The sequence below is a fragment of the Pseudomonas plecoglossicida NBRC 103162 = DSM 15088 genome (assembly GCF_000730665.1).
Taxonomy (GTDB): Bacteria; Pseudomonadota; Gammaproteobacteria; order Pseudomonadales; family Pseudomonadaceae; genus Aquipseudomonas; species Aquipseudomonas plecoglossicida.
Window position 1 is genome coordinate 1 of record NZ_BBIV01000010.1, and the last position, 57,057, is coordinate 57,057.

General features: G+C 64.4%; 50 protein-coding genes (1 of these 50 only partly in view). 36 read left to right on the forward strand and 14 right to left on the reverse strand.

What is annotated here, in order from left to right; genetic code table 11:
• On the forward strand, window positions 1–369 hold a 369-nt coding region (locus PPL01S_RS25540), incomplete at its 5' end, for a hypothetical protein (RefSeq protein ID WP_217997301.1).
• A gap of 159 nt (window positions 370–528) precedes the next feature.
• On the opposite strand, the gene PPL01S_RS07240 is transcribed toward PPL01S_RS25540, so the two are convergent.
• The gene (locus PPL01S_RS07240) at window positions 529–2,022 is read right to left on the reverse strand and encodes a CoA-acylating methylmalonate-semialdehyde dehydrogenase (protein ID WP_008095787.1); all 1,494 of its coding nucleotides are present in this window, start codon (window positions 2,020–2,022) and stop codon (window positions 529–531) included.
• Window positions 2,023–2,095: 73 nt separating this feature from the next.
• On the reverse strand, window positions 2,096–3,442 hold the full coding sequence (gene aptA / locus PPL01S_RS07245) for an omega-aminotransferase AptA (protein ID WP_016395138.1): 1,347 nt from the start codon (window positions 3,440–3,442) through the stop codon (window positions 2,096–2,098).
• Between the two features lie 118 nt (window positions 3,443–3,560).
• Here aptA and PPL01S_RS07250 point away from each other — a divergent pair, with 118 nt between their 5' ends.
• The 5 genes from PPL01S_RS07250 (at window position 3,561) to PPL01S_RS07270 (ending at window position 7,929) form a co-directional block, all read left to right on the forward strand.
• A complete protein-coding gene (locus PPL01S_RS07250) occupies window positions 3,561–4,478 on the forward strand; it encodes a LysR family transcriptional regulator (RefSeq protein WP_016395139.1) in 918 nt (305 codons plus the stop codon).
• An 89-nt stretch (window positions 4,479–4,567) separates the two neighbouring features.
• Window positions 4,568–5,230: a TetR/AcrR family transcriptional regulator gene (locus PPL01S_RS07255; protein WP_016395140.1), complete on the forward strand. Its 663-nt coding sequence runs from the start codon at window positions 4,568–4,570 to the stop codon at window positions 5,228–5,230.
• A 9-nt stretch (window positions 5,231–5,239) separates the two neighbouring features.
• Window positions 5,240–5,824 (forward strand): IMPACT family protein, encoded by a 585-nt coding sequence (locus PPL01S_RS07260; RefSeq protein WP_016395141.1) that lies wholly within the window; start codon window positions 5,240–5,242, stop codon window positions 5,822–5,824.
• Between the two features lie 368 nt (window positions 5,825–6,192).
• Window positions 6,193–6,879: an SDR family oxidoreductase gene (locus PPL01S_RS07265; RefSeq protein WP_028625512.1), complete on the forward strand. Its 687-nt coding sequence runs from the start codon at window positions 6,193–6,195 to the stop codon at window positions 6,877–6,879.
• Window positions 6,880–6,981: 102 nt separating this feature from the next.
• Window positions 6,982–7,929 carry an adenosine deaminase gene (locus PPL01S_RS07270; protein WP_028625511.1) on the forward strand — a complete coding sequence of 316 codons (948 nt, stop codon included), beginning with the start codon at window positions 6,982–6,984 and terminating at the stop codon, window positions 7,927–7,929.
• A gap of 17 nt (window positions 7,930–7,946) precedes the next feature.
• Here the strand turns inward: PPL01S_RS07270 and PPL01S_RS07275 are convergent, their stop codons facing one another.
• Window positions 7,947–8,654, reverse strand: coding sequence for an ArsR/SmtB family transcription factor (locus PPL01S_RS07275; protein ID WP_016395144.1), 708 nt, complete (start codon window positions 8,652–8,654; stop codon window positions 7,947–7,949).
• Between the two features lie 499 nt (window positions 8,655–9,153).
• On the opposite strand from PPL01S_RS07275, the gene PPL01S_RS25615 reads away from it, so the two are divergent.
• Window positions 9,154–9,351: a hypothetical protein gene (locus tag PPL01S_RS25615; RefSeq protein WP_016395145.1), complete on the forward strand. Its 198-nt coding sequence runs from the start codon at window positions 9,154–9,156 to the stop codon at window positions 9,349–9,351.
• On the opposite strand, the gene PPL01S_RS07280 is transcribed toward PPL01S_RS25615, so the two are convergent.
• Both PPL01S_RS07280 and PPL01S_RS07285 read right to left on the reverse strand, forming a co-directional pair.
• Window positions 9,302–10,483, reverse strand: a complete 1,182-nt coding sequence (locus PPL01S_RS07280) for a multidrug effflux MFS transporter (RefSeq protein WP_016395146.1) — start codon at window positions 10,481–10,483, stop codon at window positions 9,302–9,304. The genes PPL01S_RS25615 and PPL01S_RS07280 overlap by 50 nt on opposite strands.
• A 90-nt stretch (window positions 10,484–10,573) precedes the next feature.
• Window positions 10,574–10,771, reverse strand: a complete 198-nt coding sequence (locus tag PPL01S_RS07285; protein ID WP_016395147.1) for a heavy-metal-associated domain-containing protein — start codon at window positions 10,769–10,771, stop codon at window positions 10,574–10,576.
• 146 nt (window positions 10,772–10,917) lie between these two features.
• Here PPL01S_RS07285 and PPL01S_RS07290 point away from each other — a divergent pair, with 146 nt between their 5' ends.
• From PPL01S_RS07290 to PPL01S_RS07305, 4 genes are all read left to right on the forward strand, one after another.
• Window positions 10,918–11,304, forward strand: coding sequence for a hypothetical protein (locus PPL01S_RS07290; RefSeq protein ID WP_016395148.1), 387 nt, complete (start codon window positions 10,918–10,920; stop codon window positions 11,302–11,304).
• A 52-nt stretch (window positions 11,305–11,356) separates the two neighbouring features.
• Entirely contained in the window at window positions 11,357–13,756 is a 2,400-nt protein-coding gene (locus PPL01S_RS07295; RefSeq protein ID WP_028625510.1) for a heavy metal translocating P-type ATPase, read from the forward strand.
• A complete protein-coding gene (gene cueR / locus PPL01S_RS07300) occupies window positions 13,753–14,157 on the forward strand; it encodes a Cu(I)-responsive transcriptional regulator (protein ID WP_016395150.1) in 405 nt (134 codons plus the stop codon). Before PPL01S_RS07295 ends, cueR begins: the two co-directional genes overlap by 4 nt.
• Before the next feature lie 317 nt (window positions 14,158–14,474).
• Window positions 14,475–15,023 (forward strand): methyl-accepting chemotaxis protein, encoded by a 549-nt coding sequence (locus PPL01S_RS07305; protein WP_373271167.1) that lies wholly within the window; start codon window positions 14,475–14,477, stop codon window positions 15,021–15,023.
• 38 nt (window positions 15,024–15,061) lie between these two features.
• Here PPL01S_RS07305 and PPL01S_RS07310 read toward each other — a convergent pair whose 3' ends face one another.
• Together PPL01S_RS07310 and PPL01S_RS07315 are read right to left on the reverse strand one after the other, a co-directional pair.
• The gene (locus PPL01S_RS07310; protein ID WP_028625509.1) at window positions 15,062–15,841 is read right to left on the reverse strand and encodes an AraC family transcriptional regulator; all 780 of its coding nucleotides are present in this window, start codon (window positions 15,839–15,841) and stop codon (window positions 15,062–15,064) included.
• Window positions 15,842–15,943: 102 nt separating this feature from the next.
• Window positions 15,944–17,221 carry an acetyl-CoA C-acetyltransferase gene (locus PPL01S_RS07315; RefSeq protein WP_016395153.1) on the reverse strand — a complete coding sequence of 426 codons (1,278 nt, stop codon included), beginning with the start codon at window positions 17,219–17,221 and terminating at the stop codon, window positions 15,944–15,946.
• Between the two features lie 119 nt (window positions 17,222–17,340).
• Here PPL01S_RS07315 and PPL01S_RS07320 point away from each other — a divergent pair, with 119 nt between their 5' ends.
• The 8 genes from PPL01S_RS07320 to PPL01S_RS07355 all read left to right on the forward strand — a co-directional run bounded on the left by PPL01S_RS07320 (window position 17,341) and on the right by PPL01S_RS07355 (window position 23,361).
• Window positions 17,341–18,693 carry a 3-oxoacyl-ACP reductase gene (locus PPL01S_RS07320; RefSeq protein WP_016395154.1) on the forward strand — a complete coding sequence of 451 codons (1,353 nt, stop codon included), beginning with the start codon at window positions 17,341–17,343 and terminating at the stop codon, window positions 18,691–18,693.
• Window positions 18,694–18,695: 2 nt separating this feature from the next.
• Entirely contained in the window at window positions 18,696–19,547 is an 852-nt protein-coding gene (locus PPL01S_RS07325; protein WP_016395155.1) for a MaoC family dehydratase, read from the forward strand.
• Between the two features lie 65 nt (window positions 19,548–19,612).
• A complete protein-coding gene (locus tag PPL01S_RS07330) occupies window positions 19,613–19,918 on the forward strand; it encodes a MazG-like family protein (protein WP_016395156.1) in 306 nt (101 codons plus the stop codon).
• Entirely contained in the window at window positions 19,915–20,664 is a 750-nt protein-coding gene (locus PPL01S_RS07335) for a methyltransferase (protein ID WP_016395157.1), read from the forward strand. The genes PPL01S_RS07330 and PPL01S_RS07335 overlap by 4 nt, the downstream gene beginning before the upstream one ends.
• A 21-nt stretch (window positions 20,665–20,685) precedes the next feature.
• Window positions 20,686–21,321 (forward strand): DUF4136 domain-containing protein, encoded by a 636-nt coding sequence (locus PPL01S_RS07340; protein ID WP_028625508.1) that lies wholly within the window; start codon window positions 20,686–20,688, stop codon window positions 21,319–21,321.
• Window positions 21,322–21,340: 19 nt separating this feature from the next.
• Entirely contained in the window at window positions 21,341–21,910 is a 570-nt protein-coding gene (locus PPL01S_RS07345) for a DUF4136 domain-containing protein (protein WP_028625507.1), read from the forward strand.
• A 90-nt stretch (window positions 21,911–22,000) separates the two neighbouring features.
• Entirely contained in the window at window positions 22,001–22,471 is a 471-nt protein-coding gene (locus PPL01S_RS07350) for an A24 family peptidase (RefSeq protein ID WP_016395160.1), read from the forward strand.
• A 119-nt stretch (window positions 22,472–22,590) separates the two neighbouring features.
• A complete protein-coding gene (locus PPL01S_RS07355; RefSeq protein WP_016395161.1) occupies window positions 22,591–23,361 on the forward strand; it encodes a response regulator transcription factor in 771 nt (256 codons plus the stop codon).
• An 11-nt stretch (window positions 23,362–23,372) separates the two neighbouring features.
• Here PPL01S_RS07355 and PPL01S_RS07360 read toward each other — a convergent pair whose 3' ends face one another.
• Window positions 23,373–25,031, reverse strand: coding sequence for a ShlB/FhaC/HecB family hemolysin secretion/activation protein (locus PPL01S_RS07360; RefSeq protein ID WP_028625506.1), 1,659 nt, complete (start codon window positions 25,029–25,031; stop codon window positions 23,373–23,375).
• Window positions 25,032–25,122: 91 nt separating this feature from the next.
• Complete coding sequence (pbpC, locus tag PPL01S_RS07365; RefSeq protein ID WP_016395163.1) at window positions 25,123–27,477, reverse strand: peptidoglycan glycosyltransferase PbpC; 2,355 nt, start codon at window positions 27,475–27,477, stop codon at window positions 25,123–25,125.
• Between the two features lie 76 nt (window positions 27,478–27,553).
• On the opposite strand from pbpC, the gene PPL01S_RS07370 reads away from it, so the two are divergent.
• Complete coding sequence (locus PPL01S_RS07370; RefSeq protein WP_016395164.1) at window positions 27,554–27,847, forward strand: hypothetical protein; 294 nt, start codon at window positions 27,554–27,556, stop codon at window positions 27,845–27,847.
• A gap of 65 nt (window positions 27,848–27,912) precedes the next feature.
• Here PPL01S_RS07370 and PPL01S_RS07375 read toward each other — a convergent pair whose 3' ends face one another.
• Window positions 27,913–32,814 carry an alpha-2-macroglobulin family protein gene (locus PPL01S_RS07375; protein ID WP_016395165.1) on the reverse strand — a complete coding sequence of 1,634 codons (4,902 nt, stop codon included), beginning with the start codon at window positions 32,812–32,814 and terminating at the stop codon, window positions 27,913–27,915.
• Between the two features lie 221 nt (window positions 32,815–33,035).
• On the opposite strand from PPL01S_RS07375, the gene PPL01S_RS07380 reads away from it, so the two are divergent.
• The 3 genes from PPL01S_RS07380 to PPL01S_RS07385 all read left to right on the forward strand — a co-directional run bounded on the left by PPL01S_RS07380 (window position 33,036) and on the right by PPL01S_RS07385 (window position 35,276).
• Window positions 33,036–34,370, forward strand: coding sequence for an MATE family efflux transporter (locus PPL01S_RS07380; RefSeq protein WP_016395166.1), 1,335 nt, complete (start codon window positions 33,036–33,038; stop codon window positions 34,368–34,370).
• A 110-nt stretch (window positions 34,371–34,480) separates the two neighbouring features.
• On the forward strand, window positions 34,481–34,873 hold the full coding sequence (locus PPL01S_RS24550; RefSeq protein WP_081833303.1) for a polymorphic toxin type 44 domain-containing protein: 393 nt from the start codon (window positions 34,481–34,483) through the stop codon (window positions 34,871–34,873).
• 16 nt (window positions 34,874–34,889) lie between these two features.
• Window positions 34,890–35,276, forward strand: a complete 387-nt coding sequence (locus PPL01S_RS07385; RefSeq protein ID WP_244212743.1) for a hypothetical protein — start codon at window positions 34,890–34,892, stop codon at window positions 35,274–35,276.
• Between the two features lie 37 nt (window positions 35,277–35,313).
• Here PPL01S_RS07385 and speA read toward each other — a convergent pair whose 3' ends face one another.
• The 4 genes from speA to PPL01S_RS07405 all read right to left on the reverse strand — a co-directional run bounded on the left by speA (window position 35,314) and on the right by PPL01S_RS07405 (window position 39,645).
• A complete protein-coding gene (gene speA / locus PPL01S_RS07390) occupies window positions 35,314–37,227 on the reverse strand; it encodes an arginine decarboxylase (protein WP_016395168.1) in 1,914 nt (637 codons plus the stop codon).
• Window positions 37,228–37,379: 152 nt separating this feature from the next.
• A complete protein-coding gene (locus PPL01S_RS07395; RefSeq protein WP_016395169.1) occupies window positions 37,380–37,751 on the reverse strand; it encodes a translation initiation factor Sui1 in 372 nt (123 codons plus the stop codon).
• A gap of 290 nt (window positions 37,752–38,041) precedes the next feature.
• On the reverse strand, window positions 38,042–38,575 hold the full coding sequence (locus tag PPL01S_RS07400) for an NUDIX hydrolase (protein WP_016395170.1): 534 nt from the start codon (window positions 38,573–38,575) through the stop codon (window positions 38,042–38,044).
• Window positions 38,576–38,577: 2 nt separating this feature from the next.
• Window positions 38,578–39,645 (reverse strand): DUF2333 family protein, encoded by a 1,068-nt coding sequence (locus tag PPL01S_RS07405; protein ID WP_028625504.1) that lies wholly within the window; start codon window positions 39,643–39,645, stop codon window positions 38,578–38,580.
• A gap of 246 nt (window positions 39,646–39,891) precedes the next feature.
• On the opposite strand from PPL01S_RS07405, the gene PPL01S_RS07410 reads away from it, so the two are divergent.
• The 13 genes from PPL01S_RS07410 to PPL01S_RS07470 form a co-directional block, all read left to right on the forward strand.
• Entirely contained in the window at window positions 39,892–41,271 is a 1,380-nt protein-coding gene (locus PPL01S_RS07410) for a diguanylate cyclase (RefSeq protein ID WP_028625503.1), read from the forward strand.
• A 1,293-nt stretch (window positions 41,272–42,564) separates the two neighbouring features.
• Window positions 42,565–43,344 carry a methyl-accepting chemotaxis protein gene (locus PPL01S_RS25975; RefSeq protein ID WP_425976839.1) on the forward strand — a complete coding sequence of 260 codons (780 nt, stop codon included), beginning with the start codon at window positions 42,565–42,567 and terminating at the stop codon, window positions 43,342–43,344.
• A gap of 127 nt (window positions 43,345–43,471) precedes the next feature.
• Window positions 43,472–45,244 (forward strand): protein-disulfide reductase DsbD, encoded by a 1,773-nt coding sequence (locus PPL01S_RS07420; protein WP_028625501.1) that lies wholly within the window; start codon window positions 43,472–43,474, stop codon window positions 45,242–45,244.
• Window positions 45,245–45,424: 180 nt separating this feature from the next.
• Window positions 45,425–45,877, forward strand: a complete 453-nt coding sequence (aroQ, locus tag PPL01S_RS07425) for a type II 3-dehydroquinate dehydratase (RefSeq protein WP_008093086.1) — start codon at window positions 45,425–45,427, stop codon at window positions 45,875–45,877.
• A gap of 100 nt (window positions 45,878–45,977) precedes the next feature.
• On the forward strand, window positions 45,978–46,439 hold the full coding sequence (gene accB / locus PPL01S_RS07430; RefSeq protein ID WP_016395175.1) for an acetyl-CoA carboxylase biotin carboxyl carrier protein: 462 nt from the start codon (window positions 45,978–45,980) through the stop codon (window positions 46,437–46,439).
• Between the two features lie 17 nt (window positions 46,440–46,456).
• A complete protein-coding gene (accC, locus tag PPL01S_RS07435; RefSeq protein ID WP_016395176.1) occupies window positions 46,457–47,812 on the forward strand; it encodes an acetyl-CoA carboxylase biotin carboxylase subunit in 1,356 nt (451 codons plus the stop codon).
• A 240-nt stretch (window positions 47,813–48,052) separates the two neighbouring features.
• A complete protein-coding gene (gene prmA, locus PPL01S_RS07440; RefSeq protein WP_016395177.1) occupies window positions 48,053–48,931 on the forward strand; it encodes a 50S ribosomal protein L11 methyltransferase in 879 nt (292 codons plus the stop codon).
• Between the two features lie 42 nt (window positions 48,932–48,973).
• A complete protein-coding gene (locus tag PPL01S_RS07445) occupies window positions 48,974–50,302 on the forward strand; it encodes a DUF3426 domain-containing protein (protein ID WP_016395178.1) in 1,329 nt (442 codons plus the stop codon).
• 207 nt (window positions 50,303–50,509) lie between these two features.
• Complete coding sequence (gene dusB, locus PPL01S_RS07450; protein WP_016395179.1) at window positions 50,510–51,523, forward strand: tRNA dihydrouridine synthase DusB; 1,014 nt, start codon at window positions 50,510–50,512, stop codon at window positions 51,521–51,523.
• Window positions 51,520–51,840, forward strand: coding sequence for a DNA-binding transcriptional regulator Fis (fis, locus tag PPL01S_RS07455; RefSeq protein WP_008093076.1), 321 nt, complete (start codon window positions 51,520–51,522; stop codon window positions 51,838–51,840). The genes dusB and fis overlap by 4 nt, the downstream gene beginning before the upstream one ends.
• An 81-nt stretch (window positions 51,841–51,921) precedes the next feature.
• Window positions 51,922–53,529, forward strand: a complete 1,608-nt coding sequence (gene purH / locus PPL01S_RS07460) for a bifunctional phosphoribosylaminoimidazolecarboxamide formyltransferase/IMP cyclohydrolase (RefSeq protein ID WP_016395180.1) — start codon at window positions 51,922–51,924, stop codon at window positions 53,527–53,529.
• Window positions 53,530–53,628: 99 nt separating this feature from the next.
• Window positions 53,629–54,924, forward strand: coding sequence for a phosphoribosylamine--glycine ligase (gene purD, locus PPL01S_RS07465; RefSeq protein WP_016395181.1), 1,296 nt, complete (start codon window positions 53,629–53,631; stop codon window positions 54,922–54,924).
• Window positions 54,925–55,059: 135 nt separating this feature from the next.
• Window positions 55,060–57,057 carry the 5' portion of a hybrid sensor histidine kinase/response regulator gene (locus PPL01S_RS07470; protein WP_016395182.1) on the forward strand. 777 nt of this gene lie beyond the right edge of the window, so only the first 1,998 of its 2,775 coding nucleotides appear in the window; the start codon lies at window positions 55,060–55,062; its stop codon lies off the right edge, out of view.

The following is a 57,057-nucleotide window of genomic DNA, read 5'->3' on the forward strand; positions in this document are numbered from 1 at the left end:
ACCGATCATTCGATCGAAGCGCTTCCAGCACTACCTGGATCGTTTAACTCTTTGAATCTCAAGGAGTTTCTCGTTCCGACTACGCTGGAAGTGGGGCGCATTATAAGGGGATTCGAAACCCCGTCAACCTTTAATTTCATATATTTGAAATATTCTGGCGAAGACCGCATCAAGGCCAGCAGGTGCCTGCCACGAACCTTCTGCACCTGGGAGATCGAGCGCCGCCCGCGCGGCGCATCGCGGCTAAAGCCGCTCCTACGTTTGTTGCAACGTGCCACATTCTTTCAGGCCAGGGTTGTCCGCCTTTGGCGCCCGCCAAGAAATCGCGTCGTATCATCTAGGCTGGCAACCATGCCCTATCAGGCATAGGTACGTTGCAACAAACGTAGGAGCGGCTTTAGCCGCGATGCGCCGCGTGGGCGGCGCTCGATTTCATGAACACCAAATCCTTCAAGGCAAGCACCCTTCAGCCTCCCAAAATAGAAGCGGGGAGGCCTGTCGGCCTCCCCGCTTTCACTTCATGCCTTATTACAGGCTAGGGAACGCAAACTGCGAGGCCTCATGGCTAGCGCGTTGCGGCCAGCGCTGGGTGATTGCCTTGCGACGGGTGTAGAAGCGCACGCCGTCCGGGCCATAAGCATGCAGGTCACCGAACAGCGAACGCTTCCAGCCACCAAAGCTGTGATACGCCACCGGCACCGGCAGCGGCACGTTCACACCGACCATGCCCACTTCAATCTCGTCGCAGAACAGGCGCGCCGCCTCACCGTCACGGGTGAAGATGCAGGTGCCGTTGCCATACTCGTGATCGTTGATCAGCTGCATGGCCTGCTCCAGGCTGTTCACACGTACAACGCACAGTACCGGGCCGAAGATCTCTTCCTTATAGATGCGCATCTCCGGGGTCACCTTGTCGAACAGGGTGCCACCCACGAAGTAGCCATCTTCATTGCCTGCCACACGGAAGCCGCGGCCATCGACCACCAACTTGGCGCCAGCAGCAACACCGTCGTCGATATAGCCGACCACCTTGTCGCGGGCGGCAGCGGTGACCAGCGGGCCCATGTCCAGGCCACAGGAAGTGCCTGCACCGATCTTCAGTGCCTTGATCTGCGGTTCCAGCTTGGCGATCAGTGCATCGGCAACCTGGTCACCCACACACACCGCAACCGAAATGGCCATGCAACGCTCACCGCACGAACCGTAAGCCGCACCCATCAGCGCGCTGACAGCATTGTCCAGGTCGGCATCAGGCATCAGCACCGCATGGTTCTTGGCGCCGCCCAGCGCCTGCACACGCTTGCCGCGCTTGGTGCCCTCGGCATAGATGTATTCAGCAATCGGGGTCGAGCCCACGAAACTCAGGGCCTTGACTTCCGGTGCCTCGATCAGCGCATCCACTGCTTCCTTGTCGCCATGCACCACGTTGAGGATGCCTTTTGGCAAACCGGCTTCAAGGAGCAACTGGGCGATGAACAGGGTCGAGCTCGGGTCGCGCTCGGACGGTTTCAGGATGAAGGCGTTACCGCAAGCGATGGCCAGTGGGTACATCCACAGCGGCACCATCGCCGGGAAGTTGAACGGGGTAATGCCGGCCACCACGCCCAGCGGCTGGAAATCCGACCAGGCATCGATGTTGGGGCCGACGTTACGGCTGTATTCGCCCTTCAGCACTTCCGGCGCCGCGCAGGCGAACTCGACGTTCTCGATACCACGCTTGAGTTCACCAGCAGCGTCTTCAACGGTCTTGCCATGCTCTTCGCTGATCATCTGCGAGATCTTGGCTTCGTTCTGCTCCAGCAGCTGCTTGAAGCGGAACATCACCTGGGCACGCTTGGCGGGCGGGGTGTTGCGCCAGGCCGGGAAGGCGGCCTTGGCGGAGTCGATCGCTTCCTGCACGGTCGCGCGGCTTGCCAGCTCGACCTTGCGAACCGCCTGGCCGGTGGACGGGTTGAAGACATCGGCGGTGCGCTCACCCTTGGTGACCAGCTCGCCGTGGATCAGGTGCTGAACGATGCTCATGCATAACTCCAGATAAAGAAGGTAGAAGCGGGCGCGCGATCAGTTCGCGCGCCTTGCGTCACAATCGGAAAGATCAGTCGATCTTGTTCAGGGCGTCGCCGACCGCGTCGAACAGGCGGTCCAGTTCCTGCGGCTGGGTATTGAAGGTTGGGCCGAACTGCAGGGTGTCGCCACCGAAGCGCACATAGAAGCCGGCCTGCCAGAGTTTCATCGCAGCTTCATAGGGACGGACGATGGCATCGCCATCACGGGCGGCAATCTGGATCGCGCCGGCCAGGCCGTAGTTGCGGATGTCGACGATGTTCTTGGTGCCTTTCACGCCGTGCAACAGCTTCTCGAAGTGCGGCGCCAGTTCAGCCGCCGACTGCACCAGGTTTTCCTTCTGCAGCAGGTCGAGCGCGGCAATACCTGCGGCGCAGGCCACCGGGTGGGCCGAGTAGGTATAGCCGTGCGGGAATTCGACGGCATACTCCGGGGTCGGCTGGTTCATGAAGGTCTGGTAGATCTCGCTGGTGGCGATCACGGCGCCCATCGGGATGGCGCCGTTGGTCACCTGCTTGGCGATGCACATCAGGTCGGGGGTCACGCCGAAGGCTTCGGAGCCGGTCATGGCGCCCATGCGGCCGAAACCGGTGATCACTTCGTCGAAGATCAGCAGGATATTGTGCTGGGTGCAGATTTCACGCAGACGCTTCAGGTAGCCCTTCGGCGGCGGCAGTACACCGGCGGAACCGGCGAGCGGCTCGACGATCACGGCCGCGATGTTGGACGCATCGTGCAGCTCGATCAGCTTGAGCATTTCATCAGCCAGGGCGATGCCGCCCTCTTCCGGCATGCCCTTGGAGAAGGCGTTCACCGGCAGCACGGTATGAGGCAGGTGGTCGACGTCCAGCAGTTGGCCGAACATCTTGCGGTTGCCGTTGACGCCGCCCAGGCTGGTGCCGGCGATGTTCACGCCGTGGTAACCACGGGCACGGCCGATGATCTTGGTCTTGGTCGCCTGGCCTTTCAGGCGCCAGTAGGCGCGAACCATCTTCAATGCGGTGTCGGCGCACTCGGAACCGGAGTTGGTATAGAAGACGTGGTTCAAGTCGCCCGGCGTCAGATCGGCGATCTTCTCGGCCAGCTGGAACGACAGCGGGTGACCGAACTGGAAGGCCGGCGAGTAGTCCAGGGTACCGACCTGACGCGCGACCGCCTCGGTGATCTCCTTGCGGGTATGCCCGGCGCCACAGGTCCACAGACCGGACAGGGCGTCGAAGATCTTGCGCCCTTTGTCATCGATCAGGTAGCTGCCTTCGGCCGCCACGATCAGGCGTGGGTCGCGCTGGAAGTTGCGGTTGGCAGTGTAGGGCATCCAGTGGGCATCCAGCTTCAGCTGGCTGGCGATACCGGTGTTAGCGGTTTCGGGCATGTTCATCGGCGGTTCCTCGGAAGACGATTAGGCAACGATGGATGTTGTTGCAGCTAAATTCGCACGCAGATAAAGTCTGAAAAAGCCCACATTTCTAATCTTCAGATCGAACAAGACTAAACTTATGAGCCGACGCCCCGATCCCCTCGCACAGGTCAGCGATTTCGATATACGCCTGCTGAAAATCTACCGAAGCGTAGTGGAGAGCGGTGGCTTCTCGGCGGCGGAGAACGTGCTCGGCATCGGGCGCTCGGCCATCAGCCAGCAGATGAACGACCTGGAGCAGCGCCTCGGCCTGCGCCTGTGCCAGCGGGGCCGCGCCGGCTTCTCACTGACCGAGGAGGGCCGCGAGGTCTATCATTCGGCGCTTCAGTTGCTCAGCGCCCTGGAGACCTTTCGCACGGAGGTCAACGGCCTGCACCAGCACTTGCGGGGTGAGCTCAACATTGGCCTCACAGACAACCTGGTGACCCTGCCGCACATGCGCATCACCCACGCCTTGGCCGAGCTCAAGGACCGCGGCCCTGACGTGCGCATACAGATCCGCATGATCGCCCCCAGCCAGGTCGAGCAAGGGGTGCTCGACGGCAGCCTGCATGTTGGCGTGGTGCCACAGACCAGCCCACTCTCAGGCCTCGAATACCAACCCTTGTACAGCGAACGCTCGCTGCTCTACTGCGCCGTTGGCCACCCGTTGTTCTATGCCGACGACCAGCAGATCGACGACGATCGCCTCAACAGCCAGGAAGCGATCGCTCCGACCTTCCGCCTGCCCGCCGATGTCCAGGCCCACTACCAGGCCCTGAACTGCACCGCCAGTGCCTCCGACCGTGAAGGCATGGCATTTCTGATCCTGACCGGTCGCTACATTGGCTACCTGCCTGACCATTACGCCACCTTCTGGGTCCAGCAAGGCCGCCTGCGCGCGCTCAAGCCGTCCCAGCGTTTCTACGACCTGAGCCTGAGCTGGGTCACACGCAAAGGGCGGCGGCCGAACCTAGTACTGGAAAGCTTCCTCGAAAGCCTGGCTGCGACACGCTGATGCCTGCATCGACGCTAATGCTTGTCACTTGTGCACAGGCAGGTAATCTTGTCCGACATCCGTTGCCACAGACCTGTACGGAATCGTCCATGACCCTAGAAGTCCCTGCGCATCGCCTCTCCGCCTCGGGCAAGCCCGCCGGCCGCATCCGCCAGAAGAACGAACAGGCCATCATCCAGGCCGCCGAAGACGAATTCGCCCGCCATGGTTTCAAGGGCACCAGCATGAACACCATCGCGCTGAAGGCGGGATTGCCCAAGGCCAACCTGCATTACTACTTCACCAACAAGCTCGGCCTGTACATCGCCGTATTGAGCAACATCATCGAGCTGTGGGACAGCACGTTCAACGCCTTGAGCGTCGAGGACGACCCGGGTGCGGCGCTCAGCCAGTACATCCGCACGAAGATGGAGTTTTCCCGGCGCAACCCGCAAGCCTCGCGGATCTTCGCCATGGAAGTGATCAGCGGCGGAACGTGCCTGAGTGAATACTTCAGCGCCGACTACCGCGAATGGTTCCGCGGTCGCGCCGCGGTATTCCAGGCCTGGATCGACGCAGGCAAGATGGACCCGGTCGACCCGGTGCACCTGATCTTCCTGCTCTGGGGCAGCACCCAGCACTATGCCGACTTCGCGACCCAGATCTGCCAGGTCACCGGCCGCAGCCGCCTGACCAAGCAAGACATGGAAGACGCGAGCAGCAACCTTATCCACATCATTCTCAAGGGATGCGGCATCGCGCCGAGCGCCTGACATCTATCTATGCCTTCTACCCTGCTAGACCTCTGCGAGTTTCGCGAGGAAATCCGCAAGAGTCGCTTCATTACCCTCGCCGGCCCGATTGCCAGTGCCGCCGAGGCAATGAGTTTCATCGAACGCCACAGCGACCTGGCCGCCACGCACAACTGCTGGGCCTGGAAGCTGGGCGCGCAATATCGCAGCAGTGACGACGGCGAACCGGGTGGCACGGCCGGGCGCCCCATCCTGGCGGCCATCGAGGCACAGGACTGCGACCAGGTGGTAGTGCTGGTCATCCGTTGGTATGGCGGTATCCAGCTGGGCACTGGTGGCCTTGCGCGGGCCTATGGCGGTGGAGCCAACAAGTGCCTGCAGCAGGCACCGAAGCGGCTGCTGGTACAGCGCAGTGAGTTCGCTTGCAGCTGCAGCTTCAGTGAACTGGCGCTGGTGAAGTTGCGCCTGGCGGAAGTGGATGGCCTGGTGCTTGACGAGCAATTCACCGCCAACGGCGTCGACCTGCACATTGCGTTCGGCGAAGCGCACCTGCCTGCCTTGCAGCAGCAGTTGGCAGACCTCAGCCGCGGTCGAATCCATCTCCAGGCACGCTGAACTTTGCTCACAACAACTGTGGGTCGGTTTGTGGATAAGCTTGGGGCACTCTGCTGGAACCCTCGCCGCTCAAGGCCTGCGCACTATTGAGCATATTTTGATCACCGTTTGATGACAACCCCAAGCGCTTGACTTGTCGAGTGTTATCCACAATGCGTCAGGGACATTTCACAGATACGTCAGTGGCGTTTGCACACATTAACTGTGGATCAGCCTGTGGATAACCAGTTGACCAACAACCCAAGCGCCCGACGCCGCACGCCCGTGCGTCGCTGATTATTTTTTAACCACCCTTTTGATGCAGGCGCATGGCCTTCCTGTGCAGTATGCTCAATTCCTTTTTCCCACTCAGAGTAAGGAATGTTCCTATGGCTAATTCAAGAACCGCCCTGATCATCGGCGCCTCTCGCGGGCTTGGCCTCGGCCTGGTGCAGCGGTTGCACGAAGATGGCTGGAACATCACCGCCACGGTACGTGACCCACAAAAACCCGGCGCACTGGGTGACGTTCCGGGGGTGCGTATCGAACAGCTGGAAATGAACGACACGGCACAGCTCGATGGCCTGAAACAGCGTGTTCACGGTGAAGTGTTCGACCTGGTGTTCATCAACGCCGGGGTCATGGGCCCTCTGCCACAAGACCTGGAAGCGGTGCAGCAACAGGACATTGGCGCCCTGTTCATGACCAACGCAGTAGCGCCGATCCGCGTCGCGCGTCGCCTGGCCGGCCAAGTACGGCAAGACACCGGCGTACTGGCGTTCATGAGCTCGATTCTGGGCAGTGTGACCATCCCCGATGGTGGCGAAGTGTGCCTGTACAAAGCCAGCAAGGCCGCGCTGAACTCGATGATCAACAGCTTCGTGGTCGAGCTGCAGCGCCCTGACCTTTGCGTGCTGGCCATGCACCCCGGGTGGGTGAAAACCGACATGGGCGGCGAAAACGCCGAGATCGACGTACTCACCAGCACCCGAGGCATGCTCGAGCAGGTCAAGGCACAAAGCGGCAAGGGCGGCCTGCGCTTCATCAACTACAAAGGCGAAGCCCTCGTCTGGTGAGTCGAGCCTGATCACCGCTTGGCGCAATACAGGCCCGGCCAAGCGCAATGCCTGGCCGGGCCCTGTAGAATGGCGGCAACCGTACATGATCGAGCCCCCCCCATGTATGAATGGTTGAACGCCCTGCCCAAGGCCGAACTGCACTTGCACCTCGAAGGTTCGCTCGAACCCGAATTGCTGTTCGCCCTGGCCGAGCGCAACAAGATCGCCTTGCCCTGGAATGACGTCGAGACCCTGCGCAGCGCCTATGCCTTCAACAACCTGCAGGAATTCCTCGACCTGTACTACCAGGGCGCCGATGTACTGCGCACCGAGCAGGACTTCTATGATCTGACCTGGGCCTACCTGCAGCGCTGCAAGGCCCAGAACGTCATTCATACCGAACCCTTCTTCGACCCGCAGACCCACACCGATCGCGGTATCCCGTTCGAGGTCGTGCTCAACGGCATCAACCAGGCACTGAAAGACGGCCGTGAGCAACTGGGTATCAGCAGCGGCCTGATCCTGAGCTTCCTGCGTCACCTCAGTGAAGACGAAGCACAAAAGACCCTCGACCAGGCCCTGCCCTTCCGCGACGCGTTCATCGCCGTTGGCCTGGACAGCTCCGAAATGGGCCATCCGCCCAGCAAGTTCCAGCGCGTGTTCGACCGTGCCCGCAGCGAAGGCTTCGTCGCCGTTGCCCACGCCGGCGAGGAAGGCCCGCCCGAATACATCTGGGAAGCCCTCGACCTGCTGAAGATCAAGCGCATCGACCATGGGGTGCGTGCCATCGAAGACGAGCGCCTGATGCAGCGCATCATCGACGAGCAGATCCCCCTCACCGTGTGCCCGTTGTCGAACACCAAGCTCTGCGTGTTCGATCACATGAGCCAGCACAACATCCTCGACATGCTCGAGCGGGGCGTGAAGGTGACGGTGAACTCGGATGACCCGGCTTATTTCGGCGGGTACGTCACCGAGAACTTCCATGCCTTGTACACTCATCTGGGCATGACCGAAGACCAGGCCCGCCGCCTGGCCCAGAACAGCCTGGACGCGCGTCTGGTCTGACACGCCCGCGCCGGCGTTCAGCCCACCTGCAGTGTGGTGACCCGGGCAATGCGGTTGATCTGCTGAATGCCTTCGGCGGAAATCTGCATCGCCCGCGTCCCTCCTGCCTCGCGTATCCAGCCAGACTGCTGAAACAGCGTGAGCAGTGCCTGCCCCAGGCTGCCGCCCAGATGCGGCCCCTGGTCGCTCCATTGGTTGCAGTGACAGATCACGCAACCACGCTGCTGGCGCGGAGCCAATGCATCGATGAATACGCCAATGCCTGCCAGCTCTGCCCTTCCTTTATCGCTGACCATCAATTGTCGCTCGCTACTCTCGAGCCAACCCGAGACCACCAGGCGGTGGTACAACTCACCGGCCAACTCGCCCCCCAGATGGTCACCGCAACGACGCGCCCTGCGCATCGACATTGGCAACTGTACCGATCCGCCGCCCTGCTGGCCGTCATTACCCAACTGCACACTGGCGAGCGCTTCGACCGCGGCCCCCACCTGGGGAGTGGCAAGCCTGAAGTAGCGCTTTCGGCCTCGGGCTTCGAGCCTGAGCAAGCCGGCCGAAGACAATAGTGACAAGTGCGCGCAGGCAGAGGATGAGGTCAACCCGGTCATCATCGCCAGTTCATCGGTCGGACGCGGCGTGCCGTCGATCAACGCCCACAACATTGCGCTACGTTTGGGGTCGGCCATCAGGCCGGCAATCTGACTGATACTACTGACTGCATTCATGTCGTGTTACTCCCTGCAAACCACATCTGATTTCCAAATGGCCAACCGTGGCAAGGCCGATCTACCTTCTCGGCAGGTGCCAGACGCGACCTGCGAACGTTTCCGCCGAGGCAAGTGCCGACCGCAGTATAAGCCGCGCGCGCGCCCGTCCCCGCGGGCATCCCGTGGGTAACATTGGCAAAGTGGAATTGGGTACGGCACCCCTTGAGAGCAAGGCACCGCCCAGCGGCAGGGGCGCCAGGCACCCTCTGACAAAGGAAGCTGCCCGCTGACAGGGAAGAAACAGGCCAGGGGGAACAATGGCCCTTGACGCGCAAGCGACTCTGCCGACAGCGCACTTCCTCAAATAGCGCAAACTTCAGCGAACCTTCCTCACGCTTCGAAGCGTTGCACAGGCCAGCGCCCCTACCGCCAGTCCGAACACCCAACCAACCCATGGCGCAGGGTTGCCGCAGCGCTACACTTGATCCGCTCTCCCCCTTTTCGGAGGTATGCCGCGATGAAGATTGTCATCAGTGCGTCGAACCGCAACCCCGACCGCCCTTGGCAAGTGATGCTCGACCAGCATGTGGTGGGCTTTCGCAGCGAGGCCGAAGCACGCGCCTTCGTCGCGACCCTGGAGACGCGCTTGCAGGCCCCTCATCCGCTCATGCCGGGCGCCTGGCCTGCAAACTCCGGGTCAGTAGCGCGACACTGACCACCGCCGCACCGCACAGGCTGATCACCAGCGTCATGGGCACCGCGCTGCCATCGTGCAGCAGGCTGACCAATGACGCAGCGCCGGCGGCGACGCTGAATTGCAAGCAGCCCATCAAAGCCGAGGCGCTGCCGGCCCGAGCGCCCTGGCCACTCATGGCGCAGGCCGAGGCATTGGGAATGATGCAGCCGAGGCTGGCGATGCAGACGAACAGCGGCACCAGCAGGGGCCACAACTGCGCAGGGCGCAACGCTGCCACGCCAAGCAGGACCAGCCCCGCCGCCAGGTAGAACCACACCGCACGCACCAGCAGGAACGCCGGACCACGCTTGGCCAGCAGGCGTGCGTTGACCTGCGCCACCAGGATGAAGCCCGCCGCATTGGTGCCGAACAGCCAACCGTAATGCTCGGGTGGTACGCCATAGAGCTTGATGAATACGAAAGGTGAACCGGCAATGTAGGCAAACATCCCGGCGATGGCGATGCCACCAGTCAAGGCATGCCCGATGAACACACGATCGGCCAGCAATCGCAGGTACTGACGCAGCGCTCCCGACAGCGGTTGGCGCGGGATGTGCGCAGGCAGGCTCTCTGGCAGGCCCCGGCTCACCGCCACCAGACAGCAGGCACTGAACAGGCTCAAGGCGAGGAAGATCGACTGCCAGCCAGCCAGGGTCACCAGTACGCCGCCGAGCATCGGCGCAAGGATGGGCGCCAGCCCCATCACCAGCATCAGTTGCGAGAACACCTTGGCCGAAGCCACCGGGTCGCATTTGTCACTGACGATGGCCCGCGACAGCACCATCCCGGCACAACCGCCCAAGGCCTGAACGAAACGCGCCAGGATCAGGGTGTCGAGGTTGGGTGCATAGGCGCAGGCCAGCGACGCGAGGGTGAACAGCGCTACACCGAACAGCAACGGCTTGCGCCGACCAAAGCGATCGGCCACCGGTCCATAGGCCAGTTGGCCGAGCGACAGGCCGAGGAAGTACGCTGCCAGGGTGGCCTGTACATGTTTCTCATCGGTGGCGAACGCCTGCGCCATCGCCGGGAAGGCGGGCAGGTAGAAGTCGATCGCCAAGGGCCCGAACGCACTCAATGCGCCCAGGATCAGCACCATTCGCAGGTTCATCAGGAATCCATAGCAGGCTAAGCAAGCGCGTAAGTCTACCTGCAGTGGACCCCTTCAGTATGAAAACATTTGCAACGAAATAGCCCAGGCTCAAGCCACCTCGACCTGGTAGCCCTCTTCACGGATCGCCGCCATCACCTGCTCGACCGCCAATGCGCTCTGCACGCGTACCTGCCTGGCGGCAAGGTCGACCTCCACCTGCGCCTTGGCATCCTGCTCCTGCACCGCGCGGGTGACCGCTTTCACGCAATGGCCGCAGGTCATGCCTTGTACGTTGAACACTTGCATGGGTATCGCCTCCTTGTGGGTTTTGCCCAGTTTCAAGCTTGCCATTGGGGCAAGGTCAAGTTCTGCGGCGAACGGCCGGGGTGGAAATCCGCGCGCACCTCGGCCAAGCTGCGCCTTTGACGATTCAGGCAAGCAGGAGATTCTTCATGTTCAGGGCAGCAGTGAGCGTAGTCGGGTTACTGGGTGTGTTGGCCGCAGTGCCGCCAGCCAGCGCCGAGGGCAACTCGGACTACAGCGTACTGATCATTTCCCGGGAGCGCCTGGAAGTGGCCACCAGCTGCGAAATCGGCATCTACCTAAACGATCAACTCTCCGGTCGCGTTTTCCAGGAGCAATCGACCTCCTTCAATCTGCCGCCAGGTCCGGTCGATGTGCGGTTGCGCCTGTTGCCGGGGCAAATGCCCGGCTGCGCCCCAGGCATCGAGGACCAGCGCAGCACGCGCCTGACCTTGCAGGCGGGGCAGATCAACAAATACCGCATTGCGATGGGGCACAATGGGCTTGAGTTAAAGCGAGCCGGCCTGGGCTATTGACCTTCCCCGCGTGGCAAGGTTGATGCTGGAGGCCTGTCCAAGGAGGAGAGCCATGCCCGCATCTACCACTTTCGACCTGCCGATTTCCGGCATGACCTGTGCCAGCTGTGCTGGCCGTGTCGAGCGCGCGCTGCGCAAGGTCAACGGCGCAGAACAGATCAACGTCAACCTGGCGACCGAACAGGCCCGCGTCCAGGCCCCGGCCGGCAGCCTGCCCGCCCTGGTCGACGCCGTGCGCGCGGCAGGCTACGGCGTGCCGACCCGCACCGTGGAACTGCAGATCGGCGGCATGACCTGCGCCAGCTGCGTTGGTCGCGTCGAGCGAGCCCTCGGCAAAGTGCCAGGGGTCGAGCAGGTCAGCGTCAACCTCGCCAGCGAACGCGCCCATCTCGAGGTGCTCCAGGCACTCGATGATCAGCTGTTGATTGCCGCTGTCGACAAGGCCGGTTACCACGCCAGACTGCCACAGGCGCACCCGGATGATCAGCAGGCTGCTCAGCGCCGCCTGCGCAACGAACGCCTTGCAGTCGGCGCCGCCTTGCTGCTGGCGCTGCCCCTGGTGCTGCCGATGCTGGTGCAACCCTTCGGCCTGCACTGGATGCTGCCAGCCTGGGCGCAGTTCCTGCTGGCCACGCCGGTGCAGTTCATCCTCGGCGCACGCTTCTATGTCGCGGCCTGCAAAGCCGTACGCGCCGGCGCCGGCAACATGGACCTGCTGGTGGCCCTTGGCACCAGCGCCGGCTATGGCCTGAGCCTGTACCAATGGGCACAAGCGCCTGCCGGCACGCAGCCGCATCTCTACTTCGAGGCTTCGGCGGTGGTGATCGCCCTGGTGCTGCTGGGCAAGTATCTGGAGAGCCGCGCCAAGCGCCAGACCGCCAGCGCCATCCGCGCACTCGAAGCGTTGCGCCCCGAGCGCGCCGTGCGTCTGGTCGACGGCCGTGAAGAGGACGTGGCGATCGCAATGCTGCACCTGGGCGACCTGGTGCTGGTCAAGCCGGGGGAGCGCTTCCCGGTGGATGGTGAGGTAGTGGAAGGCCGCAGCCACGCCGACGAAGCCCTGATCAGCGGTGAAAGCCTGCCAGTGCCCAAGCAACCGGGTGACAGCGTCACCGGCGGCGCCATCAACGGCGAAGGCCGGTTGTTGGTGCGCACCCAGGCCGTAGGCACCGAAACCGTGCTGGCCCGCATCATTCGCCTGGTCGAAGACGCCCAGGCGGCGAAGGCACCAATCCAGAAGCTGGTCGACCGTGTCAGCCAGGTGTTCGTCCCAGCGGTACTGGTGCTGGCGCTGGTCACCCTGGTCGGCTGGTGGCTGGCGGGTGTGCCGCTAGAAACCGCGCTGATCAACGCAGTGGCCGTGCTGGTCATCGCCTGCCCCTGTGCCTTGGGCCTGGCCACGCCGGCCGCGATCATGGCCGGTACCGGTGTCGCCGCACGCCACGGCATCCTGATCAAGGACGCCGAAGCCCTGGAGCGGGCGCACGCGGTGAACCGTGTGGTGTTCGACAAGACCGGCACGCTCACCTCTGGCAGCCCACGGGTGGTGCATAGCCAGGCGCTGTACGCTGACGGCGCCGAACTGCACCGCCTGGCCGGCGCCTTGCAGCGTGGCAGCGAACACCCGCTGGCCAAGGCCGTCCTGGATGCCTGCGCCGAACAAGGTCTGGACGTACCGCCCGTAGCCGACAGTCAGTCGCTCACCGGCCGCGGCATCGCCGGGCGGGTCGACGGGCGCGAACTGGCCCTGGGCAATCGCCGTCTGCTCGACGAAAGCGGCCTGCAACCCGGCGATCTGGCGCCCATGGCGCAAGCCTGGGAAGCCGAAGGCCGCACCTTGTCGTGGCTGATCGAACGCGGTGCGCAACCTCGCGTGCTGGGCCTTTTCGCTTTCGGCGACAGCCTCAAGGAGGGTGCCGAACAAACGATCAGCACGCTGCATGCACAACACATCAGCAGCCACCTGCTGACCGGTGACAACCGCGGCAGCGCCAAGGTCGTGGCCGAGCATCTGGGCATCGACGATGTCCATGCCGAAGTGTTGCCTGCCGACAAGGCCGCCACCGTGGCTGCGCTGAAAAAGAACGGCGTGGTGGCGATGGTCGGCGACGGCATCAACGATGCCCCGGCCCTGGCCGCCGCCGACATCGGCATTGCCATGGGCGGCGGCACCGACGTGGCCATGCAGGCTGCCGGCATCACGCTGATGCGTGGCGATCCGCGGCTGGTGCCCGCCGCGCTGGAAATCAGCCGCAAGGCCTACGCTAAAATTCGCCAGAACCTGTTCTGGGCCTTCATCTACAACCTGATCGGCATCCCCCTGGCCGCGCTGGGCTACCTCAACCCTGTGCTGGCCGGCGCCGCCATGGCCCTGTCCAGCGTCAGCGTGGTCAGCAATGCCTTGTGGCTGAAAACCTGGAAACCCACCAGCACCTCCCAGGAGGCCCCATGAACATCGGCCAGGCCGCCCGCCACAGCGGGCTCAGCACCAAGATGATCCGCTACTACGAGTCCATCGGGCTGCTCAAGCCGGCCACCCGCAGCGACAGCGGCTACCGCCTGTACCAGCCGCAGGACCTGCACAGCCTGGCGTTCATCAAGCGCTCCCGCGACCTGGGCTTTTCCCTGGAGGAAGTAGGCAAGCTGCTGACCCTGTGGCAGGACCGCCAGCGCGCCAGTGCCGACGTCAAGGCGCTGGCCGTGCAACACATCGATGAACTGAACCGGCGCATCGAAGAGTTGGTCAGTCTGCGCGATACCTTGAGCGAGCTGGCCGCCCACTGCCAGGGCAATAACCGACCCGACTGCCCGATTCTCAAGGACTTGGCCAATGGCGGCGAATGCTGCCACTGACCGCCAGGGCAAGTCTGGTATGCCATATTAGCCTCAAGCCGACCGAATAGTCGCCAAATGCGACTTCGCCCAATAAATACGGGCATTTCGCTCAAAAAATCCCGGGCGCTGCCGATGCATTGAGCATCGCGTGTCGATAAAAACAAACTCCGGGAGCGTCGATAAACATCAAACAGAAACTGACCTGGGCATTCGCGGTCATCGCCGCGCTGCCCATCGTCCTCGTGGCCACCCTGGTGGTCATCAACCTGCGCGGCGAAGCCCGCGACGGATTCCTCGACAGCAGCAGCCGCGAGATCCGCCAGGTCAGCAATGCGATGGCACGCGAAGGCCAGCAACAGATCGACGCTGCGGTGCACAGCGTCGACCGCCTGAGCCAGGAAATCGAACAGTCGGCCCAGTCGATCCAGCAACTGGAGCGTGACAGCAATGCGATCCAGTCGATTCTCGGCACCATCCGCTCGATCGCCGAGCAGACCAACCTGCTGGCATTGAACGCCGCGATCGAGGCGGCAAGGGCCGGAGAACAAGGCCGCGGCTTTGCCGTGGTGGCCGACGAAGTGGCCGGGCAGATGCATGCCAGCCTCGAGGTGTCGCAGCAGTCGGTCAGCCGCATCGGCATGGCCCGTGACAGCTTCGGCCAGATTCGCGAGTCGGTGGACGTCATCCGCGACATGAACACCCAGATCGCCACGGCGGCAGAGGAACAGCACCAGGTGGCCGAGGACATCAACCGGCATATCAGCCAGATTCATGGCGATGCACAACTGGTGGCGGAACTGGCCCAGGCGGCGCGGCAGGACTCCGAGAGCCTGGCCGGGTTGTCCAACGAGCTGGATTCGCTGGTGCTGCGGTTCCGTACCTGATCTGCAGCCCTTGCCGGCGATAGGGCCGGCACAGGCAACTACAGCTTCAACTCACCCGGCGTGGCGCCAAACAACTGCTTGAAGGCAGCGATGTAAGCCGAGGTGGAGTCATAGCCACACCCGAGTGCCGCCTCGGTCACGCTGTCCCCGGCCTCCAGCAACGCCAGCGACGACAGCAAGCGCATGCGCTGTCGCCAGTTGCGAAAGCTCAACCCGGTTTCACGCTGGAACAGGCGCATCAGGGTCTTCTCCGAGCACGCCAGTTGCAGCGCCCACTCCTGCAGGGTCTGCCCCTGGTCGGGCGCTGCGATCAGCCCATTGCACAGCGCCAACAAACCCGGATGTCGGGGCAACGGCAACGAGAACCCCACTTCGGGCAGCGTGCGCAACTGGTCGAGCAGCACCGCCACCAGGCGCGCCTCGACACTTTCGCCTTCCGGGTAATGCGCCGGGTACAGGCAGAACTGCTTGATCAGCTCCCGCGCCAGTGGCGTCACCTCCAGTACCCGGCACTGCGTCGGCGCCCATGGGCAGGCGTCGCGGCGGATGTACAGGCTGCGCATTTCGGTGCGCCCGGTCGTCACCACTTGATGTTCGGCATCGGCGGGAATCCACACGCCCCACTGCGGCGGCGCGAAGTAGCTGCCCTCACGGGTGTACACGCCCAGTACGCCACTGATGGCATAGGAGAACTGCACCCAGTCGTGACGGTGGCAAGTGGTCCAGGAGCCCGCACCCAGGCTTTCGGCGCGGGCGTAGAGCGGCCTGGGCAAGTGATCCAGTGCAGGAATGGCGCGGGGGTGTCCGATGCTCGGCATGGTGATTTCTTATAGCGCTGAGCAGACAAGCCTAACACCTGCACGCGCGATCTGCCCTCTTCGCCGGCAAGCCGGCTTGCCGGCGAAAAGGCCGACGCGGTCTCAGCGCTCGACGATCACCGTCACGCCCTGCCCCCCCGCCGCGCAGATCGAAATCAACCCGCGTCCCTTGCCCGCCTTGGCCAGCAACTTGGCCAAGCTGGCCAGAATCCGCCCGCCGGTCGCGGCAAACGGATGCCCAGCCGCCAATGAGCTGCCCTTGACGTTGAGCTTGCTGCGATCGATGGCCCCCAACGGTGCCTCCAGCCCCAGCCGCTGCCGACAGTAATCGGCATCCTCCCAGGCCTTGAGGGTACACAGCACCTGGGCTGCGAAGGCTTCGTGAATCTCGTAGTAGTCGAAGTCCTGCAGGCTCAGGCCGTTGCGCGCCAGCAGCCGAGGCACGGCGTAGACCGGTGCCATCAGCAGCCCTTCCTGGCCTTTGACGAAATCCACCGCCGCCGTTTCGCCATCGACCAGGTAAGCCAATACCTCCAGCCCCTGGGTCTGAGCCCACTCCGGTGTGCCCAGCAGCACCAGCGAAGCGCCATCGGTCAACGGCGTGGAGTTGCCCGCCGTCAGCGTACCCAGGCCGCTGTGGTCGAACGCAGGCTTGAGCCTGGCGAGTTGCTCCAGGTCCAGATCGGGCCGCAGATTGTTGTCGCGCGCAAGGCCCATGAACGGCGTGAGCAGGTCGTCCTGCCAGCCTTCGGCGTAGGACGCTGCCAAGCGCTGGTGGCTGAGCAGCGCCAGTTCATCTTGCTCGGCACGGCCTATCTGCCAGGTCTGCGCCATGCGCTCGCAGTGCTCGCCCATCGACATGCCGGTGCGGGGCTCGCCATTGCGTGGCAGCTCGGGCTTGAGATGGCCAGGGCGCAGTTGCAGGAACGGCTTGAGCCGCTCACCAAGGTTCTTGCCGCGATTGGCCTGCAGGAGGATACGACGCAGCCCCTCATTGACGGCGATCGGCGCATCGGAGGTGGTGTCCACGCCGCCAGCGATACCGCAGTCGATCTGCCCCAGGGCAATCTTGTTGGCCACCAGCAGCGCGGCCTCCAGGCCCGTCCCACAGGCCTGCTGGATGTCATAGGCAGGCGTTTGTGGCGACAGGCGCGAGCCCAGCACGCATTCGCGCGTCAGGTTCATGTCGCGCGAATGCTTGAGCACCGCGCCCGCCGCCACCTCGCCCAGGCGCAGGCCATGCAGGCGATAGCGTTCGATCAGACCCTCGAGGGTCACGGTGAGCATCGCCTGGTTGCTGGCGGTGGCGTAGGCGCCGTTGGAGCGAGCGAAGGGAATTCGGTTGCCGCCCAGGATCGCGACCCGGCGAAGTGAACGCATGCGTGGATTCCTCCTGAAAGCATTTCGGTCCGTACAGCCTAGGTGTTTTTGCCGCATTCGAACGACCTTGCCACAAAGTTGGTCCACACTTGCAAGCTTGCCTTCAGGGAGACCCGCACATGAGCGACCGCTATCTCGGCTTTGCCAACTCCAACCTCGGCCGTCGCCTGATCGACGCCCTTGGCCTGCCGCGCCCGGCGCCGCTGGAGCGCTGGCAGGCCGGCCGCCTGCGCCCGGTGGAGGGCGCCCTGGTGCTGGGCGGAGGGCCGTTGGCCAATACCCTCGAAGCCATCGCACCGCGCCTGACCGACGAATGCTACAGCTTCAATGGCGAAGGCTTGCAGGTGCCCGCCTGGGTCGCCGGTCTGGGGCCGAAGATCAAGGCCGTGGTGTTCGATGCCAGCCATTTGTCCGACAGCGACGCGCTCAAGCAGTTGCGTGAGTTCTTCCAGCCCTTGCTGCGCAGCCTGGCCGCCTGCGCCCATGTGGTGATCCTTGGGCGTGCGCCGGAACAGCTCGACGACCCGCTGGCCAGCGTTGCCCAGCGTGCCCTGGAAGGTTTCAGCCGTTCGCTGGCCAAGGAGCTGCGCAATGGCGCGACCGCGCAGCTGCTGTACGTCGCCGAAGGTGCCGAAGATCAGCTCGAAGGGGCCCTGCGTTTCTTCCTGTCGCCCAAGAGCGCATTCGTTTCCGGCCAGGTGCTGCGCCTGCAACCCTGCGCCCGGCAGGTCGAGGACTGGACCCGGCCGCTGGCCGGCCAACGCGCCCTGATCACCGGCGCGGCGCGGGGCATCGGCGCGGCCATTGCCGAGACCCTGGCGCGCGACGGCGCCCAGGTCATGCTGCTGGACGTGCCGCAGGCGCAACAGGACCTCGACGCCCTGGCTGCGCGCCTGGGCGGCAAGGCCCTGGGCCTGGACATCTGCGCCGCCGATGCCGCCGCGCAACTGCTCGAAGCCCTGCCCGACGGCATCGATATCGTCGTGCACAACGCCGGCATCACCCGCGACAAGACCTTGGCCAACATGACCCCGGAATACTGGGACGCGGTCATGGCGGTCAACCTCAAGGCCCCGCAGGTGCTGACCCAGGCGCTGTTCGATGCGGGCGCACTGGGCGAGCATGCCCGCATCACCTTGCTGGCGTCGGTCAGCGGCATCGCCGGCAACCGTGGCCAGTCCAACTACGCCGCGAGCAAGGCCGGGCTGATCGGCTTCGCCCAGGCCTGGGCGCCGAAGCTCGCCGCCCGCAGCGCCACCATCAACGCCGTGGCCCCAGGCTTCATCGAGACCCACATGACCGGCGCCATGCCCGTGGGCTTGCGCGAGGCCGGGCGGCGCTTGAGCTCGCTGGGCCAGGGCGGGCGCCCACAGGATGTTGCCGAGGCCATCGCCTGGCTCAGCCAGCCAGGGTCCGGCGCAGTCAACGGGCAAGTGCTGCGGGTGTGCGGCCAGGCATTGATGGGGGCGTGAACATGAACCGGCAATGGCACGACCTGCATAGCCCCGATGCCCGCGCGAGCCTGTACCTGCGTGCGGCCAGCAAACGCAAGATCAGCGGCAGCACGCTACCGGCCGATGGCCTGCGCTGCTTCATTCGCGTGCAACCCGAGAACCTCGCGGCCTACCGCCGGCTTTGCCACTTCACCGACGACGGGCGGCTACCGGCCACCTACCCGCATGTGATGGCTTTCACCCTGCAGCTGCAACTGCTCACTGCCCACGACTTCCCTTTCCCCCTGCTCGGCCTGGTTCACCTGCACAACCGCATCGAAGTGCTGCGCCCCCTGGGCGGCATCGATGGGCTGCAGTTCGCGGTGTTCGCCCAAAACCTGCAGGCGCATGCCAAGGGCGGCACCTTCGATCTGGTGACCGAAGCCGAAGATGGCCTTGGCCTGCTCTGGCGCGAAACCAGCCGCATGCTGGTGCGCGGCCTGCACCTCGAAAGCCAGCCCGGGGCCAGTGAAGACAGTGAACCTGCCCCCCTGCCGGAAGCCACCCGCTGGTATGCCGACAGCGATATCGGCCGGCGCTACGCCAAGATCTGCGGCGACTACAACCCGATCCACCTGAGCGCCGCCAGCGCACGTCTGTTCGGTTTTCCCAAGGCGATTGCCCATGGCATGTGGAGCAAGGCCATGGCATTGGCAGCGCTGCGCACTCATCTGCCCAGCAGCGGGTACGGCTTCGAGGTGGATTTCCGCAAGCCCGTGCGCCTGCCATCGGAAGTGGTCCTCAGCGCCAGCGAGCCAGGCCCTGCCGGTGAGCTGCGGCTGGATGGCCACGGTGAACTGCTGCACATGGTCGGGCGCTGGACAGTGCTCTAGCGCGCCGAATCCACTTGCTTTGCCGGGGGCCTGCGCCGAAGCTATGCGGCATTAGGAGACCCCCGATGAACCTGCAAGAACTTACCGAACGCCTGCACCAGATCCGCGACAACAACGACTGGCGCGGCTTCCACAGCCCGAAGAACCTGGCCATGGCGGCCAGCGTGGAGATGGCCGAGCTGGTGGAAATCTTCCAGTGGCTGAGCGAGGAGCAATCGCGCCAGCTGCCAGCAGAGCAGCTGGCCCATGCCGGCCAGGAGGTCGGTGACGTGGTCCTCTACCTGTTGCTGCTGTGCAGCGAACTGGGCCTGGACATGGAGCAGGTGGTGCGGGCCAAGCTTGCCGACAGCGAGAGGCGCTTCGCACGATGAACGACCGTCACTTCGATGAGCTGGCCACCCGCTTCGCCGAGAAGATCTACGGTGGCGCCAAGGGCGCGATCCGCCTGGCCGTGCTCCAGGCCGACCTGGCCGAGGCCCTGCCCGAGCGCCCCTTGCGCGTGCTCGACATTGGCGCCGGGCTCGGTCACATGGCCCTCTGGCTGGCCGAGCGCGGCCACCACGTGACGCTTGCCGAGCCGGCCGCGCCGATGCTCGAAGGGGCACGTGCACGCTTTGCCGAAGCCGGCCAGCCAGCCACCTTCATCCAGGCGCCATGGCAGGACCTGCTCGGCCAGCTCACCGAGCCCTACGACCTGGTGCTGTGCCACGCCGTGCTCGAATGGCTGGCCGAACCGGAAAGCATCCTGCCGGTGCTGCACCAGCTGACCGCCGCCGGTGGCTGGTTGTCGCTGGCCTTCTACAACCGCGATGCGCTGGTCTATCGCAACCTGCTCAAGGGCCATTTCCGCAAGCTGCGCAGCAACCGCCTACAGGGTGAAAAACAGAGCCTCACGCCGCAAAAACCGCTTGATCCGCGTGAGCTCAAGGCGCAACTTGAATCCATGTGGCAGGTTGAAAGCGAGAGTGGCGTGAGGGTATTCCACGACTACATGCCCAAGGAATTCCAGGACAAGGCCGAGTTGCTCGACCTGCTGGAAATGGAACTGGCGCACCGCCGTCACCCAAGCTTCGCCGGGCTCGGTCGCTACCTGCACTGGATGTGCCGCCCCCGCTGACCCGCCCGCCGGGAGGAATGCATGCCGTACCGTCCGTTGTGCCTGGCCCTGCTGCCACTTGCCCTGTGCGCGTGCCAGGCAACCAACCCCTACGTCGCCAGCAGCCGCCCGCTGCCACCGGCACCGCCACAGGCGGCCAACACCTTCGACGCCAGTGCCTACCCGGCCCCTGAACGGGACTACGGGCATTATCGCAGCTGGAGCTGGCGCGACGGCCAACTGCCCACCGGCAATGCCGACGCCGACCCCAGCCAACTGGCCGAGGCCGTCAGCGGTGCGCTCGATCAGCATGGCCTGCGCCCGGCCAGGGGCAGCGCCGGCGACCTGCTGGTCAGCGCCGACCTGCGCCTGGAGCGGCGCCTGCGCCAGGTGCGCGACTACGACTACTACGACCCCTATTACGGCCCATACCCCTACGGCGCCGTGGGCTACGGCGGCTACCGCAACGGTTATGGCGCCTATGCCAGCGTGCCGATCGTGCGCACCTACGAGGTCGAAGTGATGGTGGTACGCATCGACCTGTATGACGCCCGCAACGGCGAGCCTGTGTGGAGCGCGAGCGCCGAAAGCGGCAGCGACCAGGACTCGCCTCGGGAGCGCGAAAGTGCCCTGCGCGAGTCGGTGCACAAAGCGCTCAGCGGCTATCCTCCCAGTTAATGTTCATTGGAGATTCATCATGTTGCGTCGCCTTGTTCTATTGTCCTGCGCGCTGCTGCTAGCCGCCTGTTCGAGCAACAACGTCCAGCAGGATTACGACGCCAGCCGCGACTTCGCCGCCTACCGCAGCTGGGCGTGGCAGGAGCCTGGCCTGCAGTACCGCCCGGATGATCCGCGCATCAAGAGCGACCTGACCGAGCAGCGCATCCGCCAGGCCGTCGACGAGCAGCTCGACCAGCGCGGCCTGCGCCCGGCCCAGGGCAACAGCCCTGCCGACCTCAAGGTGCGTGCCTACCTGATCGTCGAGCAGCGCCAGCAACAGATCACCACCAACTACGGTGGCGCCTGGGGGGGTTACTGGAACGGTTACTGGGGTGGGCCGATGTACAACGAGACCCGCAGCGTCGACTACAAGGTAGCGACCATCCAGGTCGACATGTTCGATGGGCACGACGGCAAGCTGGTCTGGCGTGGCAGCGCCGAGCAGATCATGAACAACTATCCGCCCAGCCCCGAGGAACGCAACAGCGCGATCCAGAAGACCGTGACCGCCGTGTTGAGCAATTACCCGCCGGGTAGCAAGAAATAGCCTTGGCGTAGCCCGTTCGTCAGTTCGCGTCTACCCTCATTGGGAAACCTGACTGAACGGGTAGCAGTGTTCAACGAATAGGGACTGCCAATGCAAAGCATTGTTCTCCTGATGTGGCTTGCCTTGTGCACTGAACAAGATATTCGCGAACGCCAGATCGCCAACATGCTGACCCTGGGCGTCGCTGCCTGCGCCCTGGTCTGGCTGTTCGTCACTGGCCACAGCTGGATCGGCGCCGATGCCAGCGAGGCCGGCTGGGCACTGGCCATCGTCATGCTGCTGACCCTGCCCGGCTACATGCTCGGGCGCTTCGGCGCCGACGACGTCAAGCTGATGGGCGCCCTGGCGCTGGCCACCAGCCCTCAATACGTGCTCGGCACCTTCATCGGCGCCGGCGTCAGCCTGCTGCTGTGGCTGGCGACACGCCGGCGCCTGTGGACCCTGCTCAACCCCAAGGTAAAGAAACGCCTGCAGACCCTGACCGAGCAGATGGGCGACAAACAGGCCTTCGTGCCGTACGTGCTCGCCGGCTTTCTGCTTACCGCTGTATGGATCCAATGACCATCCCTGCGGTCCGATAGCTTGTACATGCCTTGTACAGAATCGCTTGCAGCAGCTATTTTTAAGCAGCCAGAGCGTCTGGTCCGGGAGCTGGGCCGTATACGAACAGGGAGTCGATCGTGAACAAATCATCAAGCGAGGTGAAGGTCCTGGTGGTCGATGATCAGGAAGTGATCGTCGAACAACTGTGCGAGTTTCTCGAAAGCCAGGGCCACCCGTGCATTGCCGCCTACTCCACCGACCAGGCCATCGAGCGCTACATCGCTGATGAAGGCATTGGTCTGGTGCTCTGCGACCTGCACATGCCCGAACGCGATGGCATCGAACTGGTGCGTGCACTGAAGGAGGTCGGACCGCAGCGGATGTTCGAGGCGATCATGTTCACTGGCCGTGCCGACAAGCAGGATGTGATTCGCGCCTTGCGCGAGGGCTTTGCCGACTATTACCAGAAGCCCATGGACCTCGACGAACTGCTCGAGGGCCTGCGCCGCCAGGAGCAGGTCCTGCTCGAACGCAAGAGCTTCCAGGACCTGGGCAACCTCAACCAGCGTCTGCAGGACTTGGCAGGCTCCATCGACGAGCTTTACCAGGATCTCGAGAAGGCCCGCGGCCAAGGTGTCCACCGACGTGCCACCGATGCCGAAGAGCCTGAAGGCGAGCTGCCAGCCGCTTTCGAGAAACTGTCGCCCCGCCAGCTGGAAGTGGCCCGCCTGGTGAGCAAGGGCAAGACCAACTACCAGATCGCCTGCGAACTGGGCATCACCGAGAACACCGTCAAACTGTATGTCTCGCAGGTGCTGCGCCTGACCCACATGCACAACCGCACGCAGCTGGCGCTAGCGCTGACGCCGAGTTCATCGCCTGTGCACCAGCGGTTCATCACGCACTGATACAGGTTGGCTCATCGCAGCTGATAGGTAAGGCTCAACATCACACGCGGCGCTCGGCTCATGCTGTCCAGCGCCCTGTCTGCCAAGGGTTTGGCCACCTCCAGCGCCAAGCTGCCCTGGTGTCCGTCCGACAGCCGTACGCCCAAGGCCAACGAGCTCATGTTGGCATCCTCGAACGGCCCGCCGTTGTACCAGGCCTTGGCGGCGTCGAGCAGCGCATAGGGCTGCAGCGCCTGCAACCTGTCCATCCCTGCCGGGATGCTGTAGTTGAGCTCGTAGGCCACGCCCCAGCCCTTGTCCCCGGCAGCCTGGTCGCGTGGGTAACCGCGGCCGAAATACTGCCCGCCAAACACCGCCCGCTCGCACTCCGGCAGGCGATAATCGCTCCAGAACAGCGCCCCGGAGGCAACCCCCTGCCAGTTTTCCAGCAACCGGTCGCCCTGCACCCCGGCCAGGCGAAAGCGCAGAAAGTCCAGATCGTAGTGGGCATCGCTGCGCGCCCCAAGGTAATCCAGCCCCTGGTAGACCCCGGCACTGATCGCACGCAGACGTCCTGGCTCGACCTTGCGCCAGTCGCCCTCGAATGACAGGGCGCGCACGTAGGTGTCGTATCCTCGCGGGCCTCCCCGCTCGTCGATGTGCTCGCTGACCGAATAGAATTGCCCGGTCACTTCCAACCATTCATCCGCAGCAACGATCAGCGGCTGCGCAAAGCCCAGTGCATAGCGCTCGCTCTTGATGCGCTGGGTCAGGTCGGTACCGTCGCTCGGGCGAACAGGAGTGCCGGGGTCGCTGCGGTAGCGCGCCGCCGACAGCAGCAACTGACTGCCTTGGGCGTCCAGGTACTGGCTGTAGCCAAGCCGTTGGTAATGCGCCTGGTCATCCCCTGGCGGCAGCAGGAAACTGGCGGTCAGTTGCTCGGCAAGGCGCGTCTGGGCATTGCTGGAAACCGTGAACAGTGCCTGCGGATCGTCACGGCTGCCGTCATTCACGGTCACGGCTGCCGCAAATGGATTGCGCGATGCATGCAAGGTGAGGTGTGCCGCGCCATCGGGATCTTCACCCGTGACCACCTCGGCCTGCACGCTGATGCCCGGAACCCGCTGCATCAGGCCAAGGGTGCGCTGGAGCGTCGCGTCGGTCAGGGGCCGCTCGGCTTTCAAGCGCTCCATCAGCTGCGTGAGGTAGGCTTCGGCGGGGCCGATATCGCCCACTATCTGGTAATCATGGATGTAGCCTTCGACCAGCACCACGTGGGCTCGGCCGTCGGCAAGATCCTGCTGCGGCAGGTAGGCGTACGACAGCGCATAACCGTCATTGCGGTAACGCTGGGTCAGGCGATCGGTGAACTGTTGCAGCTTGCCTACGGTGATGTCCTCGCCGATCAGTGGCTGATAATGCTCGCGCATCTCGCTCAACGCGTAGACCGTGCCGCCTTCGAAACGCACCTTGTGCAACACCAGTCGGTCGGTCTGGGGCATCGAGACAGGCTGGCCAGCTGCAACGCTCAACCGCAGCGGCGAGGCTACAGGGCGATAGGCATCGAGCGGCACATTGGCGCTTGGCAGGCGGCGTTCGTATTCGTGGCCGTCGAGATACGCCGGCAACAGATCGGCAGGAACCGCGTTGGCCCAGGACACCAGCATCAGGGGCACGGCCAGAGGACGCATAGGGTGCTCCAGAATCCCTTGGGTACCGGGGCGGCGCCGGTCACACCCGTCACCAGCAAGCGTAGGTGCTGACCCGGCAAACGTCGAACGGCTACTCGCCGACCTGGAATGCCACCCGCGCCGTCGCGCCGCTTTCATCCAATGCGCTGAGCTCGTGTTGCCCGACTTGCTCGAAGCGCACCAGCAAACTCCCCTGGTTCTCGGTTTCGCCCAACGGCTGGCCGTCGAGGAACCACCAGCGCCGCCCACCACCGCCAAGGGCCGACACCTGCAGCTGCAGCGGCTCGCTGCTGCTGGTCGGGCGGCGCAGGTTGTCGCCAGGGCGTACGCCGACGATCGACAGCGGCGGTGCGCTGGCCGGGACCTGCGGTGGGCAATCGGGGCTCACTGCCGGCAGCCGCGCCGCACGCTGTTCGACACGCGGCAACCAGGGTTCGAGGGGCGCCGGCCAGAGGGCGATATCGCGCAGTCCAGCGCCTGGGCAACTGCTATCCACCCGCTGCCCCAGAGCGTTGACCCAGACCCGCTCGCGCAAGCCCAGCCCCAGCGGCTGGTCGGCCGCTTGCAGGGTCGGCGGTGTGGTGCCGTCGAGGGTCCAGGCAAATCGTTGGCGCCGGCAGTTGGGGTCCTGTCGCGCCATGGGTTGCCCCAGCGGCCAGCAGATCGCCGCCACGCCAACGCTGTCGGGTACCTGCTCCAGCGGCACGCTCAGGCCGCGCTGGCTGTCGCGGTTACTGAGCAAATCATGCACCTGCAGCATCAGGGGGGCCGCCGAAGCCAGGCCGAACTGCCCGGGTACCGGCGTACCATCGGGCCGGCCAATCCAGACGCCGATCAGGTAACGCGGCCCGACGCCAATCGACCAGGCATCGCGAAAGCCATAACTGGTACCGGTCTTCCAGGCCAGCTGCGGCCGCTGCACCAGCTCGGCATGGGGGTCGCGGTCCGGCCGCGCCTGGCCGCTGAGAATACGCCGGATGATCCACGCCGCCCCCGGCGACAACAGCCGCCGCTCCAGCAGCGGATCCTGCGGCTGCAAGCGCACCTGTGCACTGTTGCCGGCCCTGGCCAGGGCGGCATAGCCGCCGACCAGGTCCTCCAGACGGCTGCCGGCGCCGCCCAGGATCAACGACAGGTTGGGCTCGGCCAACGGCGGCAGCGCCAACGGCATGCCGGCCATGCGCAGTTGCGCGGCGAAGCGCTTGGGCCCGTAGGCTTCGAGCAATTGCACCGCCGGCAGGTTGAGCGACAGGGCCAGCGCCGAGCTGGCCGATACCGGGCCACTGAAGCCCATGGAGAAGTTGCCGGGGCGATAGTCGCCATAACGCCGCGGCACATCCTGCAGCAGGGACTCGGAGTGGATGAGCCCGTCGTCCAGGGCCATGCCATAGAGAAACGGCTTGAGGGTCGAGCCCGGCGAACGCAGTGAACGGACCATGTCGACATGGCCAAAGCGCCGCTCATCGGCAAGGTCGATCGAGCCCAGGTAGGCACGCGTCGACATGCTTTGCGCGTCCACCACCAGGATGGCCGCCGAGGTGCGTTCCGGTAGACGGGCCTTCCAGCCCAGCAACAGATCTTCCAGGCGCCGCTGCAAGGCGGCGTCGAGGGTGGTGCGAATCAACGGCGGGCTGTCGGGCGTGTTGAGCCGGCGCGCCAGCAGCGGTGCCAGCACCGGTTCCTGACGTGGCGCCAGCAACAGCGGCTCCTCGGCGGCTTCGCTGATCTGCTGGGCGGGCCACACCAGGTACTCGGCCAGGCGCTGCAGCACCTTGTCCCGGGCGCGTTGCGCGCGCGCCGGGTGGCGGTCCGGGCGCAAGCGACTCGGGGCCTGGGGCAGCACCGCCAGCAGCGCCGCCTCGGCGGCAGTCAGGTGTTTCGGCGACTTGCCAAGGTACGCCCAGCTGGCGGCGGCCACACCCTGCAAGGTGCCGCCGAACGGGGCCCGGTTGAGGTAGAGCTGGAGGATTTCGCGCTTGGACAAGTGCCACTCCAGCTGGGCCGTGCGCCACAGTTGTCGCAGCTTGCCGGCCAGGGTCCGGTCATGCGGGTCGAGCAGGCGTGCCACCTGCATCGACAACGTGCTGCCGCCCGACACCACGCGCCCGCCGCGCAGGTTCAGCCAGGCGGCCCGTACCAGCGCCAGCGGGTTGACCCCCGGGTGATGATAGAACCAGCGGTCCTCGTAGGTAAGCAGTGCCTGCAGGTAGAACGGCGAGACCTCCTCGGGAGTGATCGGATAACGCCACACCCCGTCGGCATCGGCGAAGCGCCACAGCGGCGTGCCGTCTTCGGCCAGCACCACCCGCGCCAGGTCGTCTGCCGGCATGGGCAGCGGCCACAGCCGGTCAGCCAGCCACAGCAGGCCGCATGACAGCGCGAGCGCGAAGGCACTGGTACGCAGGATCCTGCCCGCGCGCGTGCGAGGTCGGGCTAAGCTAGGCATCGGGAACCGACCTGGCCTGGTGATGGCCAAAGGCTTGGGAGCGGCAACTCGCCGAATCGTTCATCAGGAAGCAACTATGCAAGTAGAAGGTTTTTTCGAGTGGCTTGGCCAGGCATTGGGATCGTTGATCCGCTTCATCGTCGATGCCTTGAGCGGGTTGTTCAACCTGCTAGCCAATGCCGGGGGCAACTTCATCGATGGCCTGGCGCGCACGTTGGGCATGGATACCTCGCTGATCAGCATCCTGGCCCTGATCGTCGGGCTGATGCTGCTGTACTCGGCGATCCGCGCCTTCATGCGGGCCTCGATCATTCTCGGGATCATCTGGCTGGTGCTGGGGTTGTGGGTGATGAGCTGGGTGATCCACTGAGCCTGGGGCTGCTTCGCAGCTCATCGCCGGCTAGCCGGCGATGAGGCCAGTGAAAACACTTCAACTCATCGGGCCTTGACCGTCATCTCCCCCTGCCCATCCCCCACCGCCTGCAGGTTCGGCCGGTACATCGACTCCACCTGCGGTGGCGGTACCCGGTAGGTCCCCGGCGTCACCGCCCGCGCCAGATACAGCAAATGGGTGGTGCCGTAGCCGTCCAGCTTGAGCGCCGCCACATAGCGGTCATCACGAAACTCCTGGTGCACCACACTGGCGTTCTGCATCGACTCGCGCCACTGCTTCACCGCGCTGCTGGCGTTGTCCAGGCTGGCTGCGCTCTGCGCGAGGTTCTGGTTTTCCAGCTCCAGACCTGCCGGCAGCAGATCGACTACCAGTGCGTCGGGCACTCGATCCTGAGCCTTGAGCACCAGGTGCACCAGCACCAGGTCACCGCTGCGCAGGTTGTGCAGGTCCAGTGGCTGGCCGTTGATGCCCAGGTATTCTCGGCTAATCTCCAGGCCATTGCCGCCGGCGACAGGCGCCTGGCGCGGGTAGCCGGAGACGGTGAGCTGCTGATAGAGCGTGGCACTGCCCTGGTTCTGCACGCTCAATGGCGAGGCCAGCAGCGGCCCTTCGAGCTTCATGCCGGCGTCGTCGTTGCTGAACTCGCGGACCTCGCCGGCACTGTCCAGGCGCGCCTTCCACTGGCCTTCCGGCTTGCCCAGCAGGCCACGGCCCGCCAGGTACAGGGCGTTGCGCTCCTGGGTCGACAGCCAGCGGTTGGCCGCCAGTTCATCGGACAGGGCGAACAGGCGCTGATCGACCTGGTCGTTGGCCAGGTTGCTCTCCTGCAGCAACGCCAGGATCAGCGCCTGGTCACGCAGGCTGCTGCCGTAATCGGCCAGCCAGCCCTTGCTGCGGCTGATGCCCAGGCCGGCTTGCAAGGCTTGCTGCGAACGGGGCTTGTCGCCCATCTTGTCCAGCGCCACGGCCAGTTGCACCAATGGCAGGCCGGAGCGCGCATCGGCACGCCGTTCGAACAGGCTGCGCAGCGCGCCCAGCGGCGCCTGCTGGTTGCGCGCCAGCACCAGCGCGGCATAGGCCTGCACGGCAAACCGGGTGTGCTCGGCGTTCTCGCTGTAGTCCACCTCGATCAGGTTGCGCTCCTGCAGGTAGCGCAGCAGGCGCTCGTTGGCCTTCTTCAGCGCTTCGGCCGGCACCCCATAGCCCTGGTCGCGAGCGCGCAGGAGGAAGTCGGTGACGTAGGCGGTCAGCCAGTACTCCTCTTCGCTGTCAGCACTCCACAGACCGAAGCTGCCGTTGTAGCGCTGCATGCCGAGCAGGTGCTCGATGCCCATCTCGATCTTGCGCTTGCGCACCTGCGCCGGTTCGCCCTTGATGCCCAGGCGCTTGAGGCTTTCGGCATCGGCATACAACGAGGGGTAAAGGCCGCTGGCGGTCTGTTCGAGGCAGCCATAGGGGTAGGCTTCGAGGGCGCGGATCTGCTCGGCCAGGTTCAGTGGCGGGCGGCTCGACAGGGCCAGGCTGGCTTCCAGGCCAGCGGGTTCGAAGGCGGCCAGGTCAGCGTCCGGCAGGGTCCAGGGCTGGTCCTTGAGCGCCACACGGTAGTGCTTGAGCATCGCCGGGTAGGCCGGGCGAATACCCAGGGTCCACTCGCGGGTGAAGGCATTGGCCGCTTCGCCTGGCAACTGCAGGCCATCGACCCGCACCTTGACCTTGCCCTGCCCCAGGCCACCCTCGGCCTGCACCGGTATCATCAGCGTGGTGCGCTGGCCCTCGGCCAGGGCGACGCTTTGCTGGGCGCTCGAGGTCAGGTTCAACGGGCCTTCGGTGCTGACCTGCACATTCAGTTGCTGGGCCTGGCCGGACAAGTTGGCCACATCCAGCGCCAGCCGGGTCTGGTCGCCACCGGCGAGGAAGCGCGGCGCCGACAGCTCGGCGATCAACGGCGCAGCCACCACGGTCTTGCCTTCGGCCATGCCGAAATGTTCTTCGGTCCACGCCTGGGCCATCAGCCGCAGTTCACCGTTGAAGTCGGGAATGTCGACCGTTGCCTGGCCCTCGCCCTTGTCGTTCAAGGTCACCGGCACGCTCTGCTGGGCGACGATGGTCACCGTGGTGTTCGGGCGCTTGCCGCCCTTGGCCATTGCCGCGTCGCCGCCGAACGCGAGGCTGGCCAGGCGGCCCTGACCGGCTTCGATGAGCTGGCCGTAGATGTCCAGCTGATCGGCGCCGTAGGCCTTGCGACCGAACAGGCTGGCGAACGGGTCGGGGGTCTTGAAATCGGTGATGTTGAGGATGCCCACGTCGACTGCGGACAGCAGCACATGCACCTGTTTGGGAATGCTGCCGTCGGCATTGGCGGCCTTGAAGCTGACCGTCAGCGGCTGCTTGGGCCGCATCTTATCCGGCGCTTGCAGGCTCAGCGCCAGCTTGCGCTCGGCGCGAGCCAGCGGCAGGTGCAAGACGCCGACGGCACGCTTGGGCGTGGCATTGGCCTTGCGCTCGCCCGGGCGAATCACCAGGGCGCTGAGGTACAGGTCGTGGCGCGCCCACTGCTTGTCGAGTTGCACCTCGAAAGTCTTGCCTTCGGCGGGCACCTCGATTTCCTGCCACCACAACGGGCCATCGCTGGATTCGATCATCAGGTAGCCGCTACCGGCCGCGGGTGGGGTCACGGTCACCTTGGCGGTGGCACCGTCGGCATAGGCCGGCTGATCCAGCGCCAGTTTCACCTGATCGGGTCGCACCGCGCCGCCTTCGGCGTTGTCCTGGGCACGGTAGCCGGCCCAGAAGCGCTCGCTGGAAACCAGGCCAGTCTGCGGGTCTTCCACTTCGACGCGGTATGGCCCCCACTCCACCTGGAAGTTGAGCTTGGCAGTGCTGCCAGCTTCGACGTCGAGGGTCTGCTCGTCCTGGGTGAGGAATTTTTCGTTGTAGGCGTAGCTCCAGCCGTCGCTCTGCGAGTAGTTCCAGTAGTAGTCGCGGCGTTCGCGAATCAGCCGCACCTTGAGGCCTTCGGCGCCCAGCTTGTGGCCATCGCGGTCGGCCACCAGGAACTCGAATTGCACCGGCCCGTCGCTGTCGGTTTCCTCGCCATCGAACAGGCCGCGCAGACCCGGCAGGCGCTCGGCGGGCCAGATCGGTTGTTCCAGGCGGCGAGTGATGGGGCGCCCGCCAGACTCCTGGAGGCTGGCCTGCACGGTCAACTGCAAGGGTGATCGGGCCTCGGCCCAGCGGCTTTCGATGGCGACCACGGCCTTGCCGGCCTGGTCGAGGGTGACTTCATCCAGCTCCAGGTCCTGGTTGAGGTCGGTTTCGCTGACCGAGCCGAATTGGTATCCCGGCAACGCCGGCACCGCTTCGCGCAGGGGCCGCAGGTAAGCCTGGCCGCTCAGGCGATTGCCCGCAGCAGGGGCGCCATACAGGTAGCGTCCAGTGACCTGGATACGCGCTTCGTCTTCGGGTGCGAGCGGCGTGCTGCTGCCCTTGAGCTCCAGTGCCAGGCGCTCGGGCAGGAAGTCTTCGACGAGGAACTCGTATACCTGCTTGCGCCCGCCGCCCAGGTCGAGCAACAGCTGCCATCGACCCGTTGGTGCTTCCGTCGCCAGCTGCAGTTGGTACTGGTACAGGCCGTTGCCGTCGGCCTCCCAGACGAACTTGCGGCTGACCTGTTCGTCGGGGCGGCGCACCTCCACGCTGACCGGCTGGGCCTTGACCGGCTTGCCGTCCTGGTCGCGCAGCAGGCCGTTGAGCAGTACGGTTTCGCCGGGGCGATACAGGTCGCGCGGGCCGAAGATGAAGAACTGCAAGGGGTTGGCCTGGGGGCCGGTGATGTCGAACTCGGCCAGGTCCAGGGCAGCGGTGTTCAGGCGCAGCAACGTGGTGTGCACGCCCTGGGTGGCGATCAGCGTGTCGGCCTTGGCGGTGATCGGCAGTTGGGCATGGCCCGCGCCATCGGTGCTGGCCTGGGCCAGCAGCTTGCCCTTGTCGTCGTGCAGTTCGAGGTTGACGCCGTTGAGCGCCTTGCCGCCTTCCAGGGCCTGGGCAAACACGTCCAGGCGATCGCGGTAGCGGTGGGCGGACACGCCGATGTCGCTGAGAGTGAACAGGGTCGCGGGCTGCGAATAGTCGTAGGTGCCGGAGGCACGCATCACCGCCAGGTACACGCCCGGCTCCTGCAGCGGCTTGATCCCGGCAATGGGCAGCAGCACGGTCTCGCGGGTGTTGCGCGCGGGGTTGAGGTCGAAGCGGCCGCTGTACACCAGGTCGGCCATGTCCAGGGTTTCCTTGGACTGGTAGTAGTACAGGCTGCTGTTGCGGCCCCAGCTGACCAGGAACGCCGAAAGGCTTTCGGGCTTGACCCGGAAGAACTCGACATCGACCTTGTCGACGTTCAGGGCGATCACCGGCAGGCCTTCGGCCAGGCGTGTGGGCAGCAGCGAGCCACGACTGGCGAAGCCTACGGTGGGCTGCATGTCGCGGGTTTCAAGGTGCGTCACCGATTCGCTGGCAAGCTGCTGGCCATTGACCGCCAGCAGGCCCTTGTCGACCGTCAGCACCAGCTTGCGCTGCGGTTCCAGGTGGCGCAGACGCAGCTCCATCTGGTTGTCGGAGAGTTCCCAGGCGCCATCGACCTTGCCCTTCACGGTATCGACCAGGTGCACCTTGCTGGTGAAATCCTGCTTGGCATCGAGCGGCACCGAGAAACTTACCGACAGGGTGCTGGCACCGTCGAGCTGCACTTCCGAGGCATCCAGCACGCTCAGTTCACGGCCCTCAAAGCGCTTGGCAAGCACGGCGGGGTCTTCGCGCCGGGCAGCCGGGGCTTCGGCCGGCACGCTCGCCTGCGGTTGTTGGGCAGGTACGGGTTTGTCCGGTGTCGAGGAGTCACAGGCGCTGAGCAAGGCCAGCACGCTGGCCAGCAACAATCCTTTGTTGAACATGGAGTGGGAACTCTTTGGCAGCAGGTACGTGAGGGCAGCAACTATAGCGCAACGGCAGGTGGCTGACCGGTACAATGCGGCCAATCGGAACCAGAAGGGGTCGCTGTGCGCCCCGATCGCCGGTAAGCCGGCTCCCACATTTCAAGCTCGGCAGGGCCCCTGTGGGAGCTGGCTTGCCAGCGATCAGGGCGCGCAGCGGCCCTCTTTTCCCAGGAACTCACATGTCTCGAATCGCCGCCGACTGGCGTCACGCCCTCACCCACCGCAAGGTCTGGGCGCTTGCTGCGCCGATGATTCTGTCCAACATCTCGGTGCCCCTGGTCGCACTGGTCGACAGTACGGTAATCGGCCACCTGCCCCACGCCCACCAGCTTGGTGCGGTCGCAGTGGGCGCCACGCTGTTCACCTTCATGGTCGGCTTGATGGGCTTCCTGCGCATGGGCTCCACCGGCTTCGCCGCCCAGGCGGCTGGCCGCGCCGATGGCGCCGCGCTGCGCCAGGTACTGGTGCAAGGCCTGCTGCTGGCCCTGGGCCTGGCCCTGCTCGTCGGCCTGCTCGCCCTGCCTTTCAGCCAGCTGGCGCTGCACGCCATGCAACCGAGCGCAGCGCTGGAGCAATCCACCGAAGCCTTCTTCCACACCCGCCTGCTCGGGCTGCCGGCAGCGCTGGCCAGCTATGCGCTGGTGGGCTGGTTCCTCGGCACCCAGAACGCGCGCGCGCCACTGGCCATCCTGCTGACCACCAACCTGCTGAACATCGCGCTCAACCTGTGGTTCGTGCTTGGCCTGGACTGGGGCGTGCCGGGCTCGGCGCGGGCCTCGGTGATTGCCGAGTGGAGCGGCGCACTGCTTGGCCTTGCCCTGACCCGTCCGGCGCTGCGTGCCTACCCCGGGCAGATCGCCTGGGCCCCGCTCAAGCGCTGGCAGGCCTGGCGCCCCTTGCTGGCGGTCAACCGCGATATCTTCCTGCGCAGCCTGGCCCTGCAGTTGGTGTTCCTGCTGATCACCGTGCAGGGCGCACGCCTGGGCGAGGCCACGGTGGCGGCCAATGCGCTGCTGCTCAACGGGCTGCTGCTCACCGCCTATGCCCTGGATGGCCTGGCGCATGCCGTGGAAGCCCTTTGCGGGCATGCCATTGGTGCACGCGATGGCGAAACCCTGCGCCGCTCGCTGGTGGTGGCCTGCGGCTGGTCGTTGATCACCAGCCTGGGGTTCGCCGGGCTGTTCCTGTTGGGCGGGCACCTGTTCATCGACCTGCAGACCGACATCGCCAGCGTGCGGGCAGCGGCATATCCCTACCTGCCGTATCTGGCGGTGCTGCCGTTGATTGCGGTGTGGAGCTACTTGCTCGACGGGCTGTTCATCGGCGCGACGCGGGCACGGGAAATGCGCAATGCGATGCTGCTGTCGGTGCTGATTGCACTGCCGCTGGCGTGGGCCATGAGAGGGTTTGGCAACCACGGGTTGTGGTTGGTGTTTCTGGCGTTCATGGCGTTGCGGGCGGTGACGCTGGGGTGGGTTGGCTGGAGATTGAACCAGGAAGGTAAGTGGGTCTGAGAGCCAAATAATATGAAAGACATTTCCAATTGACTGTCTACCACCTCAGATGCATAAGGCGAAAACCCACGGAGGGGAAATCATTTCATTGCCATCGGCAAGGAGCCACTATGTACAGACATCTTCCACCTGCTCCACCAGACGTATCCGTCGCAAACAACATGAATGTAGCCAGCCTGGAACGTGACTACTTCAAGAACAGCGGTACTGGCTTTCTAGTGTCGTGGTTTTACTCGAAGGTTCGAAATCGAGGTGAATGGGACTACAAGCAACAGGGGCGGCAATATGAGGCCTTGGGCAATTTCAACTACGGAGCGTGCGGAACAGCCGCAGGCCTTTCGGAAGAGTTTTTGTTGAGAGGGGCAGGATGGGCGCAGAGTCGAGCGGGAACCAGCAATCTGGCCTTTGACTCATGGTGGGGCGACCCTCCTTATGGAGATGACCCGGAAGATCAGGAATGGATCAAGGCAGGTATCGAATATGCAAAGGCATTCGGCTACTAGATGGCTGATAGCAGGCTTGTTCCTGCTGGCCTTCGCACAAGCCATATGGATTTTTACCGGAGACTCGAAACCGGTTTTGAGCAAGGTTGTTTCTGTAACTCCGCTTGGCAAACACAGCGCGGTATATGAGGTGCTAAGTGATGCTGGCAACGCAACCGTTCCGCTGATCTACCTGTACTTCGTTGCAGAGCAGGCAGGGCGAGGCGATCAGGTTCTACCGAGCCTGGAACGCCTTACACCCTTCCTGGTGACTCGACAATCCGGCGCCGTGGAACATGTGGCCGGTATGAAAGTTACGACCCGTACTCAGGAGCAGGTCTACAGCTACTCGAGCACAGCAATCCTTAAAGAGGATGGAGTTGTAGTGCCTGTCAGAATTGAACTCACAGCCACGCAGGAGTAGAAGGCGATGGGGCCGCAAAGCGGCCCCTTTTTTCAGGTCAGGACGAAAGATACGAAGAGCGGGTCAGGCCCAGTCGCAGCGCATCGAGGAACTGAGTGCGCTCGCGGGCGCTGATCTTGGCACTGGCCACCTTGTCGCGGTAGTGAGTCATCAACTCTTCCGGCGACAGGTGCACGTAGCGCAGCATGTCCTCGATGGTGTCGTGGGTCTCGATACCGGCGTGGTACACGCTGCCGTCGGCGTTCTGGTAGATGTTCACCGAGTCGGTGTCACCGAACAGGTTGTGCATGTCGCCGAGGATCTCCTGGTAAGCACCGACCAGGAACACGCCGAGCAGGTAGTCTTCACCTTCATTGACCGCATGCACCGGCATGCTGGTCTCGATGCTCTGCTCGTCGACGTACTGGTTGATCTTGCCGTCGGAGTCGCAGGTCAGGTCCTGCAGCACCGCGCGGCGCAGCGGCTCTTCGTCCAGGCGATGCAGCGGGATGATCGGCAGCACCTGGCCGATGGCCCAGGTATCCGGCAGGCTCTGGAACACCGAGAAGTTGCAGATGTACTTGTCGGCCAGCTTGTCGTTGAGCTCGTCCAGCACCTGGCGGTGCGAGCGCTGGCGGGCCTTCAGCGAGTTGTGCAGGCGCCGGCACACGGCGAAATAGCACTGCTCGGCCAGGGCCTTCTCGGCCAGGCTGATCTTGCCATCGGCATACTGCGCGGCCACGTCACCCATGTAGTGGGTGGCGCGCCAGTAGGTCTCGGTGACCATCTCGATGTCGGTCGGGCCCAGCAGGTCGACCAGCCATTGCACGGTTTCCGGCAGCGCTTGCTTGTTCTCGATGGTCGGCACTTCGTCATTGTGCTTCTCGACATCGGTCACCTGGATCACCAGCATGGCGTGATGCGCGGTCAGCGAACGGCCGCTCTCGGAGAAGATGTGCGGATGCGGCAGGCCCTGCGCGTCGCAGAACTCCTTGAGCATGCCCACCACCACGCCGGCGTAGTCGTCCATGTCGTAGTTGATCGAGCTGGCATTGCGCGAGTGGGTACCGTCGTAGTCGACGCCCAGGCCACCGCCGACGTCGATGTGGTCGACCGGCAGGCCCAGCGCACGCAGTTCGCCGTAGTAGCGGATGGCTTCCTTGAAGCCGTGCTGGTAGTCGGCCAGGTTGGCGATCTGCGAGCCCATGTGGAAGTGCAGCAGGCGGATGCCCTGGTCCAGGCCGGCATCGCGGAAGCGCTGCACCACCGAGATCAGCTGGGCGGCCGAGAGGCCAAACTTGGATTTCTCGCCACCGGTGTCGGCCCACTTGCTCGAAGCCAGCGAAGAAAGGCGCACGCGCAGGCCGACCTGTGGCTTGACCTTGAGGTCGGCAGCCTCGTCGATCACCAGCGCCACCTCGGACTCCTTCTCGATGACGATGAACACGTTGTGGCCAAGCTTCTGGCCCATCAGCGCCAGGCGGATGAACTCGCGGTCCTTGTAGCCGTTGCAGACGATGGTGCCGCCCTTCGGCGCCAGCGCCAGCACTGCTAGCAGCTCGGGCTTGGAACCGGCCTCCAGGCCGATGGAGACGTTCTGCGTGGCGATGATGTTCTCCACCACCGCTTCCTGCTGATTCACCTTGATCGGGTACAGCGCCGTGTACTGGCTCTGGTATTCAAGACGCGCGATGTTGGCGTCGAAGGCGCCGGTCAGCTGACGCACGCGGTCCTGCAGGATGTCGGGGAAGCGCACCAGCAACGGCAGCGACAAACCGCTCTGGCGCAGTTCGTCGACCTGTTCGAACAGGTCGATCGGTGCGCTCTGGGGGCCGTGGGGGCGCACTTCGACGCGCCCGGCTTCATTGATGGCGAAATAACCAGCGCCCCAATGGCGGATGCCGTAAACACTGCGGCTGTCGGCCACGGTCCATTGGCTACCATCGTCTTTGCGTGTGCGTCGTACGGACATTCAAGTCCCCTATAGATAAGTCCAAGACACTGCCCCAAAAGGAAGCGGCTGCAGTGTAAAAGCTGAAAATGACGATTCGCCCGTGTCCTGGGATAGACCCTGGCCACGGCAACGAGTTTAGAAAGCGCTGGGCAAAAAAGCGCGCGCGGGCATCAGCCGCCGGATTTTTTTGCCTTGAAACCCTGTCTGGTCAGCTCACCGATCAGCAGTTCGACGTGATCGCCCTGGATCTCGATGACCCCATCCTTCAAGGCACCACCGGTTCCACAGCGGCGTTTGAGGGTGGTGGCCAGCTCCTTGAGCTGGTCGAGCGGCAGCGGCACGCCGCTGACGGTGGTCACGGTCTTGCCGCCACGGCCTTTGCTTTCACGGCGTACACGGGCAATGCCATCGCCTTCGGGGATGATTTGCTGCTTGCAGGTGCAGGCATCCATCGGCTGGCCACAGTCGGGGCAGTGCCGACCGGCATCGGTGGAGTAAACGAGACCGCCAAGGGCGGCGAAGGAAGAAGCTTTCTTGGCCACTTTTGTTCCTCGGTGCTGAGGACAAAAACTGGTCGGCGGGAGCCGACCGCGAAGCCCCACTCTGGCAGGGGCGGCGCTACTGCCGCAAGACCTGCGGCAGCCCGAAAAGGGCGCGCAGTTTAACGATAAATGACGCAGTTGCTAAGTACTGGAATGCGCCATTTTGCGAATGATTTGCGACCCATCGCCGGCAAGCCGGCTCCCACAGGGGCTGCACAGTGCTCTGGCCTGGTGATCATCCAGCGGGAGCCGGCTTGCCGGCGATGAGGCCAGCCCTGCCCGCCCACCTCTCAAAGACTGGCCTTGTACCGCTGCAGTGCAGCCAACGAGTCGGGGCAATACGGCTTGACCAGGCTTTCTGCTTCCGCCTGTTCGACAGAGATGAACCTCGCCTCGCTTACCTCTTCCGGCTGCAGCCGCAAAGGCGCATCCGACACCGCCGAATACACGGCGCACCACAGATGATTGTCCGGCTGGTCGAAATAGAAGCGCTCGTGGAACGTCAACGCCACACCTTCGATCCCCAGTTCCTCGGCCAGCTCACGCGCCGCGGAGTCGGCATACGCCTCCCCTGCCGCCACCATGCCGCCGGCAGCCACATCCCAGTAGCCCGGATACAACGCCTTGCTCAGGGTGCGTCGGTGCACGCACAACTCGCCAGCGCCGTTGAACAACAGGATGAACGTGCAACGGCCGATCAGCCCGCGCTCGCGCAGTTCAGCCCGGGGCAACGCCCCCAACACCTGGTCGGCGTCGTCCACCCAGGCGACCAGTTCTCGGTCGGAGGCCGCCCGGTGGGCAGCCTCGTCGGGGCCGATGGTCATGCTCAACCCTGCGACAACAGCTGGCGCAGGTCGATGACTGCGGCGTTGGCCCGGGAAATGTAGTTGGCCATGACCAGCGAATGGTTGGCCCACATGCCGAAGCCGCTGCCGTTCAGGACCATCGGGCTCCACAGCGCTTCTTGCGAAGCTTCCAGCTCACGAATGATCTGGCGCACGCTGACCGTGGCGTTCTTCTTCGCCAGCACGTCGGCAAAGTCCACCTCGATGGCACGCAGCAGGTGCGACAGCGCCCAGGCCTGGCCACGGGCCTCGTAGAACACGTTGTCGATCTGCAGCCATGGGGTTTCCACCAGCTCTTCGTCCACCTGCGGCGCCTGGCCGGCAACCACCGACTCGGTCTTCAGGGTACTGTTGAGCTTGACCCGGCCAACGCTGGCCGACAGGCGCTGGGACAGCGAGCCCAGGCGGGTGGCGACATCGCCCAGCCAGTTGTTCAGGTTGTCGGCGCGGGTATAGAAGATCGCGCCCTTGTCGCCAGCGGCCAGGCGGGTCTGGTAGCGCGACAGCGACTTGATGCCTTCTTCGAACTCAGACTCGCTCGATGGCAGGATCCAGCTCTTGTTGTCGAAGTTGAAGCGCGGCTCGGCCTTGGCCAGGTCGGCGTCCTCGGTGGACTGCGACTGGGAGCGAGCGAAATCCTTGCGCAAGGCGCGGGACAGATCACGCACCTGGACCAGCACGCCGTATTCCCAGCTCGGCATGTTGTCCATCCACAGCCCTGGCGGGAAGCGGTCGTTGGAAATGTAGCCGCCCGGCTTGTTCAGCAGGGTGCCAGCCACGGTCTTGAGCGTTTCGATCGTGGTGTAGCCGACCACCATCTGCTGGCCGGTGCGCTCGGCCGATGCCTGGGCGTTCTGCTGCACCGGGAACAGCTCCGGCTCCTCGCTCCAGTACCAGCCCAGGCCGATGCAGACCAGCAGATACAGGCCGATCAGCGTACCCAGGGCACGGCTCCAGAGGCCGCCAACGTAACTACGGGCGGCGGCGCCGCGGCCGTCGACACGCTCGCGGGGCTCGGCTTTGGCCTCACGGTTTTTCCAGTCCAGCATGGCTTTGTCCTTAATCAGTCACGACGGTTCAGGGCTTGGACCACAGGCCTGCGCCAGGGTGCCACGGCAAGCCCGTGTCGCAGCACTATAAAGCAGACACCGCCTTACGCATAAGCGACCAATGAGTCAGGAACTGAATATCCGTTCCGAACGCTTTGTTGACATGGCGCGCTTATCGGCCCGAAAAGGGGTGCTAGCATGCAACCATCATTGCACCTGCATATCCCTCCAAAAAGTAGCCAGGACATGACCCACGTCGTACCGCCGAGCCCAGGACACCTCGAGCACGAGTTCGATCACATGCTGCAACGCTTGTCGCGTACCCGTGTGCGCAAGGGTGACCGACTCGACCAACTGGCACTGCCACCGGCGCGCAAGCCGGTGTATCTGCTGTTGCCAGACCCGGAACCGGCCGAGCGCCTGGCGCAGCAGCTGGAGTTCTTTGGCTTGATCGCGCAGCCACTGTTCACGACCGAGTCGCTCATGGCGGCATTGACCGAGCAGACACCTGCCGCCATCGTCCTGGATGTCGACTTCGGCGGGCGCGGTTGTGGCCTGTCCCTGGCCACGCAAATGCAGCAAGGCCTTGAGAGCCCGGTCCCGCTGCTGTTCTTCAGTCTCCACGAAGCCGACACGCCGACCCGCCTGGCCGCCGTGCGCGCAGGGGGCCAGGCATTTCTCACCGGCACGCTGGAAGCGTCCAGCCTGCTGGAAAGGCTCGAGATCATGACCAGCACCGCCCAGTTCGAGCCCCTGCGCGTGCTGATCATCGACGACTCCCGCACCCAGGCCCTGCACACCGAGCGCGTACTGAGCTACGCCGGCATGACCACGCGCAGCCTGAGCGATCCGATCCGCGCCATGGCCGAACTCGCCGACTTCCAGCCCGACCTGATCATTCTCGACCTGTACATGCCGACCTGCTCCGGCCCGGAGCTGGCCAAGGTCATTCGCCACAACGACCGCTATGTCAGCGTGCCGATCATTTTCCTGTCCGCCGAGGACGACCTGGACAAGCAGCTCGACGCCATGAGCGAAGGCGCCGACGACTTCCTGACCAAGCCGATCAGCTCGCGCCAGCTGATCACCACCGTGCGCAACCGTGCCGCGCGGGCGCGCTACCTGAAGTCGCGCATGATCCGCGACAGCCTCACCGGGCTGTACAACCACACACATATCCTGCAACTGCTCGAGGACTGCAGCTTGCGCGCCCGCCGCGAAGGCCAACCTTTGAGCTTCGCCATGCTCGACATCGACCACTTCAAGAAGATCAACGACCGCCATGGGCACCCCATGGGCGACCGGGTGATCAAGAGCCTCGCGCTGTTTCTCAAGCAACGCCTGCGCAAGACCGATCTGATTGGCCGTTACGGTGGCGAGGAGTTTGCCATCGTCATGCCCGATACCACGCTGGAAGCTGCCTGCCGGGTGCTGGACGAAATCCGCCAGCGCTTTGCCGAAGTCCTCTACCCCGCGCAACCGCAGGATCTGCAGTGCACCTTCAGTGCCGGCGTGGTGCAACTGAACGAGACGCTGGATGCGCTGACCATGGCCAGCTCGGCAGATGAAGCGTTGTACCGGGCCAAGCATGCGGGGCGAAACCGCGTGATGCAGGCGACGTCCTGACGCGTTGCCTCACGCAGGCATGGCATCAAGCCACTACCGTCATCACCACGTCACAAAATAGCAATAACTTCAGGCACCTACCTCCACTCCCCCCGCAGGAAGTTCGCGGCTATGCGCCTGAAGTGGCTGACCAATTTCAACACCCTGTTGCTGGTGACCGTGTGTATTGCCCTGGGTGCGACCCTGTGGTGGTCACAGCGCGCCCTGGAGCGCCCCTATCAATTGATGGAGCGCTACCTGAGCCTGTCACAGCTGTTCCAGAACCAGGCCGCACGCAACATCCAGGCTTACCTGGGCAACGGCGACGCCGTACGCCATGCCTCGGCCATGGAAGCCAACCAGCAGTTGCAAGCGGCCTTGGCCGAACTGCCTGACGAGCTCGCCAGCCAGTTGCGGCCCAGCCTGGACGCTCTGAACGCCTACAGCGCCAACGAGCTGCTGGCGGCCGGCAAGCTGGCGGGCGACCCGCAAGCCTTGCTGTTGCAGGCCGAGCGGGAGCTGGGTGCGAATCTCGAACAACTGGCCCGGTATGCCCGCGACAGCAGCAGTCCGGATGCCAACCACTACCTGCCGCCTGTGCTCGATGCCAGCGTGCACCTGGGCCGACTTTCGCTGGCCCGTGACAAGCTGGTCAGCAGCGGCCGTGCCGAGCTTGCCGACGAAGTGCAACGCGAGCTGCAACTGATCCGTGCCCAGGCCCAGGTCATCGACAGCCTGCCACTGCTGGGCGTCACCCGCGCCGCCGAATCCGGCGCCGACGACTTCGCCGCCCTGATGGGCCTGGAGGCCCAGGCAGCTGTGCAACAGGAAGATTCCGCGGTTGCCCTCAAGCGCGACCTGCAGAGCCTGCTCAACCGCTACCCGGCAGAACTGCAACGTACCCGCGAGCAGATCGAACGGCGCAGCGCTTTGGCCGCCAGCACCCATGAGCGGCTCGAAGCCGTGCAGCAGGCCATCGCCGGCCTTGAGCCGCAAGTGCGCAGCCAGCACGCCAGGATCGCCAGCGAGGTGCGCCTCATGCAAGGGCTGATGATCGGACTGATCCTGCTGATCGCCCTGCTCATCGATAGCTTGCAGCGGCGCCTGGCGCGCACCCTGACCAGCCTGGCACCGGCCCTTTCACGCTGGGCCGAAGGCGATTTCGCCGAGGCCATTGCGCTGGGGAGGACCAACCGCGAGCTGCACGACATCCAGGAATCGCTCAACCGCCTGCGCCACTACCTGGCGGAACTGGTCGGCACCATCCGTCACAACGCCGAGCAGGTCGCCGGCAGCAGCCACGCCCTGGCGGGCATGAGCGCCGCACTGCACCACGGCGCCGAACGCCAGGCCGGTGACACCGGGCAGATCCGCGATGCGCTGGGCGAGCTGGAAGCGACCATCCAGCAGGTGGCCGGTGACGCCAGTTCCGCCGCCGATGCCAGCCGCGATGCAGGTCGAGCCGTGGAACACGGCCAGGCGGTGATCGGCCAGAGCCTGACGGGCCTGCGATCACTGGTCGACGAGGTACAGGGCAATGCCCGCATGATCGAGCAACTGGCCGAAGAGTCGGCCACCATCGGTGGGGTGCTGACGGTGATTCGCTCGATCGCCGAGCAGACCAACCTGCTGGCCTTGAACGCCGCCATCGAAGCCGCCCGTGCCGGCGAGCTGGGCCGCGGGTTTGCCGTGGTGGCGGACGAGGTGCGCTCGCTGGCGCAACGCACCACCGGGGCGACTGGCGAGATCCAGGCCCTGATCGACCGCCTGCAGCAGGCCGCGCGGCAATCGGTGGCGGGCATGCGGGCGCAGCTCGAACATGCCGAAGCCACCGCCAATCAGGCCCAGGCCGCCGATGGCGCGCTGGACGAGATCGTCAGCGCGATCCGCACGATTGCCGATACCGCGGTGCGCATCGCCGATGTCACGGCGCAACAGAGCGGCGCCGTCAGCGAGATTCGCGATCACAGCGAGCGGATTCATGAGCTGGGTGAAGACAATCTGCAGAGGATTGGCGAAGGGCGCGAGCAAGGAGAGCAGTTGTTGAATCTGGGTGGAGAGCTCAATCGCGCTGTTCGCGCCTTCAGGGTTTGACCTTGTCGCCGGCTTGCCGGCGATAGAACCAGAACAGCCACCGCTGTACCCTCGGACATCAGTCGCCCCTCCCAACCCCCGCCAACTCCGCTATCATGCCCCGCAAGTTCCACCTCGCGAGTCCGCCATGCGCCGCCTGTTTTTCCTGCTGTTCCTGCTGCTGGCCAGCCCTGCCTTCGCCACGGGCCTGCTCGACAACCGCCCCAGCGCCACCCTGGGCGCCGCCTCGCTGTCCAGCGGTGCCGACTTCCTGCCCGTGCACGAGGCCTTCAAGCTCAGCCTGGTGCAGGCCGACGCCCAGACTCTCAAGTTGCGCTTCGTCGCCACCGACGGCTACTACCTCTATCGCCACCGCTTCCAGTTCCGCACCGAGCCTGCGGACATCGCCCTGGGCACACCGAACATCCCCAAGGGCGAGGCCAAGCACGACGAGTTCTTCGGCGATGTCGAGGTCTACCACGGCGTGCTCGACATCGAACTGCCGCGCAACGACGCCCGGGCCTTCACCTTGCTGGTGGGCTACCAGGGCTGCGCCGACAAAGGCTTGTGCTACCCGCCGGAAACCGCGCGGCTGAGCATCGACGGTGACGGCGCCGGGGCTCTTCCGGCAAGCGCCGAGCGGGCCTGGAGCTGGAAATCGTTGCTGCTGTTCTTCCTCGCCGGGGTCGGCCTGACCTTCACCCCGTGCGTGCTGCCGATGTTGCCGATCCTTTCCGGCGTGGTCATGCGTGGCCAGGCCGGCGGCTTGCGCGGCCTGGCGCTGTCGCTGGCGTACATCCTGCCGATGGCGGCCAGCTTTGCCGTGCTGGGTGCGTTGATGGGCCTGTTCGGCGCCGGCCTGAACCTGCAGGCGCGACTCCAGTCAGCCTGGGTGCTGGTGCCCTTCGCACTGTTCTTCGTGCTGTTCGCCCTGGCCATGTTCGGCCTGTTCGAACTCAAGCTGCCGCGAGCCTTGAGCAATCGCCTGGAAAACGTGGCCAACCACACCCGCGGCGGCTCGCTGCTGGGCGCTGCGATCCTGGGGGTGTTGTCGAGCCTGCTGGTGTCGCCCTGCGTCTCGGCGCCGCTGGCCGGCGCCTTGCTGTACATCAGCGCCAGCGGCGACGCCCTGGGCGGCGCGCTCAAGCTGTTCGCCCTGGGCCTGGGCATGGGTGCTCCGCTGCTGCTGGTCGCAACCGGTGGCGCGGCGTGGCTGCCCAAGAGCGGCCCTTGGCTGAACACGGTGAAGAACGCTATTGGTGTGCTGCTGCTGGGCCTTGCCATCGGCCTGCTCAGCCGCGTGCTGCCGGGCCCGGCGACCCTGCTGCTGGTCGGCTTCCTGGCCGCCGGGGTAGCGCTGTTCTTCGGCGCCCTGGAGTTCGTGGTCAAGACCCCACGCCAGCGCCTGGCGCAATTGCTGGGCCTCGCCTTGCTGGTGTACGCCCTGGCCTGCTGGTATGGCGCGTTGAACGGCCAGGGCGACCCTTTGCGCCCACTGCCACCGCCCGCGGCGGCGGGCTCGCTCAGCGCCAGCGTCGAGAAAGAGAACGCCTGGCAGACCGTCACCACCCCTGCCGCCCTGGACGCCGCGCTGGCGGCCGCCAAGGCCAGCGGCCAGCCGGTCTTGCTCGACTGGTACGCCGACTGGTGCATCAGTTGCAAGGTGATCGAACACGAAGTGCTCAACGCCCCCCAAGTCCAGTCCCAGCTGGGCACTTTCAAACTGCTGCGTTTCGATATCACCCAGAGCAATACGGAACAACGCGCCCTGCTCGACCGCTACCAACTTTTCGGCCCACCCGCGCTGTTGTTCTTTGCCGCGAACGGCAGCGAAATGACCGCCGATCGGGTGATTGGCGAGATAAACGCCGGCGATTTCGCCGAAGTTCTTGCGCGCGTGCGTGGCAAACTCGGTCTCTAACTTCCCGCGGGCCGGGAAATTTCCGCCATTGAGTGACCGGATTTAATTATTTGGTCACATACTTCGCGCGAACCTCGGACATTGTGCCGGCTATTGCCGGGAACTGGACACTTGCCGTCGCTTTACGGCACACTCGCCGCGCTGTGTCGAATTGCCCTACAAATTCAAGGAAATCTGCAGATGGCAACCCTACTGGTGCTCCATGGCCCCAACCTGAACCTGCTCGGTACCCGGGAGCCTGGCCACTATGGCGCCGTGACCCTGGCCCAGATCAACCAGGACCTGGAGCAGCGCGCCCGCGCCGCTGGCCATCATCTGCAGTACCTGCAGAGCAATGCCGAGTACGAACTGATTGACCGTATTCACGCCGCACGCAACGAGGGTGTGGACTTCATCCTGATCAATCCGGCTGCTTTCACCCACACAAGTGTCGCATTACGTGACGCATTGCTTGCGGTGAGCATCCCATTCATCGAAGTGCACCTGTCCAACGTGCACAAACGCGAACCGTTCCGTCACCACTCCTACTTCTCCGATGTCGCCGTAGGAGTGATCTGCGGCCTCGGCGCCAGCGGTTATCGCCTGGCCCTGGAGTCCGCGCTGGAACAACTGGCTGCCAACGCACAGCCCTGATGATTGAGACCCTGGCCTATGTGGGCCGGGGTTCGAGAGAAACGTTCAGATACGTTTTTAAATTACGCCCCCTGACCGAACCTTTGGGAGTTGATGATTAATGGATATCCGTAAAGTCAAGAAACTGATCGAGCTGCTGGAAGAGTCTGGCATCGACGAGCTGGAGATCAAGGAAGGCGAAGAGTCGGTCCGTATCAGCCGTCACAGCAAGACCCCAGCGGCTCAACAGTTCTACGCACCTGCACCGATGGCTGCCGCTCCTGTAGCTGCTCCGGTCGCCGCCGCTGCCCCTGTTGCCGAAGCCACCGCTGCTGCCCCGGCCCTGCGTGGCACCGTGATCAAGTCGCCAATGGTCGGTACCTTCTACCGCAAGCCTTCGCCGACCTCGCCGAACTACGCTGAAGTCGGCCAGACCGTGAAGAAAGGCGACACCCTGTGCATCGTCGAAGCGATGAAGATGATGAACCACATCGAATGCGAATGCAGCGGTGTCATCGACGCCATCCTGGTGGAAGACGGTCAGCCGGTTGAGTTTGACCAGCCGCTGTTCACCATCGTTTGATTCGCGGAGAGCCAACGATGTCTGGGAAGCTCGAAAAAGTCCTGATCGCCAACCGCGGGGAAATTGCCCTGCGGATCCTGCGTGCCTGCAAAGAGCTGGGCATCAAGACCGTCGCGGTGCACTCCACCGCCGACCGCGAACTGATGCACCTGGGCCTGGCAGACGAGTCGGTCTGCATCGGTCCTGCATCGTCCAAGGATTCGTACCTGCACATCCCGGCGATCATCGCTGCGGCTGAAGTGACAGGCGCCACAGCCATTCACCCTGGCTACGGTTTCCTGGCGGAAAACGCCGACTTCGCCGAGCAGGTGGAAAAGTCCGGTTTCGCCTTCATCGGCCCGAAAGCCGACACCATTCGCCTGATGGGCGACAAGGTTTCGGCCAAGGACGCGATGATCAAGACCGGCGTACCGACCGTGCCGGGCTCCGATGGCCCGCTGCCGGAAGACGAAGAGGTCGCCCTGGCGATCGCCCGTGACGTCGGCTACCCGGTGATCATCAAGGCCGCCGGTGGCGGTGGTGGTCGCGGCATGCGCGTGGTGCACAAGGAAGAGGACCTGATTGCCTCGGCCAAGCTCACCCGTACCGAAGCCGGTGCTGCCTTCGGCAACCCGATGGTCTACCTGGAGAAGTTCCTGACCAACCCACGCCACGTGGAAGTTCAGGTCTTGTCCGACGGCCAGGGCAACGCCATTCACCTGGGCGACCGCGACTGCTCGCTGCAGCGCCGTCACCAGAAGGTGCTGGAAGAAGCGCCTGCCCCGGGCATCGACGAGAAAGCCCGCCAGGAAGTCTTCAAGCGTTGCGTCGATGCGTGCGTCGAGATCGGCTACCGCGGTGCCGGTACCTTCGAATTCCTGTACGAGAACGGCCGTTTCTACTTCATCGAGATGAACACCCGCGTGCAGGTTGAGCATCCGGTGTCGGAAATGGTCACCGGTATCGACATCGTCAAGGAGATGCTCAGCATCGCTGCTGGCAACAAGCTGTCGATCCGCCAGGAAGACGTGGTCATCCGTGGCCACTCGCTGGAGTGCCGAATCAACGCCGAAGACCCGAAGAAGTTCATCCCGAGCCCAGGCAAGGTGAAGCACTTCCACGCTCCGGGCGGCAACGGTGTTCGCGTCGATTCGCACCTGTACAGCGGTTACTCGGTTCCGCCGAACTACGACTCGCTGATCGGCAAGCTGATCACCTACGGCAAGGACCGCGACGAAGCCATGGCGCGCATGCGCAACGCCCTGGACGAGATCGTCGTCGACGGCATCAAGACCAACATCCCGCTGCACCGCGACCTGGTGCGTGATGAAGGTTTCTGCAAAGGCGGCGTCAACATCCACTACCTCGAGCACAAACTGGCTAGCCAGGAGTGATCGCGGTAGCGTGATGCACGAAAACCCCGGCCCTGTGCCGGGGTTTTTTATTGCCTGTTCGGGCCTCATCGCCGGCAAGCCGGGTCCACAGGTTCAGTGGGGTATCTGTGGGATCCGGCTTGCCGGCGATTGGGCTGCAAAGCAGCCCCCTCAATTCATGCACAAACCCCCGCACTCGCGTAAACTGCCAGCCTTCGCGCAGCCTCGGGCTGCCCCTGTCGATTTACAAAGGTGCCCGCCATGCCCTGGCTGCAAGTACGCCTGGCCATCAGCCCGGAACAAGCCGAAACCTACGAAGACGCCCTGCTCGAAGTCGGCGCTGTCTCGGTCACGTTCATGGACGCCGAAGATCAACCGATCTTCGAGCCTGACCTCAACACCACCCCGCTGTGGTCGCACACCCACCTGCTGGCGTTGTTCGAAGCCGACGCCGAGCCTGAGGCCGTATTCGCCCACCTGCGCCTGCTGACCGGCGCCGAGCTGCCGGAACACCACGCCGAAGTGATCGAGGACCAGGACTGGGAACGCAGCTGGATGGACAACTTCCAGCCCATGCGCTTCGGCCAGCGCCTGTGGATCGTGCCAAGCTGGCACGAGGCGCCGGAAAAGGACGCGGTCAACCTGCTGCTCGACCCGGGCCTGGCCTTCGGCACCGGCACCCACCCGACCACCGCGCTGTGCCTGGAATGGCTCGACGGCCAGCAGCTGCAGGGTACCCAGGTGCTCGATTTCGGCTGCGGCTCGGGCATCCTGGCCATCGCCGCGCTGCTGCTCGGCGCCCGCGAAGCGGTCGGCACCGACATCGACGTGCAGGCCTTGGAAGCCTCGCGCGACAACGCCCAGCGCAATGGCATCGCCGATGACAAGTTCGCCCTGTACCTGCCCGAGCACATGCCGGCCATGCAGGCCGACGTGCTGGTCGCCAACATCCTCGCCGGCCCGCTGGTTTCCCTGGCGCCGCAACTGTCCGGCCTGGTTCGCCCAGGCGGCCTGCTGGCGCTCTCGGGCATCCTCGCCGAACAGGGTGAGGAAGTGGCCGCTGCCTACGCTGCCGACTTCGAGCTGGACCCGATCGTCGTGCGCGACGGCTGGGTACGCATCAGTGGTCGCCGCCGTTAAGCGGGCCTAGAATCAATCTCTGCACAGCTCCCGGATCGCCGCATGACCGACAGTTTCGTCACCCAGTGCCCGCATTGCCAGACCAGCTTTCGCGTCACTCACCACCAGCTGAGCGTAGCGCGCGGCGTGGTGCGCTGCGGCCACTGCCTGCAGGTGTTCAATGCGGCGAAGCAGTTGCTGGAGCAGAATCGCGCCAAGGCCGGCGGCGTACCGATGGTGCCTCCGGAGCCGCCCGCCGAGGCGCCGGCTGCGCCCGCTCCGGCAGCCAGCGAACGAGCACCGGTCAAACCCGAGGACTGGGCGGCCACCGTGCAGGCCCTGGATGAACTGGACCTGGACGAGGAACTGGCGCGCCTGGAACGGCGCGGCCAGCCCGCCGAACCCCGCGTGGCCCCGGCCGACGACGCCCTGCAGGCACGTCGGGACGAGCCGCAGGCGGACGACCTCGGCAGCACGCCGTTCGGTACCGCTACCGACGACGTCCTTGAACCGCAAGCCACTGACGAACCCGCGCCAGTCCTGATGGAGCAGGAGCTGCTGACGCTCGAGCCTGGCCCTGGAGACCGCACCGAGCCGACACTGGGCAACAGCCTGGACCTCGATGATGAGCCGGCAGCCCATCGGCCTGTCGAAATCGATGATGTACGCGATATCGACGAGCCACTGCCCAGTGATGACGCACTCATTCACGAGAAAGGCCTGAGCGCCCGTGATGACGACGCACTCGATATCCACCTGTCAGCCCGTGATGACGACCCGACCGAACCGCTGCCCGGCGAGCGCCAGGAGCCAGGCTTCGCCGCCAAGGCCGAACGCCCGTCACGCAAGGAGCCACTGGTCGATGTGGTCGACGACCCGTTGCAACTGGGTTGGGAGCCACCGCGTCCGAACTGGGGCAAGCGCCTGCTGTGGGGCGTGCTGACGCTGCTGGCCGCTGGCCTGCTGGCGTTCCAGTACGTGTGGTTCCATTTCGACGAACTGGCCCGTCAGGACCAGTACCGCCCCCTCTTCCAGCAGCTGTGCCCGACGCTTGGCTGCGAAGTGCCTACCCGCGTCGACATCGGCCGGATCAAGAGCAGCAACCTGGTGGTACGCAGCCACCCGGACTTCAAGGGTGCACTGATCGTCGACGCGATCATCTACAACCGCGCGCCTTTCGCCCAGCCGTTCCCATTGCTGGAGCTGCGTTTTGCCGACCTCAACGGCCAACTGATCGCCAGCCGTCGCTTCAAACCCAGCGAGTACCTCTCCGGCGAGCTGGCCGGCCGTGGCGAGATGCCAAGCCAGACGCCGATCCACATCGCTTTGGATATCCTCGACCCGGGCCCCAAGGCCGTGAACTACAGCCTCAGCTTCCGCTCGCCCGAATGAGCTGCAAGCGGCAAGCGACAAGAGAAGCCCGCCCGGTAACCGGTCCACTCCCTCTTGCAGCTTGAAGCTTGTCGCTTGCAGCTCAAAGGCATAAGCCGACAACTGTTCAGATTTTATCCAAATCCATCTTTATCCGGTCACCGAGAGCGGGTATCATGCCAACCCTTTTTCGACTCCAATGATTCGGCCCCACAACAGGGAACACCTATGTCGGCGGTACGCATCGGCCAATACACACTACGCAACAACCTGATCCTCGCGCCCATGGCCGGGGTCACGGACCAGCCTTTCCGTACACTTTGCCAGCGCCTGGGCGCAGGCATGGTGGTGTCGGAGATGGTCAGCAGCGACATGGGCCTGTGGAACAGCCGAAAGTCGAGCCTGCGCCGCATCCACGAAGGCGATCCCGAGCCCCGCTCGGTCCAGATCGCCGGTGGTGACGCGCAGATGATGGCCGCGGCGGCCCGGGCCAACGTCGAAGCGGGTGCCCAGATCATCGATATCAACATGGGTTGCCCGGCAAAAAAAGTCTGCAACAAAGCTGCAGGCTCTGCTTTATTGAGAGATGAAGCTCTGGTCAGCGAGATCCTCCACGCCGTGGTCGGCGCGGTGGACGTCCCGGTGACCCTGAAGATTCGCACCGGCTGGGACCGGGCGAACAAGAACGGCCTGAACGTGGCGAAAATCGCCGAACAGTCGGGCATCCAGGCGCTGGCGGTGCATGGCCGCACACGCGCCGACCTGTACACCGGCGAAGCCGAATACGACACCATCGCTGCCATCAAGCAGGCGGTGTCCATCCCGGTTTTTGCCAATGGCGATATCACTTCGCCAGAAAAGGCCCGGGCGGTGCTGGACGCCACCGGGGTCGACGGTCTGCTGATCGGCCGGGCCGCCCAAGGGCGGCCCTGGATCTTTCGCGAGATCGCGCATTACCTGGCGACCGGCGAGCATCTGCCAGCCGCCAAGCTGGACGAAGTGGAACGCATCCTGCTGGAGCACCTGGCCGCGCTGCACGCCTTCTATGGCGATGTGATGGGCGTTCGTATCGCCCGCAAGCACGTTGGCTGGTACCTGGCAACACGACCCGGCGGCAAGGAGTTTCGCTCCCGGTTCAACGCTTTGGAAGACACACAAGCGCAGTGCGCCAACGTTCGCGAGTACTTCAGCGAACGTCGACAGGGCCTTGAGACAGAGGACGAACAAGGGGTGGCCGCATGACGATGATGACCGAGACATTAGTGAGTGGAACAACGCCCGTGAGCGACAACGCCAACCTCAAACAGCACCTCAATACGCCGAGCGAAGAGGGCCAGACCCTTCGCGACAGCGTCGAGAAGGCGCTGCACAACTACTTCGCACACCTGGAAGGCGCTACCGTCACTGACGTGTACAACCTGGTGCTCTCCGAAGTCGAGGCGCCCCTGCTCGAAAGCGTGATGAATTACGTCAAGGGCAACCAGACCAAGGCCAGCGAGATGCTCGGACTCAACCGAGGTACCCTGCGCAAGAAGCTCAAGCAGTACGACTTGTTGTAAGCCAGAATCCCAATCAGAAAAGGCGACTCCCTGAACAGAGGCGCCTTTTTTGCTGACTCCACCGCGTTATTGGAATCCGAAATGACCGACCAGACTACCCGCCTGCCAGTCCGCCGCGCCCTGATCAGCGTCTCCGACAAGACCGGTATCCTCGAATTCGCTCGTGAGCTGCAACAGCTCGGTGTCGAGATCCTGTCCACCGGCGGCACCTACAAGCTGCTCAAGGACAACGGCGTCAACGCGGTGGAAGTGGCCGACTACACTGGCTTCGCCGAAATGATGGATGGCCGGGTCAAGACCCTGCACCCGAAGATCCACGGTGGCATCCTGGGCCGTCGCGGTGTCGACGATGCCATCATGAACGAGCACGGCATCAAGCCTATCGACCTGGTCGCCGTCAACCTGTACCCCTTCGAAGCCACCATCTCCAAGCCAGGCTGTGACCTGCCGACCGCTATCGAGAACATCGACATCGGCGGCCCGACCATGGTCCGTTCGGCTGCCAAGAACCACAAGGACGTGGCCATCGTGGTCAATGCCAGCGACTACGCCAGCGTCCTCGAAGGCCTCAAGGCCGGCGGCCTGACCTACGCCCAGCGCTTCGACCTGATGCTCAAGGCGTTCGAGCACACTGCCGCCTACGACGGCATGATCGCCAACTACATGGGCACCATCGACCAGGCCAAGGACACCCTGAGCACCGAAGATCGCAGCGAGTTCCCGCGCACCTTCAACAGCCAGTTCGTCAAGGCCCAGGAGATGCGCTACGGCGAGAACCCGCACCAGAGCGCGGCGTTCTACGTCGAAGCCAAGAAAGGCGAAGCGAGCATTTCCACTGCCGTCCAGCTGCAGGGCAAGGAGCTGTCGTTCAACAACGTGGCCGACACCGACGCTGCGCTGGAGTGCGTGAAGAGCTTCGTCAAGCCGGCCTGCGTCATCGTCAAGCACGCCAACCCATGCGGCGTGGCCGTCGTGCCTGAAGACGAAGGCGGCATCCGCAAGGCCTATGACCTGGCCTATGCCACCGACACCGAGTCGGCGTTCGGCGGCATCATCGCCTTCAACCGCGAGCTGGATGGCGAAACCGCCAAGGCCATCGTCGACCGCCAGTTCGTCGAAGTGATCATCGCCCCGAAAATCTCCCAGGCTGCCCGCGACGTGGTCGCTGCCAAGCAGAACGTGCGCCTGCTGGAATGTGGCGAATGGCCAGCCGAGCGTGCTGCCGGTTGGGACTTCAAGCGCGTCAACGGCGGCCTGCTGGTGCAGAGCCGTGACAACGGCATGATCACTGCCGAAGACCTGAAGATCGTCACCAAACGCGCACCGACCGAGCAAGAGATCCACGACCTGGTATTTGCCTGGAAAGTGGCCAAGTTCGTGAAGTCCAACGCTATCGTCTACGCCAAGCAGCGCCAGACCATCGGCGTCGGCGCCGGCCAGATGAGCCGCGTCAACTCCGCCCGTATCGCTGCCATCAAGGCCGAGCATGCTGGCCTGCAGGTGCAGGGTGCGGTCATGGCTTCGGATGCGTTCTTCCCGTTCCGCGACGGCATCGACAATGCCGCCAAAGTGGGTATCAGCGCCGTGATCCAGCCAGGTGGTTCGATGCGTGACGCCGAAGTCATCGCCGCTGCCGACGAAGCCGGCATCGCGATGGTCTTTACTGGCATGCGCCACTTCCGCCACTGATTTACGGCAATCGGCCGCACTGAAGCAGGCATCTGCTGCGTTGGGGCCTCGTACAGTGTGAGGCCTGGCCTCCCGTCCGAAAGAATTCGAGGTTTTGACATGAAAGTTTTGATCATCGGCAGCGGCGGCCGTGAGCACGCCCTGGCCTGGAAAGTCGCCCAGGACCCACGCGTCGAGAAAGTCTTCGTCGCCCCGGGCAACGCCGGCACCGCCATTGAAGCCAAGTGCGAGAACGTCGCCATCGACGTCACCGCCCTGGAGCAACTGGCCGACTTCGCCGAGAAGAACGTCGACCTGACCATCGTCGGCCCCGAGGCGCCACTGGTCATCGGCGTCGTCGACCTGTTCCGCAGCCGCGGCCTGGACTGCTTCGGCCCGACCAAGGGCGCGGCCCAGCTGGAAGGCTCCAAGGCCTTCACCAAGGATTTCCTGGCTCGCCACAAGATCCCGACCGCCGACTACCAGAATTTCACCGAGATCGAACCGGCCCTGGCCTACCTGAAGGAAAAAGGCGCGCCGATCGTGATCAAGGCCGACGGCCTGGCCGCGGGCAAGGGCGTGATCGTCGCCATGACCCTGCAGGAAGCCGAAGACGCCGTGCGTGACATGCTCGCCGGCAACGCCTTCGGTGACGCCGGCTCGCGCGTGGTGATCGAAGAGTTCCTCGACGGCGAGGAAGCCAGCTTCATCGTCATGGTCGACGGCCATAACGTGCTGCCAATGGCCACCAGCCAGGACCACAAGCGCGTCGGCGACCAGGACACCGGCCCGAACACCGGCGGCATGGGCGCCTACTCCCCTGCGCCAGTGGTCACCCTGGACGTGCACCAGCGCGTGATGGACCAGGTGATCTGGCCGACCGTTCGCGGCATGGCCGAGGAAGGCAACGTCTACACCGGCTTCCTGTACGCCGGCCTGATGATCGACAAGGCGGGCAACCCCAAGGTCATCGAGTTCAACTGCCGCTTCGGCGACCCTGAAACCCAGCCAGTCATGCTGCGCCTGGAGTCGAGCCTGGTGCTGCTGATCGAAGCGGCCTTCGCCAAGGCCCTGGACAAGGTCGAAGCCCAGTGGGACCCGCGCCCGAGCCTGGGCGTGGTGCTGGCAGCCGGCGGCTACCCGGGCGACTACGCCAAGGGTGAGGTGATCAGCGGCCTGGATGCAGCCGCCAGGATCGAAGGCAAGGTGTTCCACGCCGGTACTTCGCTCAAGGACGGCCAAGTGGTCACCAACGGCGGCCGCGTGCTCTGCGCCACCGCCATGGGCGCCAGCGTTGCCGATGCCCAGCAGCAGGCCTACCGCCTGGCCAAGGAAGTGACCTGGAACGGTAGCTTCTACCGGACCGACATCGGCTACCGGGCCATCGCCCGCGAGCGCGGTGAACACCAGCAGTAACCTTGACCGAATCGCCGCAGCGCCTCGTGCGTGCGGCATTCGGCTCGTCGACAAGGCCCCTGGTGGGCCTTGCCTTCGACTTGGCGCGCCGCGCATAGTTAGTATCCGGCACATCAGCTAGGAAGGGATCTCGTAGTGCGTCGGCTTCGGATTGCCACAGCTCTGATCGTCAGCTTGCTGACCCTGCTCTGCCTGCTCCCGGCATCTGCCGAGCAAGGCGGTGGCTGGGCCGTTCTGCTTGATGAACAGGCCAGCCTGCAACTGAGCGACGTTCGCTCCGATCGCTACCGCAACCAGTTCAGCCCGATCACCCTCGGCGAGCTCGATGCTTCGCCTGCCGAACAGGCCCTGTGGCTGCACTACCGCCTGGAGCCGGATGACCAGGAACGGCTACTGCGCATTTTCGCCCCCGACCTTTCCCAGCTCGACCTGTACGCCCTCGATGGCGACAAGCTGCTGCGCCAGCTGCGCCATGGTCGCCAGGCTGGCAACGCCAGCCCGACGCTGCGCGGCAGCGACCACATATTGCCCCTGCCCAACAGCACGCATACCCTGGACATCTACCTGCGCCTGGTCTCCGAACACCAGCTGCGTCCGGCCATCAACCTGGAACCTGCGGCCGTAGCCGCCTCCGACCACAGCCAGCCATTGCTGTTCGGCATGCTCTTCGGCGGTCTGCTGATGCTGATCCTGCACAACCTGATCCGCTTCCTCTACAGCCGCTCCAGCACCACCCTGATTCTTGCCCTGTACCATGGCCTGATGCTGCTCAGTGGCCTGATCCTGCTCAACCTCAGCGGCCCCTGGTGGCACCTGTGGCACAGCGCGCAAACCCCGGCGGCCTACCTGACCCTGGTCCTGGCCGGCCTGTCGGGCCTGTATTTCACCCAGCATTTCTTCTCGCCCTGCAACTCGCCCCGGCTCAACCGCCTGCTGCAAGGCGAAATGCTGGTCACCGCGGTCAGCGGGCTGATCCTGCTGTTCGTCGACACCCTGCCGCTCAACCTGATGACCTACGCCCTGCTGGCGGTGGGCAGCACGACCATGCTGATGGTCAGCAGCTACCACTGGTACAAGGGCTATGCGCCGGCTCGGCTGTTCTGCATCGCCATGCTGGTGTTCAACCTGGGCGGCCTGGTGCTGCTACCGGCCCTGCTCGGCCTGACCCGCACCTCGACGCCATGGCTGCTGTGCATTCTCATGGGCCTGACGGTGGCGTGCGGCCTGTTGCTCAACCTGGCCGTCAGCGAGCGCCTGCGGCGCATGAGCGAAGAGCGTTTCAGCGCCAGCCGCGCACTGGCGGCCAGCGATGCCGAAATCAACGCCAAGGCGGAGTTCCTGGCCAAGATCAGCCACGAGATCCGTACTCCGATGAACGGGGTGCTGGGCATGACCGAGCTGCTGCTCGGCACGCCGCTGTCGGTCAAGCAGCGCGACTACGTGCAGACCATCCACAGTGCCGGCAATGAACTGCTCACATTGATCAACGAAATCCTCGACATTTCCAAGCTCGAATCACGCCAGATCGAGCTGGACGACGTGCAGTTCGACCTCAACGCCCTGATCGAGGATTGCCTGAACATCTTCCGAGCCAAGGCCGAGCAGCAGAACATCGAGCTGATCAGCTTCACCCAGCCGCAGGTGCCGCGCGTCGTCAGCGGCGACCCGACGCGCCTGCGCCAGGCCCTGTCGAGCCTGCTGGAAAATGCGCTGAAGAACACCGATCACGGCGAGATCCTGCTGGTGGTCGCACTGGATCAACGCGGGGAGCTGCCCCGCCTGCGTATCGCCGTGCAGGACAGTGGCGAGCCGCTGCCTGCGGCCGAGCGCGAAGCCTTGCTGCAGGCCGAATTGCATAGCCACCACTTCCTTTCCAGCAACAAGCTCGGCGGCCACCTCGGGCTGGTGATCGCCAAGCAATTGATCGGCCTGATGCAAGGCGAGTTCGGCATCAAGAGCAGCACCAGCATGGGCAACACCTTGTGGCTGACCCTGCCATTGGACCCGTCGCGCCTGGAGCAGCCCCCGGCCGACCTCGACGGCCCGCTGCGCGATGCCCGGGTGCTGGTGGTGGACGACAACGACACCTGCCGCAAGGTACTGGTGCAACAGTGCAGCGCCTGGGGCATGAAC

Excerpts from the sequence above, each read along its gene's own strand:
- PPL01S_RS07270 (WP_028625511.1), top strand. The coding sequence starts at position 6,982 with ATGTATGAATGGTTGAACGCCCTGCCCAAGGCCGAACTGCACTTGCAC.
- PPL01S_RS07250 (WP_016395139.1), top strand. The coding sequence starts at position 3,561 with ATGAGCCGACGCCCCGATCCCCTCGCACAGGTCAGCGATTTCGATATA.
- accB (WP_016395175.1), top strand. The coding sequence starts at position 45,978 with ATGGATATCCGTAAAGTCAAGAAACTGATCGAGCTGCTGGAAGAGTCT.
- PPL01S_RS25615 (WP_016395145.1), top strand. The coding sequence starts at position 9,154 with ATGAAGATTGTCATCAGTGCGTCGAACCGCAACCCCGACCGCCCTTGG.
- prmA (WP_016395177.1), top strand. The coding sequence starts at position 48,053 with ATGCCCTGGCTGCAAGTACGCCTGGCCATCAGCCCGGAACAAGCCGAA.
- PPL01S_RS07330 (WP_016395156.1), top strand. The coding sequence starts at position 19,613 with ATGAACCTGCAAGAACTTACCGAACGCCTGCACCAGATCCGCGACAAC.
- PPL01S_RS07275 (WP_016395144.1), bottom strand. The coding sequence starts at position 8,654 with ATGAATGCAGTCAGTAGTATCAGTCAGATTGCCGGCCTGATGGCCGAC.
- PPL01S_RS07335 (WP_016395157.1), top strand. The coding sequence starts at position 19,915 with ATGAACGACCGTCACTTCGATGAGCTGGCCACCCGCTTCGCCGAGAAG.
- aptA (WP_016395138.1), bottom strand. The coding sequence starts at position 3,442 with ATGAACATGCCCGAAACCGCTAACACCGGTATCGCCAGCCAGCTGAAG.
- speA (WP_016395168.1), bottom strand. The coding sequence starts at position 37,227 with ATGTCCGTACGACGCACACGCAAAGACGATGGTAGCCAATGGACCGTG.
- PPL01S_RS07410 (WP_028625503.1), top strand. The coding sequence starts at position 39,892 with ATGACCCACGTCGTACCGCCGAGCCCAGGACACCTCGAGCACGAGTTC.
- PPL01S_RS07310 (WP_028625509.1), bottom strand. The coding sequence starts at position 15,841 with ATGCCGAGCATCGGACACCCCCGCGCCATTCCTGCACTGGATCACTTG.
- PPL01S_RS07295 (WP_028625510.1), top strand. The coding sequence starts at position 11,357 with ATGCCCGCATCTACCACTTTCGACCTGCCGATTTCCGGCATGACCTGT.
- PPL01S_RS07255 (WP_016395140.1), top strand. The coding sequence starts at position 4,568 with ATGACCCTAGAAGTCCCTGCGCATCGCCTCTCCGCCTCGGGCAAGCCC.
- dusB (WP_016395179.1), top strand. The coding sequence starts at position 50,510 with ATGTCGGCGGTACGCATCGGCCAATACACACTACGCAACAACCTGATC.
- accC (WP_016395176.1), top strand. The coding sequence starts at position 46,457 with ATGTCTGGGAAGCTCGAAAAAGTCCTGATCGCCAACCGCGGGGAAATT.
- PPL01S_RS24550 (WP_081833303.1), top strand. The coding sequence starts at position 34,481 with ATGTACAGACATCTTCCACCTGCTCCACCAGACGTATCCGTCGCAAAC.
- PPL01S_RS07325 (WP_016395155.1), top strand. The coding sequence starts at position 18,696 with ATGAACCGGCAATGGCACGACCTGCATAGCCCCGATGCCCGCGCGAGC.
- PPL01S_RS07340 (WP_028625508.1), top strand. The coding sequence starts at position 20,686 with ATGCCGTACCGTCCGTTGTGCCTGGCCCTGCTGCCACTTGCCCTGTGC.
- PPL01S_RS07375 (WP_016395165.1), bottom strand. The coding sequence starts at position 32,814 with ATGTTCAACAAAGGATTGTTGCTGGCCAGCGTGCTGGCCTTGCTCAGC.
- PPL01S_RS07280 (WP_016395146.1), bottom strand. The coding sequence starts at position 10,483 with ATGAACCTGCGAATGGTGCTGATCCTGGGCGCATTGAGTGCGTTCGGG.
- PPL01S_RS07285 (WP_016395147.1), bottom strand. The coding sequence starts at position 10,771 with ATGCAAGTGTTCAACGTACAAGGCATGACCTGCGGCCATTGCGTGAAA.
- PPL01S_RS07260 (WP_016395141.1), top strand. The coding sequence starts at position 5,240 with ATGCCTTCTACCCTGCTAGACCTCTGCGAGTTTCGCGAGGAAATCCGC.
- PPL01S_RS07345 (WP_028625507.1), top strand. The coding sequence starts at position 21,341 with ATGTTGCGTCGCCTTGTTCTATTGTCCTGCGCGCTGCTGCTAGCCGCC.
- PPL01S_RS07420 (WP_028625501.1), top strand. The coding sequence starts at position 43,472 with ATGCGCCGCCTGTTTTTCCTGCTGTTCCTGCTGCTGGCCAGCCCTGCC.
- PPL01S_RS07445 (WP_016395178.1), top strand. The coding sequence starts at position 48,974 with ATGACCGACAGTTTCGTCACCCAGTGCCCGCATTGCCAGACCAGCTTT.
- cueR (WP_016395150.1), top strand. The coding sequence starts at position 13,753 with ATGAACATCGGCCAGGCCGCCCGCCACAGCGGGCTCAGCACCAAGATG.
- PPL01S_RS07360 (WP_028625506.1), bottom strand. The coding sequence starts at position 25,031 with ATGCGTCCTCTGGCCGTGCCCCTGATGCTGGTGTCCTGGGCCAACGCG.
- fis (WP_008093076.1), top strand. The coding sequence starts at position 51,520 with ATGACGATGATGACCGAGACATTAGTGAGTGGAACAACGCCCGTGAGC.
- PPL01S_RS07370 (WP_016395164.1), top strand. The coding sequence starts at position 27,554 with ATGCAAGTAGAAGGTTTTTTCGAGTGGCTTGGCCAGGCATTGGGATCG.
- pbpC (WP_016395163.1), bottom strand. The coding sequence starts at position 27,477 with ATGCCTAGCTTAGCCCGACCTCGCACGCGCGCGGGCAGGATCCTGCGT.
- PPL01S_RS07380 (WP_016395166.1), top strand. The coding sequence starts at position 33,036 with ATGTCTCGAATCGCCGCCGACTGGCGTCACGCCCTCACCCACCGCAAG.
- aroQ (WP_008093086.1), top strand. The coding sequence starts at position 45,425 with ATGGCAACCCTACTGGTGCTCCATGGCCCCAACCTGAACCTGCTCGGT.
- PPL01S_RS07265 (WP_028625512.1), top strand. The coding sequence starts at position 6,193 with ATGGCTAATTCAAGAACCGCCCTGATCATCGGCGCCTCTCGCGGGCTT.
- PPL01S_RS07320 (WP_016395154.1), top strand. The coding sequence starts at position 17,341 with ATGAGCGACCGCTATCTCGGCTTTGCCAACTCCAACCTCGGCCGTCGC.
- PPL01S_RS25975 (WP_425976839.1), top strand. The coding sequence starts at position 42,565 with ATGAGCGCCGCACTGCACCACGGCGCCGAACGCCAGGCCGGTGACACC.
- PPL01S_RS07405 (WP_028625504.1), bottom strand. The coding sequence starts at position 39,645 with ATGCTGGACTGGAAAAACCGTGAGGCCAAAGCCGAGCCCCGCGAGCGT.
- PPL01S_RS07290 (WP_016395148.1), top strand. The coding sequence starts at position 10,918 with ATGTTCAGGGCAGCAGTGAGCGTAGTCGGGTTACTGGGTGTGTTGGCC.
- PPL01S_RS07400 (WP_016395170.1), bottom strand. The coding sequence starts at position 38,575 with ATGACCATCGGCCCCGACGAGGCTGCCCACCGGGCGGCCTCCGACCGA.
- PPL01S_RS07350 (WP_016395160.1), top strand. The coding sequence starts at position 22,001 with ATGCAAAGCATTGTTCTCCTGATGTGGCTTGCCTTGTGCACTGAACAA.
- PPL01S_RS07315 (WP_016395153.1), bottom strand. The coding sequence starts at position 17,221 with ATGCGTTCACTTCGCCGGGTCGCGATCCTGGGCGGCAACCGAATTCCC.
- purD (WP_016395181.1), top strand. The coding sequence starts at position 53,629 with ATGAAAGTTTTGATCATCGGCAGCGGCGGCCGTGAGCACGCCCTGGCC.
- PPL01S_RS07240 (WP_008095787.1), bottom strand. The coding sequence starts at position 2,022 with ATGAGCATCGTTCAGCACCTGATCCACGGCGAGCTGGTCACCAAGGGT.
- purH (WP_016395180.1), top strand. The coding sequence starts at position 51,922 with ATGACCGACCAGACTACCCGCCTGCCAGTCCGCCGCGCCCTGATCAGC.
- PPL01S_RS07305 (WP_373271167.1), top strand. The coding sequence starts at position 14,475 with ATGGCACGCGAAGGCCAGCAACAGATCGACGCTGCGGTGCACAGCGTC.